The sequence below is a fragment of the Saccharopolyspora indica genome, assembly GCF_027853965.1.
Classification (GTDB): Bacteria; Actinomycetota; Actinomycetes; order Mycobacteriales; family Pseudonocardiaceae; genus Saccharopolyspora; species Saccharopolyspora indica.
The window spans coordinates 401,183-444,329 of record NZ_JAQGLB010000005.1 but is presented as its reverse complement, the minus strand read 5'-3'; the positions used below and the strand labels follow the sequence as shown (position 1 = coordinate 444,329).

40 protein-coding genes (1 of these 40 only partly in view) are annotated in these 43,147 nt (G+C 71.2%); 22 read left to right on the top strand and 18 right to left on the bottom strand.

Going from position 1 to position 43,147, the window contains the following annotated elements; genetic code table 11:
- Positions 1-61 precede the first annotated feature (61 nt).
- Entirely contained in the window at positions 62-928 is an 867-nt protein-coding gene (locus OU416_RS15090) for a LysR family transcriptional regulator (RefSeq protein WP_270927561.1), read from the top strand.
- Here OU416_RS15090 and OU416_RS15085 read toward each other — a convergent pair.
- Together OU416_RS15085 and OU416_RS15080 are read right to left on the bottom strand one after the other, a co-directional pair.
- A complete protein-coding gene (locus OU416_RS15085; protein ID WP_270927560.1) occupies positions 846-1,781 on the bottom strand; it encodes a LysR family transcriptional regulator in 936 nt (311 codons plus the stop codon). The genes OU416_RS15090 and OU416_RS15085 overlap by 83 nt on opposite strands.
- Positions 1,782-1,807: 26 nt before the next feature.
- Positions 1,808-2,230: a VOC family protein gene (locus OU416_RS15080; protein WP_270927559.1), complete on the bottom strand. Its 423-nt coding sequence runs from the start codon at positions 2,228-2,230 to the stop codon at positions 1,808-1,810.
- Positions 2,231-2,388: 158 nt separating this feature from the next.
- Between OU416_RS15080 and OU416_RS15075 the strand changes: the two genes are divergently transcribed.
- Genes OU416_RS15075 through OU416_RS15060 form a run of 4 tightly spaced genes read left to right on the top strand, consistent with a single transcriptional unit; the run spans position 2,389 to position 6,346 of the window.
- Positions 2,389-3,153: a crotonase/enoyl-CoA hydratase family protein gene (locus OU416_RS15075; protein WP_270927558.1), complete on the top strand. Its 765-nt coding sequence runs from the start codon at positions 2,389-2,391 to the stop codon at positions 3,151-3,153.
- A 4-nt stretch (positions 3,154-3,157) separates the two neighbouring features.
- Positions 3,158-3,805, top strand: a complete 648-nt coding sequence (locus OU416_RS15070) for a PaaI family thioesterase (RefSeq protein ID WP_270927557.1) — start codon at positions 3,158-3,160, stop codon at positions 3,803-3,805.
- 33 nt (positions 3,806-3,838) lie between these two features.
- On the top strand, positions 3,839-5,374 hold the full coding sequence (locus tag OU416_RS15065) for an acyl-CoA synthetase (protein ID WP_270927556.1): 1,536 nt from the start codon (positions 3,839-3,841) through the stop codon (positions 5,372-5,374).
- Between the two features lie 15 nt (positions 5,375-5,389).
- Entirely contained in the window at positions 5,390-6,346 is a 957-nt protein-coding gene (locus tag OU416_RS15060; RefSeq protein ID WP_270927555.1) for an LLM class F420-dependent oxidoreductase, read from the top strand.
- A gap of 296 nt (positions 6,347-6,642) precedes the next feature.
- Here OU416_RS15060 and OU416_RS15055 read toward each other — a convergent pair whose 3' ends face one another.
- Positions 6,643-7,335, bottom strand: coding sequence for a histidine phosphatase family protein (locus tag OU416_RS15055; protein WP_270927554.1), 693 nt, complete (start codon positions 7,333-7,335; stop codon positions 6,643-6,645).
- Positions 7,336-7,366: 31 nt separating this feature from the next.
- Here OU416_RS15055 and OU416_RS15050 point away from each other — a divergent pair, with 31 nt between their 5' ends.
- From OU416_RS15050 to OU416_RS15040, 3 genes are all read left to right on the top strand, one after another.
- A complete protein-coding gene (locus tag OU416_RS15050) occupies positions 7,367-8,206 on the top strand; it encodes an enoyl-CoA hydratase/isomerase family protein (protein WP_270927553.1) in 840 nt (279 codons plus the stop codon).
- Positions 8,203-9,090, top strand: coding sequence for an enoyl-CoA hydratase-related protein (locus OU416_RS15045; protein ID WP_270927552.1), 888 nt, complete (start codon positions 8,203-8,205; stop codon positions 9,088-9,090). Before OU416_RS15050 ends, OU416_RS15045 begins: the two co-directional genes overlap by 4 nt.
- 91 nt (positions 9,091-9,181) lie before the next feature.
- Entirely contained in the window at positions 9,182-10,849 is a 1,668-nt protein-coding gene (locus OU416_RS15040) for a class I adenylate-forming enzyme family protein (RefSeq protein WP_270927551.1), read from the top strand.
- Between the two features lie 51 nt (positions 10,850-10,900).
- Here the strand turns inward: OU416_RS15040 and OU416_RS15035 are convergent, their stop codons facing one another.
- The 7 genes from OU416_RS15035 to OU416_RS15005 all read right to left on the bottom strand — a co-directional run bounded on the left by OU416_RS15035 (position 10,901) and on the right by OU416_RS15005 (position 19,288).
- Positions 10,901-12,181: an MFS transporter gene (locus tag OU416_RS15035; protein ID WP_270927550.1), complete on the bottom strand. Its 1,281-nt coding sequence runs from the start codon at positions 12,179-12,181 to the stop codon at positions 10,901-10,903.
- A 111-nt stretch (positions 12,182-12,292) separates the two neighbouring features.
- Positions 12,293-13,243: an acyl-CoA dehydrogenase family protein gene (locus tag OU416_RS15030; protein ID WP_270927549.1), complete on the bottom strand. Its 951-nt coding sequence runs from the start codon at positions 13,241-13,243 to the stop codon at positions 12,293-12,295.
- The gene (locus OU416_RS15025; protein ID WP_270927548.1) at positions 13,240-14,331 is read right to left on the bottom strand and encodes an acyl-CoA dehydrogenase family protein; all 1,092 of its coding nucleotides are present in this window, start codon (positions 14,329-14,331) and stop codon (positions 13,240-13,242) included. Before OU416_RS15025 ends, OU416_RS15030 begins: the two co-directional genes overlap by 4 nt.
- A complete protein-coding gene (locus tag OU416_RS15020) occupies positions 14,328-15,662 on the bottom strand; it encodes an MFS transporter (RefSeq protein ID WP_270927547.1) in 1,335 nt (444 codons plus the stop codon). Before OU416_RS15020 ends, OU416_RS15025 begins: the two co-directional genes overlap by 4 nt.
- 2 nt (positions 15,663-15,664) lie before the next feature.
- Positions 15,665-17,728, bottom strand: coding sequence for an acetate--CoA ligase family protein (locus tag OU416_RS15015; protein ID WP_270927546.1), 2,064 nt, complete (start codon positions 17,726-17,728; stop codon positions 15,665-15,667).
- A gap of 5 nt (positions 17,729-17,733) precedes the next feature.
- A complete protein-coding gene (locus OU416_RS15010) occupies positions 17,734-18,516 on the bottom strand; it encodes an enoyl-CoA hydratase/isomerase family protein (protein ID WP_270927545.1) in 783 nt (260 codons plus the stop codon).
- Between the two features lie 118 nt (positions 18,517-18,634).
- Entirely contained in the window at positions 18,635-19,288 is a 654-nt protein-coding gene (locus OU416_RS15005) for a GntR family transcriptional regulator (protein WP_270927544.1), read from the bottom strand.
- Positions 19,289-19,462: 174 nt separating this feature from the next.
- Between OU416_RS15005 and OU416_RS15000 the strand changes: the two genes are divergently transcribed.
- From OU416_RS15000 to OU416_RS14980, 5 genes are all read left to right on the top strand, one after another.
- Entirely contained in the window at positions 19,463-20,239 is a 777-nt protein-coding gene (locus OU416_RS15000; RefSeq protein ID WP_270927543.1) for an IclR family transcriptional regulator, read from the top strand.
- A 22-nt stretch (positions 20,240-20,261) separates the two neighbouring features.
- Positions 20,262-21,878 carry an OPT/YSL family transporter gene (locus OU416_RS14995; RefSeq protein WP_270927542.1) on the top strand — a complete coding sequence of 539 codons (1,617 nt, stop codon included), beginning with the start codon at positions 20,262-20,264 and terminating at the stop codon, positions 21,876-21,878.
- A gap of 120 nt (positions 21,879-21,998) precedes the next feature.
- Positions 21,999-23,063, top strand: coding sequence for a M29 family metallopeptidase (locus OU416_RS14990; RefSeq protein WP_270927541.1), 1,065 nt, complete (start codon positions 21,999-22,001; stop codon positions 23,061-23,063).
- A gap of 152 nt (positions 23,064-23,215) precedes the next feature.
- Entirely contained in the window at positions 23,216-24,487 is a 1,272-nt protein-coding gene (locus OU416_RS14985) for an alpha/beta fold hydrolase (RefSeq protein WP_270927540.1), read from the top strand.
- 53 nt (positions 24,488-24,540) lie between these two features.
- Positions 24,541-25,770, top strand: a complete 1,230-nt coding sequence (locus tag OU416_RS14980; RefSeq protein WP_270927539.1) for a PAS domain S-box protein — start codon at positions 24,541-24,543, stop codon at positions 25,768-25,770.
- Positions 25,771-25,775: 5 nt separating this feature from the next.
- On the opposite strand, the gene OU416_RS14975 is transcribed toward OU416_RS14980, so the two are convergent.
- Positions 25,776-27,143, bottom strand: a complete 1,368-nt coding sequence (locus tag OU416_RS14975; RefSeq protein WP_372907150.1) for a dihydrolipoyl dehydrogenase family protein — start codon at positions 27,141-27,143, stop codon at positions 25,776-25,778.
- A 233-nt stretch (positions 27,144-27,376) separates the two neighbouring features.
- The gene (locus OU416_RS14970; RefSeq protein ID WP_270927537.1) at positions 27,377-28,060 is read right to left on the bottom strand and encodes a nitroreductase family protein; all 684 of its coding nucleotides are present in this window, start codon (positions 28,058-28,060) and stop codon (positions 27,377-27,379) included.
- Positions 28,061-28,441: 381 nt separating this feature from the next.
- Between OU416_RS14970 and OU416_RS14965 the strand changes: the two genes are divergently transcribed.
- Together OU416_RS14965 and OU416_RS14960 are read left to right on the top strand one after the other, a co-directional pair.
- On the top strand, positions 28,442-30,319 hold the full coding sequence (locus tag OU416_RS14965; RefSeq protein ID WP_270927536.1) for a 2-oxoacid:acceptor oxidoreductase subunit alpha: 1,878 nt from the start codon (positions 28,442-28,444) through the stop codon (positions 30,317-30,319).
- Positions 30,316-31,377, top strand: coding sequence for a 2-oxoacid:ferredoxin oxidoreductase subunit beta (locus OU416_RS14960; protein WP_270927535.1), 1,062 nt, complete (start codon positions 30,316-30,318; stop codon positions 31,375-31,377). Before OU416_RS14965 ends, OU416_RS14960 begins: the two co-directional genes overlap by 4 nt.
- A gap of 166 nt (positions 31,378-31,543) precedes the next feature.
- Here the strand turns inward: OU416_RS14960 and OU416_RS14955 are convergent, their stop codons facing one another.
- Together OU416_RS14955 and OU416_RS14950 are read right to left on the bottom strand one after the other, a co-directional pair.
- Positions 31,544-31,753, bottom strand: coding sequence for a DUF397 domain-containing protein (locus tag OU416_RS14955; protein WP_270927534.1), 210 nt, complete (start codon positions 31,751-31,753; stop codon positions 31,544-31,546).
- A gap of 14 nt (positions 31,754-31,767) precedes the next feature.
- Positions 31,768-32,625: a helix-turn-helix domain-containing protein gene (locus OU416_RS14950; RefSeq protein ID WP_270927533.1), complete on the bottom strand. Its 858-nt coding sequence runs from the start codon at positions 32,623-32,625 to the stop codon at positions 31,768-31,770.
- Between the two features lie 281 nt (positions 32,626-32,906).
- On the opposite strand from OU416_RS14950, the gene OU416_RS14945 reads away from it, so the two are divergent.
- Complete coding sequence (locus OU416_RS14945) at positions 32,907-33,065, top strand: hypothetical protein (protein WP_270927532.1); 159 nt, start codon at positions 32,907-32,909, stop codon at positions 33,063-33,065.
- 56 nt (positions 33,066-33,121) lie between these two features.
- Here OU416_RS14945 and OU416_RS14940 read toward each other — a convergent pair whose 3' ends face one another.
- The 4 genes from OU416_RS14940 to OU416_RS14925 form a co-directional block, all read right to left on the bottom strand.
- On the bottom strand, positions 33,122-33,946 hold the full coding sequence (locus OU416_RS14940) for an LLM class flavin-dependent oxidoreductase (RefSeq protein ID WP_270927531.1): 825 nt from the start codon (positions 33,944-33,946) through the stop codon (positions 33,122-33,124).
- A gap of 137 nt (positions 33,947-34,083) precedes the next feature.
- Positions 34,084-34,962: an NAD(P)-dependent oxidoreductase gene (locus OU416_RS14935; protein ID WP_270927530.1), complete on the bottom strand. Its 879-nt coding sequence runs from the start codon at positions 34,960-34,962 to the stop codon at positions 34,084-34,086.
- Positions 34,963-35,021: 59 nt separating this feature from the next.
- A complete protein-coding gene (wrbA, locus tag OU416_RS14930) occupies positions 35,022-35,639 on the bottom strand; it encodes an NAD(P)H:quinone oxidoreductase (RefSeq protein ID WP_270927529.1) in 618 nt (205 codons plus the stop codon).
- 38 nt (positions 35,640-35,677) lie between these two features.
- Entirely contained in the window at positions 35,678-36,184 is a 507-nt protein-coding gene (locus OU416_RS14925) for a cupin domain-containing protein (RefSeq protein ID WP_270927528.1), read from the bottom strand.
- Between the two features lie 149 nt (positions 36,185-36,333).
- Between OU416_RS14925 and OU416_RS14920 the strand changes: the two genes are divergently transcribed.
- From OU416_RS14920 to OU416_RS14895, 6 genes are all read left to right on the top strand, one after another.
- On the top strand, positions 36,334-36,837 hold the full coding sequence (locus OU416_RS14920; RefSeq protein WP_270927527.1) for a MarR family winged helix-turn-helix transcriptional regulator: 504 nt from the start codon (positions 36,334-36,336) through the stop codon (positions 36,835-36,837).
- 129 nt (positions 36,838-36,966) lie between these two features.
- Positions 36,967-38,691, top strand: a complete 1,725-nt coding sequence (locus OU416_RS14915; RefSeq protein WP_270927526.1) for an amidohydrolase — start codon at positions 36,967-36,969, stop codon at positions 38,689-38,691.
- Positions 38,692-38,798: 107 nt separating this feature from the next.
- Positions 38,799-39,539 (top strand): polysaccharide deacetylase family protein, encoded by a 741-nt coding sequence (locus OU416_RS14910; protein WP_270927525.1) that lies wholly within the window; start codon positions 38,799-38,801, stop codon positions 39,537-39,539.
- 202 nt (positions 39,540-39,741) lie between these two features.
- Positions 39,742-41,088: a nucleotide sugar dehydrogenase gene (locus OU416_RS14905; RefSeq protein WP_270927524.1), complete on the top strand. Its 1,347-nt coding sequence runs from the start codon at positions 39,742-39,744 to the stop codon at positions 41,086-41,088.
- 7 nt (positions 41,089-41,095) lie between these two features.
- Positions 41,096-42,370, top strand: a complete 1,275-nt coding sequence (locus tag OU416_RS14900) for a carboxylate--amine ligase (protein WP_270927523.1) — start codon at positions 41,096-41,098, stop codon at positions 42,368-42,370.
- A gap of 320 nt (positions 42,371-42,690) precedes the next feature.
- On the top strand, positions 42,691-43,147 hold the start of the coding sequence (locus OU416_RS14895; protein WP_270927522.1) for an NAD(P)-binding domain-containing protein. 767 nt of this gene lie beyond the right edge of the window; 457 of the gene's 1,224 nt are visible here — the first part of the coding sequence; it begins with the start codon at positions 42,691-42,693; its stop codon lies off the right edge, out of view.

The following is a 43,147-nucleotide window of genomic DNA, read 5'->3' as shown; positions in this document are numbered from 1 at the left end:
TGAGCGCGGGTGGTGGTGGGGTGCGCGAGGGGTTCGCGCCCACGACCGTTAGGCTGCCGGGGTGGAGCTGCACCAGGTCGAGTACTTCCTGGCCGTCGTCGATCACAACGGCATCAACGCCGCGGCGAGCGCGCTGCGGCTGGCGCAGCCCACGGTGTCGCAGGCCATCCGCGGGCTGGAGCGCGAGCTCGGCGTCGAACTGTTCCACCGGATCGGCCGCGGCATGGTGCTGACCTCGGCAGGGCAGGCCTTCGTCGGCCCGGCCCGGCAGATCCTGCGCGACGTCGTCGCCGCCGAGGGCACCCTGGTCGACGCCGCGGGACTGCCGCGCGGCAGGCTGGACATCCACGTCGCCGCCGCGCTGGCGGTGCACCCGGTGGCGCAGCTGGTCGGCCGGTTCCGGCAGCGCTACCCGAACGTCTCGCTGCGGCTGGCCGAGCTGCGCGACGAGGAGGCCGGTGCCGCGCTGATCCGCGAGGGGCACTGCGAGATCGTCTTCACCAACCTCCCCGTCCCGGCCGCGGACCTGGCGGTGGAGGAGCTGGGGGAGCACGAGTTCTGGCTGGTGTTCCCGCCGGGCACCGACGTGCCGGCCAAGGATCCGCTGCCGCTGGCCGAACTCCCGGACCTGCCGCTGGTCATCGTGCCCAAGAGCACCGGCCGCACCGCGATCGAGCGGGCGCTCAGCGCGGCCCGCAAGCGCACCCGGCCGTCGGCGGTCGTGCAGCACCGCGAGGCGATGCTGCCGTTCGTGCTGGCCGGTCTCGGCGGCACCGTGCTGACTCGGTCGATGGCCGAGCAGGCCGCCGCGCGCGGGGCGATCGTGCGGGCGGTCGAACCGCCGATCAACCTCGCTTACGGGGTGCTCTACGACCCGGCGGCGCTGTCCCCGGCGGGGCGGGCGTTGCTGCGGATGGCGCGGGGCTGACCCCGGCGACGGCCAGGAACGCCTCCGCGGCGGGTGAGAGCGGTCCCGGCCGGTGCACGAAACCGACGCTGCGGCGCAGTTCCGGCGTGATGGAGCGCAGGACCGCGCCGTGCAGTTCGCGTTCGGCCAGGGCGCGGGGCAGGAACGTCGCGCCCGCGCCGTGCGCGACCAGGTCCCAGATCGCCTGCCGGTTGGCCGATTCCACCGCGACGGTCAGCGCCGAGGTGTCGAGCACGTCGTCGACCAGGGTGCGGGTGTCGGTGAGCTCCAGGACCAGCGGGATGCCCGCGACCGCCTCCAGCGGCACCGGATCGGGCAGCTGCCCGGCCAGCTCCGGCGGCAGGACCAGCACGATCTCCTGGGTGCCGAGCTCACGGGTGAGCAGCGAGGAACCGTGCTGGGGCGGCAGTTTGGTCAGTCCGAGCTCGGCGTGCCCGCGCCGCACCTCGTCGACGACGCGGGCCGAGACACCGGGATCGGAGACGTTGAGCAGCACGCCGGGGTGCCGCCGGTGGAACTCGCCGGCCAGCTCCGGCAGCGGGTGCGCGGCGAGCGTGGCCAGCGCGGCGATGTCGAGCTGCCCGCTCTCCAGCGCGCGGACGTCCTGGGCGGCTTTGCGGGCGCGCTCGACGTCGCGGAGGATCCGGCGCGCCGGAGCCGCGAACGCCTCGCCGTCGGGTGTGAGCACCAGCTGGCGGCCGGTGCGGTGGAACAGCTGCACCCCGAGCTGCCGCTCCAGGCTGCGGATCGCCTGCGACAGCGACGGCTGCGCGATGTAGAGGGCCTGGGCGGCCCTGGTGACGCTGCCGTGGTCGATCACCGCCACGAAGTACTCCACCAGCCGCAGATCCACCCCGGCAGCATACGAACGCCCACCGCTCACGAGCCACCGGCTGCGCTGCGGTAGGTGCCGAAGGTCCAGAGGTTGCCCTCGGGATCGCGCACCGTCAGCGTGTAGGAGTCCGCGCCGGATCCGAACTTGGCGTGGTGCGGCGGTTCCAGCACGTCGCCGCCGGCCGCGAGCACGCGCTGGTGGACCGCGTCCACCTCGTCGCTGACCAGGTAGATCGCGTTGCTGCCCGCGCGCATTCCGCCGTGCACGCTGTCGACGTGCTTGGTGCCGCCCAGCACGAGCGCCCCGCCGCCGGGCCAGGCCAGCTCGGCGTGCACGACATCGCCTTCGTCGTCGGTGGCCACCAGCGCCTCCTGGAAGCCGAGGACGTCGACGAGGAAGCGCACGGCGGCGCGGGTGTCGTCGTAGTGCAGGACCGGCAGCAGGGCGGTCGGCGAGTTCTCGATCATGCGTGCGAGCCTAGAGCTCGCGGAACTCCGCTCATTGATCCCGGCTATCAGTGCGTGCGCGGTTCGGTCTGAATCATACCGGCCGGTCGGTCTGGACCTGGGCGGCGCGGCGGGCGATACTGGGGCCCGCCCTGGCCCGAGCCCGGAGGAGATGCAGCGTGGGTGACAGCGTCCTGACCGAGATCGCCGACGGCGTCGTCGTCATCACGATCAACCGGCCCGAGGCCCGCAACGCGGTGGACCGCTCCGTCGCCGAGGGGCTGGCCGCCGCCATCGACGAGCTGGAAGCGCGCTCGGACGCGGTCATCGGCATCCTCACGGGCGCGGGCGGCACCTTCTGCGCGGGCATGGACCTCAAGGCCTTCACCCGCGGCGAACGGCCCAGCCTGCCGGGACGCGGTTTCGGCGGGCTCACCGAGAGCCCGCCGTCGAAGCCGCTGCTCGCCGCGGTCGAGGGCTGGGCGCTGGCCGGCGGTTGCGAGCTGGCGCTCAGCTGCGACCTGATCGTCGCCTCCCGGGAGGCCAAGTTCGGGCTGCCCGAGGTCAAGCGCGGCCTGGTCGCCGCCGCGGGCGGCCTGCTGCGGCTGCCCAGGACGTTGCCGTACCAGCTGGCGATGGAGGTCGCGCTGACCGGTGATCCGCTGACCGCCGAGGTCGCCCACGCGCACGGGCTGGTCAACCGGCTCACCGAACCGGGCGAGGCGCTGGCCGGGGCGCGGGAGCTGGCCGCGCGGGTGGCGGTGAACGGCCCGCTGGCCGTCCGGGCCACCAAGCAGATCGTCGCCGGGGCGGTGCGGTGGACCGACGCCGAGGCCTTCGCCGAGCAGGCCGCGATCTCCGCACCGGTGTTCACCTCCGCCGACGCCCAGGAGGGCGCACTGGCGTTCGCCGAGAAGCGCAAGCCGGTCTGGCGGGGTGAGTGATCCGGTGGCAGTCGACGACGACCTGGCGCAGCGCCGCCGGGCCGCGCGGGAGCTCGGGGCCGCGCTGCGCGAGCTGACCGGTGCCGCGGTGGCCACGGAGGTCGACGCCGCGACCTTGACCGAGCTCGCCGAGCAGGTCCGCGCGCTGGTCCCGCCGCTGACCGCGGCCCGCCGCGAACGCGGTGAACCGGCCGCCGTGGACGGCGGGCAGCGGGCGCGCCGGATGTACAACCCGGCGTCCGGTCCGGGCAATCCGATCGCTCCGCCGATGGAGGTGGAGATCGTCGACGGCACCGCGATCGGGCGGTGCACCCTCGGCCTGACCTACGAGGGCCCGCCCAGCTACGGGCACGGCGGGATCAGCGCCCTGCTGCTGGACCAGATCCTCGGCCACGCGCACGCCACGCGCGGCAAGCACGGCATGACGGTGAAGCTCGACCTGCGCTACCGGCGGCCGGTGCCGCTGGAGACGCCGCTGCGCATCGTCGGCCAGGTGGTGCGGGTCGACGGGCGGTGGACCGAATCGATCGCCACGATCAGCACCGAGGAGGACCCGGAAACCGTCCTGGTGGAGGCCAAGGGCGTCTTCGTGGTGCCCAGCGCCGAGCAGGCCGAGCGGCTGTTCGGGGAGTTGGCGCGCCTGGCGAGGTGATCAGCGGGTGCCGATGGTTCAAGGAGGAGCCGCATGTACCCAGGAATCCACGCTGCTACCCGTCCCGACCGCCCGGCGCTGATCATGGCCGGATCCGGGCGGACCCTGACCTACCGAGAGCTCGACGAGCGGTCGCTGCGGCTGGCCAACCTGCTGCGCTCGGCCGGGCTGGGCAAGGGCGACGTGATCGCGCTGCTCAGCGACAACTCGCCGGAGGCGTTCGAGATCTACTGGGCCGCGCTGCGCTCGGGCATGTACCTGTGCGCGGTCAACAGCCACCTGCAACCCGCTGAAGTCGCCTACGTCGTCAACGATTCCGGGGCCAGCGCGCTGCTGGTGTCGGCCGGGCTGGGCGATCTCGCCGAGGCCGTCGCGGCGGAGGTTCCGGCCGCCGGGCTCCGGCTGGCCTTCGGCGGTGACGTGCCGGGTTTCGGCGACTACGAGCGGGCGCTGGCGTCGGCGTCGGCGGAGGTGCCCACCGCGCAGCCCTGCGGCGCGGACCTGCTGTACTCCTCGGGAACCACCGGGCGTCCCAAGGGGATCAAGCCGAACCTGCCCGACCGCCAGGTGCACGAGCCCGGCAACGTGCTGGTCGACCTGCTGCGCGGTTTCTACGGGTTCGACGAGGACACCGTCTACCTCTCGCCCGCGCCGGTCTACCACGCGGCGCCGCTGCGGTACTGCGCCGCGGTGCAGGCGATCGGCGGAACCGTGGTGATGATGGAGCGGTTCGACCCGGAAGGCGCGCTGCGGGCGATCGAGCGCCACGGCGCCACGCACAGCCAGTGGGTTCCGACGATGTTCGTCCGGATGCTCAAGCTGGACGAGGAGGTCCGGCGGCGCTACGACCTCAGCTGCCACCGGATGGCCGTGCACGCCGCCGCGCCCTGCCCGGTGGAGGTCAAGCGGGCGATGATCGAGTGGTGGGGGCCGATCCTGCAGGAGTACTACGCCTCCACCGAGGGCATCGGCATGACGCTGATCGATTCCGCGCAGTGGCTGGAGAAACCGGGTTCGGTCGGCCGCGCGATCCTGGGCGAGGTGCACGTCTGCGACGAGACCGGCGCGGAGCTGCCCAGCGGCGAGGTCGGAACCGTCTACTTCGGACGCGACGAGATCCCCTTCGAGTACCTCGGTGACGCGGCCAAGACCCGGTCGGCCAAGCACCCGGAGCACCTGAACTGGGCCACCGTCGGCGATCTGGGCTACCTGGACGACGACGGCTTCCTGTTCCTCACCGACCGCAAGGCCTTCATGATCATCTCCGGTGGGGTGAACATCTACCCGCAGGAGGTCGAGGACGTGCTGGTGCTGCACCCGGCGATCCTCGACGTCGCGGTGTTCGGGGTGCCCGACGAGGAGATGGGCGAATCGGTCAAGGCCGTGGTGCAACCGGCGCCCGGCGCGGCACCGGGCCCGGAGCTGGAGCGGGAGATCCTCGACTACGCCAGGCAGCGCGTCGCGCACTACAAGGTGCCGCGCAGCGTGGACTTCGCCGACCAGCTGCCGCGCACTCCCACCGGAAAGCTCGTCAAGGGAAAGCTCAAGGCGCGCTACGCGTCGTCGTGACGGAAGAGGACTGCAGTGCAACGACGTTGGGGCATCACGGTGCCGTTCCAGGAGCTGCCGCTGGCCGGGCAGCGCGACCTGATCGCCGAACTGCCGGATCTGGGCTACACCGACGTGTGGTCGTCGGAGGCCAACGGCACCGACGCGTTCACGCCGCTGGCGCTGGCCGCCGCGTGGGCCCCGCAGCTGCGGCTGGGCACCGCGATCGTGCCGGTCTACACCCGCGGCCCGGCGACCCTGGCGATGAGCGCGGCGTCGCTGGCCGCGGCGGCGCCCGGCCGGTTCGCGCTGGGCATCGGCACCTCCTCCAACGTGATCGTGGAGCGCTGGAACGGCATCCCGTTCGAGGAGCCCTACAAGCGGGTGCGCGACACGCTGCGGTTCCTGCGCAAGGCGCTGCGCGGCGAGAAGGTCACCGAGACCTACGAGACGTTCCGGGTCCAGGGCTTCACCGCGGGCGTGGTCCCGGATCCGGCACCGCCGCTGCTGGTCGCCGCCCTGCGCCCCGGGATGCTGCGGCTGGCCGGGCGGGAAGGCGACGGCGCGATCCTCAACTGGCTCTCACCCGAGGACGTGCGCACCGTGGTCCCGCACGTGCACGGAGGCGGCGCGGGCAAGGAGGTCGTGGCGCGGATCTTCACCATGCCCGACGTCGACGCCGACACGGCGCGCGGGATCGCGCGGCGGCAGATCGCGGCCTACCTGAACGTGCCGGTGTACCGGGCGTTCCACGAGTGGCTGGGCCGCGAGGAGCTCGGCCCGATGTGGCGCGCGTGGGACGCCGGTGACCGCAAGGGCGCGCTGGCGGCGATCCCGGACGGCGTGGTCGACGACCTGGTGGTGCACGGCCCGGCCGAGCACTGCCGGGAGCGCATCCAGCAGTACGCCGACAACGGCGTCACCACCCCGGCCATCGCTCTCGTGACGCCGGGCGACCCGGCGGACGCGGTCCGCGCGCTGGGCTTGAAATGAGGTTTTCCAGGCTCGTTTTGCGTGGCGGTGCGGGTGGCGGAACCTCACCGCCCGCCTGGACTGCGGGAGCCCGTTCTTATGTATGTCCGATACACGGCGAACGGGCTGTCCTCGCCAGGCGAACGCTGAGAACCCGCGGCGGTGCGAGCTGCGAGGGTGGGTTATGCGCCTGCGGCGCATGCGATTCCCCGCCGACGTGCGGCTTCGGGCCTCGCGGCTGCGGAACCGTCAGGATGAAAAACGCTCAGTAGCCCGCGGGAAGGAGAGCTCCGATTCCAGTCGAGCGTGCGGCAGGCTCAGCTCAGCGCGGCGGCCTCAGCGGCGAAGTCGGCCCCCAGGTGCGCGGCGTCGTTGAAACCGCGGACGATCCAGCGGTCGGCGGTGACCACGATCCGCGTGATCGAGCCGTTGTCGGCGCCCAGGAAGGCCAGCGGGCGGGATCCGGTGGCCAGCGCCATGACCTGGCCGATGACACCGCCGTGGGTGAACACCGCGATCCGCTGGTCCGGGTGGGCCGTGGCCAGCCGCTCGATCGCGCCGCGGACCCGGGTGCTCAGCGCCTCGGCGGACTCGGCGCCGGGGATGACGTCCCAGCGCTGCTCGGCGTGCATCCGGTGGATCACCGGATCGTTCGCGGCGACCTTCTGGCGGAACAGGCCGCCTTCCCACTCGCCGAGGTGCACCTCGCGCAGGTCCGGTTCGACCTGCGGGGTCAGGCCGAGCCGGGCGGCCAGGGGCGCCGCGGTCTGCACGGTCCGGCGCAGCGTGGTCACGTAGATCGCGTCCAGGCCGGCGCCGGCCAGCCGCTGCGCGACGCGCTCGGCGTGCTCCCGGCCCTGCGGGGCCAGGTCCGGATCGCCCTGGCCGTCGACCAGCGGGAACGGCCGGTCCGGGTGGGCGGGGGCCGATTCACCGTGCCGGATGAGCAGGACGTCGGCGGCCCCGGCGGGGACCGAGAACCGGGACTGCCGGTACTCGACTTCGGACATGCTGGCTCGCTTTCCTGGGAAACTGGTCCGCATGGACCCTCCCAGCGCGCCGGGTGCTTTTCAAGTCCAGTACGGAGGGGTGTGCACAGTGGACGGTGACGAGGTGCTGGTGGGCCAGGACGGCCCGGTGCTGACGGTCGCGATCAACCGGCCGAGGCGCAAGAACGCCCTGGACACCGCGGCCTGGCGAGGGCTGCGCGACGCGGTCGCCAGAGCGGCGTCGGACGACGGCGTGCGCGCCGTGGTGATCACCGGCGAGGGCGGCGACTTCTGCGCGGGTGCGGACCTCAGCGGTGATCGCGGCGCGCAACACCCGCTGAACCGGATGCACGGCATCAACGACATCGCGCTGGCGCTGCACGAGCTGCCGAAGCCGTCGGTGGCGAAGGTGCGGGGCGTGGCGGTCGGCGCCGGGTGGAACCTGGCGCTGGGGTGCGACCTCGTGGTGTGCACGCCCGACGCGCGGTTCTCCCAGATCTTCGCCAAGCGCGGGTTGTCGCTGGACTTCGGCGGCTCCTGGCTGCTGCCGCGGATCGTCGGGCTCCAGCAGGCCAAGCGGCTGGCGCTGCTCGGCGAGATCATCGGCGCCGAGGACGCGCGCGAGCTGGGCGCGGTGACCTGGGTGAAGGAGGACGGCGAGATCGACGGCTTCGTCGCCGACCTCGCCCGGAGCCTCGCGCAGGGCCCGCCGATCGCGCTGGCGCAGAACAAGCAGATGCTGCACGTGGGCGGCAGGCAGGACTTCCGGGACGCGCTCGAGAACGAAGCCCGCGCGCAGACCATCAACTTCGCCACCGACGCACCGGCTGCGCGGACGGCGTTCGTCAACAAGACCGAACCGGAGTTCACCGGGGAGTGGATGGTGCGATGACCTACGAGCAGATCAGCTGCGAGACCGCCGATGGCATCGCCACCATCACGCTGAACCGCCCTGACAAGCTCAACGCGTTCACGCACGTGATGCGCGACGAGATGATCAGCGCCTTCGACGCCGCCGATGCCGACGACGAGGTCCGCGCGGTGATCGTCACCGGTGCCGGTCGCGGGTTCTGCGCCGGGGCGGACCTGAGCGCGGGCGCGGACACCTTCAACGCCGGTGCCGACGACGAGCGGGCGAAGGCCCGCTGGGCGGCGGGCGAGATCGACGGCGTGCCGCGCGACGGCGGGGGCGCGGTGGCGCTGCGCATCGCCGAGTCGCGCAAGCCGGTGATCGTGGCGTTCAACGGGCCCGCGGTCGGAGTGGGCGTGACGATGATGCTGCCCGCCGACATCCGGCTGGCCGCGGAATCGGCTCGGTTCGGCCTGGTCTTCGCCCGTCGCGGCATCGTCCCGGAAGCGGCCTCGACGTGGTTCCTGCCCCGCGTGGTCGGCATCTCCCAGGCGATGGAGTGGGTGGCCACCGGCAGGGTCTTCGACGCGCGGGAGGCGCTCTCCGGTCGTCTGGTCTCCCACGTGGTCCCGGACGACGACCTGCTGCCCGCCGCGCGCGGGATCGCCCGCGAGATCGCCGACAACACCTCGGGCATCTCGGTGGCGGTGGCCCGCCAGCTCCTCTGGGGCATGCTCAGCGCGGATTCGCCGTGGGAAGCCCACCGCCTCGACTCCAAGGCGATGAACCACCTGGGCGCGTCCCCGGACGCCGCCGAAGGCGTCGAAGCGTTCCTCGCCAAGCGCACCCCGAAGTTCCCGATGCGCCTCACCACCGACTACCCCGACTACATCCCACCCTGGCCCCCGAGGGAGGAGCCCCGGTGAAGGGCACCTTCAGGCAACTTACTTGCTAAGAGGTGCCCTTCACCGGGGGAGTTCGAACGATCCAATGTGGAGTGATAGCTAGGAGGGGTTGATGGCGGAAGATCAGCGGGAGCGGTTGCTCGCCGAGCTCATCGGGCCGGGTGGGGACTTCGAGATCGGCACCCGGGAGGTCGGCGGCATTCCGATGCGGGTGTACACCGGCGGCCCGGCTACGTTGCGGGACGTGGTGCTGTTCAGCGGCGGGTACGGTGCGCGGGACTTCTTGGTGTACCAGGACTTCCGGTGCAGCTTCGCCGAGCACTTCCGGCTGGTCGCCGGGCTCGCGCGCTGCTTGCGGGAGGAGTACGGGCTGGTCAGCGGTGACCGGGTGGCCATCGCGATGCGCAACTTCCCGGAGTGGTCGGTGGTCTTCTGGGCGATCCAGGCCGCGGGGTTGATCGCGGTTCCGCTCAACGCCTGGTGGACCGACGCCGAGCTGCGCTACGGGCTGACCGACTCCGGGGCGTCGCTGGTGTTCGCCGACGCCGAGCGGGCCGCCCTGATCGACCGCGAGATCCCGGTCGTGGCGGTCCGCGGCGGGGCATCGGTGCCCGGGGCGCGCCCCTGGTCCGAGCTGATGGCGTCGCTGCCGGCCGACGCCGAGCTGCCGGAGGTGGCCATCGGGCCCGACGACGACGCGACCATCATGTACACCTCCGGCACCACGGGCCGGCCCAAGGGCGCGGTCGGCACGCACCGCAACCACTGCACGAACCTGCTCAACACGGTGGTCAACCGGCGGGTGCAGGCCGCGGTGGCCAACGGCGGGGTGTTCCCGCCGCTGGGCGACCCGGCGGCGCCGCAGCCCGGCGTGCTGCTGACGTTCCCGCTGTTCCACATCGCCGGGCTCACCACGCTGTGCTTCACCACGCTGGCCGGGGTGAAGCTGGCCACCCTGTACCGCTGGGACCGGGAGGAGGCCGGGCGGCTGATCGTCGAGGAGGGCCTGACCAGCGCGGCCGGGGTGCCGACCGTGATGCGCGACCTGGTCGAGCAGGGCGACGCGGTGCGGCGGCTGGAGGGCGTGAACATGGGTGGCGCGCCCATCCCGCCCGACCTCGTGCACCGCATCGGCGGGCTGGGCACCGGCGTCACCCCGGCCAGCGGTTACGGGCTGACCGAGACGACCTCGGGAGTGGTGAGCAACGCCGGCGGCGACTACCTCGCCCGCGCCGACAGCGTCGGCCGGTGCGCGCCCGGTGCTGACCTGCGCGTCGTGGATCCGTCGACCTGCGAGGACCTGCCCGACGGCGAGATCGGCGAGCTGTGGTTCCGCGGGCCCAACGTGGTCCGCGGCTACTGGAACAACCCGCAGGCCACCGCGGAATCGTTCGTCGACGGGTGGTTCCGCACCGGCGACCTCGGCTACGTCGTGGACGGCTGGGTGCACGTGGTCGACCGGCTCAAGGACGTGGTGATCCGCGGCGGCGAGAACGTCTACTGCGCGGAGGTCGAGGCGGCGCTGTTCGAGCACCCGGCGGTGGTCGACTGCGCGGTCATCGGCCTGCCGCACCCGAAGCTGGGCGAGGAGGTGGCGGCGGTGGTGAACCTGCGGGCCGAGGTCGACGCCGCCGAGCTGCAGCAGCACGTCGCGGCCCGGCTGGCGGCGTTCAAGGTCCCCGCGCACGTGGTGATCCGCCCCGAACCGCTGCCGCGCACGCAGACCGGCAAGGTGCTCAAGCGGCAGCTGCGCGACCACCTCGGTGCGCAGGGGAGCTGACCGCGTCCGGAGAACCCCCAGCACCCGCTGGGGGTTCTCCGGACCAGGCCGCTAGCGGGACAGCGGGTGGGCCTTCTCGTCCGCCGGCAGCCTGCCCAGCGTGATCGCCAGCACCGCGGCCACCAGCGGCACGAGCCCGGCCACGATGAACGTCGCGCGGGTGCCGATCGCCTCGGAGACCGGCCCGGCCATCGCCATCGACAGCGGCATGAACGCCAGCGACACGAAGAAGTCGAGGCTGGTGATCCGGCCGAGCAGCTGCGGCGGCACCCGGCGCTGCAGCAGCGTGCCCCACAGCACCATCGGGCTGGAGAACATCGCCCCCACGGCGAACGCGGCGGCGGCCACCGTCCAGATGTTGGTGGCCACCGCGACCACCAGCAGCGGCAGGCTCGCCACGCCCCACAGCCCGATCATGGTGGTGAGGTAGCGGCGGGGCATCCGCAGCGAGCCCATCAGCAGCGACCCGACGGCACCGCCGATGCCCCACATGGCCAGCACGAGCGCGTGCTGCTCGGCGCCGCCGCCGAGGCGGTCCTTGATGAGGAACGGCAGCACCACCTGCAGCGGCCCCATCGTCACCATCACCATGAGCGAGGCGAACAGCAGCGAGGCGACCAGCCACCGGGTGGCGAGCATGTAGCGGAAGCCCTCCGCGACGTCGGCGAGGACGCTGCGCGCCTGACGCGTCGCGCCGCGCAGCGGAGTGCGGGGGACGGTCCAGAACATGCACCAGGCCGCGAACGCGGTGCCCGCGGCCACCGCCATCGCCGCACCGGGCGCGAAGGCGGAGATGACGAGGCTGCCCAGCGCCGGGCCTGCGGCCTGCTGGATGGTCGGCCGGACCATGCCCTCGAAACCGTTGGCCGCCATGAGCTCCTCCTCGGCCAGCAGCGCGGGCAGCCAGGCGGAGTAGGCGGGGAAGTAGAAGGCGACCGCGGTGCCGCCGAGGAAGGCGATCACCACGAGGTGCCAGATCTGCATCCGGTCGGTCAGCGACAGCACGGCGGCGGTGGTGAGCAGGACGGTGTGCGCGCTCTGCACCACGAGCAGGATCGTCTTCTGCGCCACCCGGTCGGCGATCGCGCCGCCGAGCAGCATCGGCAGCAGCGCGCCCAGCGAGGCCGCCGCGGCGACCAGCGAGAGCTGGCTGGCGCCGCCGCCGAGCCGCACCACCTCCCAGACCTGGCCGACCGTCCACAACCCGGTGGTGAACAGGCTGAAGCACAGGGCGGCGGAGAGCCTGCGGTAGGAGCTGCGGCGGAAGGGCAGGAGAACGCGCGGTATCCGGGGGCGTTCGTCGGTCACCGTCGCCGCATCGGTGGCGCTCATGACGACCTGCGGTGGGACGCGGCGTGCTGTTGTTCGATCATGCCCCGACGCTAGGACTTCCACCATGCTGGAGGTCAACGAACGGATCGGAACTAATTGGCGAACGCTGACTCAAGCGGTGGTGCGGTCCCAGAGGCCCGGTTCGTCGGAGCCGAGGGCGATCCGTCCCAGCTTCACCGACCAGCTCCGCTCGGTGCCGCACTCGTCGCGCCACGCCCACAGCTTGCGGGTGACGTGGTGCAACGGGTGTTCCCGCGTCACGCCCATCGCCCCGTGCAGCTGGTGCGCCGACCTCGCGATGCTGGTGGCGGTCCGCGCGGCGGTGATCTTCGCGGTCGCCGTCGCGACCAGCGCGCGTCCGGGATCCTGCTCGTGCACGCGCACTGCGCGGGCCACTGCGGTTTCGGTGGCTTCCAGGTGAACGCGCATCTCCGCCAGCGCGTTGGCCACTGCCTTGAGCGCGATGAGCGGACGGCCGAACTGCTCGCGTTGTGCGACGTGCGTGCGCGTGTGCTCGTAGGCGCCTCGCGCCGCGCCGAGCAAAGCGGCGGCGTTGAGCAGCGCTGAGCGCGCGAGCACCTCCTCGTGCGCAGGAGCGTGGGGCAGGGGAGTCGTCGTTCCGGTGGATCGCAGCGCGTCACGGGGTTCGCCCGCCAGGTTCTCGCCTGGCTCGACCTCGCCGCGTTCGACGAGATAGGCGGATTCCCGCTCCGGGCGCACCAGGACGTGGCTGGCGTGGCGGGCCCACGGCACGGCATCCGTGCTGGTCGCGGCGATGACCAGCGGAGCGGATCCCAGTTCCGCGCCGAGGATCCAGCGTGCGACCGACGCCTCCGCCAGCGGCACGCTCACACCGCTCGCCGCGGTCGCGGCCACCAGCTCGGTCAGGTCCCGCAGGGTTCCGCCGACGCCGCCGCGCGTCTCGTCCACCCCGACCTGCGGCCAGCCCAGCTCCACCAGCGTCGGCCACACCGGGTGCAGCGCGTCCGCCTGCACCTGCGGATCGGCTCCGGACAGCACGTCCGCCGCGACCTCGGTGATCAGCGATTTCTCCGTGCTCAACGCCGGACCTCCTGCTTGGCGAGGATGGACAGCAGCACCTCCGAGGAGCCGCCCCGGATGCTGAACCCGGGAGCGGCCAGGATCGCCTCGCCCAGCGTGCTCTCCGGTGCGATCACTCCGGAACCGCTTGCCCGGCGCGCGCATTCGAGCACGTCCCGCTCGAACGCGGTGCCGAGGTACTTCAAGGCCGCCGCGGCCCGCACCGGCGCTTCACCGGCGTCCAGCGCCTCTGCGACCTGCACGCACAGCGCGCGCAGCGTGGCCAGCCGCGCGACCAGCTCGCCGACCTCCGCCGCCAGGCCGTCGTCGGCGACCGCCAGCAGCTCGGCCAGCACCGGGTAGGTCGACAGCACCCGCTCGGGGCCGCCGCGCTCGTAGGAGAGCTGCTCGGTGACCTGCTGCCAGCCGTTGCCGACCGCGCCGATCACCCGGTGCTCCGGGACGAAGACGCCCTCGAACACCACCTCGTTGAAGTGGTGCGAACCGGCCATGTCCACGATCGGCGACACCGACACGCCGGAGGCTGTCATGTCCAGCACGAACTCGGTCAGCCCGGCGTGCTTGACCTCGGATTTCTCGCTGCGCGCCAGCAAGTAGGCGTGCGTGGCGCGGTGCGCGTGGCTGGTCCAGATCTTGCGGCCGTCGATCCGCCAGCCGCCGGGAACCCGAGTCGCCGCGGTGCGCACCGCCGCGAGGTCCGAGCCCGCGTCCGGCTCGCTCATGCCCAGGCAGAACACGAACTCCCCGGCGGCGATGCCCGGCAGGATCTCCCGCTGCAGCCGTTCGGTGCCGTGCCGCAGGATCGACGGCCCGATCTGCCGGTCACCGATCCAGTGCGCGGCCACCGGCGCGCCCGCGCGCAGGAGCTCCTCGGTGAGCACCAACCGGGCCCGGTTGGACCTCTCACCGCCGCCGACGGCCTTCGGCCAGGTCATCCCCAGCCAGCCGCGCCCGGCCAGCTCCCGGCTGAAGGCCAGGTCGAACGACCGCAACCAGGCGTCCGGCCGCGGCCGGTACCGCCCGGCCTCCCGCCACTCCCGGCACAGCTCGCGCACCTCGCGGCGCAGTTCACCCAGCGACGGGTTCACGACACGGACTCCTTTCCGGGAGCGCTCGGGGATCGCTGCTCGGCTCGGCTCAGGGCCGTCGCCCGCGTCTCGGGCATCAGCACGTAGACCAGCAAGGACACCAGGGCGCAGGCCGAGACGTAGAAGAAGAAGTAGTGCTCGACGCCGGCATCGCGGAACGCCAGCGCGACGTACTCCGCGGTGCCCCCGAAGATCGCCTGCGCCAGCGCGTAGGGGATCGCGACACCGACCGTGCGGACGCTGGTCGGGAACAGCTCGGCCTTCACGCACGCGTTCACCGAGGAGTACCCGGCCACGATCGTCAGCGCCAGCATGGTCAGCGCCAGCGCGACGCCGAAGTCGGGCCAGCGCTGCAGCGCGGTCATGATCGGGTAGGTGCCCAGCGTGGTGCCGACGCCGAAGAAGATCAGCACCGGCCGTCGGCCGATCTTGTCCGAGATCGCCCCTCCGATCGGCAGCAGCACGGTGAACAGGCACAACGCCACGAACATGACGAGCGCGGCGTCCGGTTTGCTCAACCCCACCGAGTTCGCCAGGTACTTCGTCAGGTACGTGGTGTAGGTGTAGAAGGCGACGCTGCCACCGAGGGTCAGCGCGAACACCAGACCGGCGGCGCGGCGATGGCGCCACACCTCGCGCAAAGTGCCCCGTCGCTGCTGCGCGTCGTGGCGCTCTTCTTCGGCGTAGGCCGTGGTCTCGTGCATCCGGCGGCGCAAGTAGAACACCACCAGCGCGGCGACCGCACCGATGACGAACGGGATCCGCCAACCCCAGGCGGTCAGCTGCTGCTCGGTCAGCGTGGATTGCAGCACCATCAGCACGATCAGGCCGAGCAGCTGGCCGACGGTGACCGACACGTACTGGAAGCTGGACCCCAGCCCGCGCCAACCGCGCTGCGACACCTCGGTGAGGTAAGCCGCGCTCGCCGCGTACTCGCCACCGACGCTGATGCCCTGCATGATCCGCGCGATGAGGAGCAGCACCGCGCCGAGGTACCCGGCCTGCTGGTGGTTCGGGGCGATCGCGATCAGCAGCGCGCTGATCGACATCACGGTCACCGACAGCGTCAGCCCGAACTTGCGGCCCTTCCGGTCGGCGATGCGACCCAGGATCCAGCCGCCCAGCGGCCGGGCCAGGAAGCCCACCGCGAACACCGCGGCGGTGTTCATCAGCTGCGCGGTCGGGTTGCCCTCCGGGAAGAACTGCCCGGCGAAGTACAGCGCGAAGTTCGCGTAGACGAACCAGTCGTACCACTCCACGGTGTTGCCGATGGAGCCGCTGAGCACGGCGCGGACGTGGGTGGAGCGGCGGGGCTTCGTCGACCCGCTCATGGTCACCTCCGGATATCGCTGGTCACGACGAGGTCGGCGGCCACCGCGCCGGTCGGGTGGACCACGAGCGGGTTGATCTCCAGCTCGGCCAGTCCGGGACCGAGTTCGACGGCGGCCTGCGAGATCGACGCGATCGCCGCAGCGGCAGCGGCCACGTCGCAGCGGGGTCGGCCGCGGAACCCGTCCAGCAGCGGCCATCCGCGCAGCCGCCGCAGCAGCGCGATCGCCTGCTCGGCGTCGAGCGGAGCGAGCGCCGATGCGACGTCGGAGTAGAGCTCGGTCGTGGTGCCGCCCATCCCGGCCGTCACCACCGGCGGGTAGCCGTGCTTGCTGCCTTGCACGCCGATCAGCAGTTCCACGCCTGGGGGAAGCAATTCCTGGACGAGCACGCCATCGATGCGCGCGTGCGGCGCGTTCGCCGCGACCGCGTCGAGCATGTCCTGCGCGGCACGGCCAGCCCGCTCCGCCGGGATGCCGACGAGAACGCCACCGACGTCGCTTTTGTGCGCCAGATCGGGGGATTGGGCCTTCAGCACGACGTGATCGCCCAACTCCCGAGCGACCGCATCGACGTCGGCAGGATCGACGATGCGCCCGCGCGGTCTGGCGATCTGCACCGCGTCGAGGAGTCGTGCGCCCTCGGCTTCGGTGAGCGATGGGCGGTCCAGGAACCGCGACAGACCTCGCGGTGCGGCCGGTTCGGCACGACGGCCGTCCTGCGGTACCAGGCGGGCGATGAGCCGCAGCGCGGCCGTGGTGGTGTCCAGCACCGGGATCCCGTTGCGGCGCAGCAGAGAACCGGCTTCGGCGATCTGCTCGTGCGAGTACAGCCACGCCACCGCGAACGGTGCGGTGCTGCGCTCGGCAGCCCGCAGGACCGCCTCGGCGACCTCCACCGCCGCCGCCCCGCCGATCGTGGTCAGCACCACGAGCACGGCATCCACCTGGCCGGATTCGGCGACCGCGCCGCAGACCGCGCCGAACTGGCCGGAGTCGTCGATGACCTGCGCGGTGACGTCCACCGGGTTGGCCGTGCTGCCGAAGGCCGGGATGAGCGGCACCAGCACGTCCTGCGCCGCGCGGTCCAGCTCCGGCAGCAGCAGCCCGGCAGCCTCGGCCTGGTCGGCGGCCAGCCCGCCCGCCCCACCGGAACTGGTGATCACCCCGACGCGGTGGCCGCGCGGCCGGGACTCGCCGGTCAGCGCCACCGCCGTGTCCAGGAGCTCGTCCAGGTCGTCCACCTGGATCGCACCGGATTCGCCGGTCAGCAGGTCGAACGCGGTGCCCGCGCGGACCAGCGCACCGGTGTGCGATGCGACCGCGCGCTCACCGGCGGCGGAACGACCGGAACGCAGGACCACGACGTGCTTGCCCGCCGCCGCGGCCCGCTCGGTCAGCCGCTGCCACCGGGCTCCGCCGGGCAGCTCCTCCAGGTAGCAGGCGAGCACCCGGACGTTCGGGTCGGCGACCAGCAGTTCGGCGGCGTCGGTGGTGGTGAGGTCGGCCTGGTTGCCCACGCTGATCCACGCGGTGAGCCCGATCCCGCGATCGCGGGCCTTGCCCAGGAAGCTGCCGCCCAGCGCACCGCTCTGCCCGACGTAGGCGATGCCGGAATCCGGTTGCCGCACCCCGTCCGCGGCGGCGGTGAACGTGGCCGCCAAGCCGGTGGGGCGGTAGAGCAGCCCCTGGCAGTTCGGGCCGACGACCCGCAGTCCGTACCGGTCGGCGACCTCGACGAGCTGCTCCTGCAACGCGCGCCCGACGGCACCGATCTCGGCGAAACCGGAGGAGAGCACCACCACGAACGACGCGCCCGCGCGCCCGGCGTCCTCGACCGCGGCGAGCACCCGTGCGGCCGGGACCAGCACGAGCACCAGGTCCACCGGCCCGGGCAGCTCCAGCAGCGACGGGTAGCACGGCAGGCCGTGCACCCTGCGGTGGTTCGGGTTCACCGGGTAGACCGGTCCGTCGAAACCGCTCAGGTACCGGGTCAGCCGCCCGGCCATCGCCGAGCGCTCGGAAGCCCCGACCACCGCCACCGCTCGCGGGTGCAGCAACCCGTCCACCGCGGTCACCGGCCGTGGAACTGCGGGCTGCGCTTCTCCTTGAACGCGCGCATCGCCTCCGCGGAGTCCTCAGTGGACTGCACGACCGCCATGTGCGAGGAGATCAGGTCCAGCGAGGTGCGCAGATCGGTGCGCGCCGACTGGTGCACGGTCCGCTTGATCGCGCGGATGGCCACCGGCGGGCCGTCGGCGAGGCGCCGCGCGAAGGCGTAGGTCTGCTCCAGCAGCTCGTCGTCCGGGTAGCTGCGGCTGGCGATGCCGAGCTCCACCGCGGTGGCGGCGTCCACGAAGTCGCCGGTCCACAGCAGTTCCAGCGCCTTGGCGGTGCCGACCAGCCGCGGCAGGAAGTAACAACCGCCGTCACCGGGCACCAGGCCGATGCGGACGTAGCCCTCGGACAGCCGCGCGGATTCCCCGACGAACCGGATGTCGCACATCAGCGCCATGTCCATGCCCGCGCCGACCGCGACGCCGTTGACCGCGGCGAGAACCGGCTTGTCGAAGTCCTCCAGCGCCAGCGCGACCTGGTGGATGCGCTCGGTCAGCACGTTCTTGTGGTCCAGCACGGATTTTTCGCCAGCGGTGAAGTCGTCGAGGTCGACGCCCGAGCAGAACGCGTCGCCGGCCCCGGTGAGCACCAGCACCCGCACCTCGGGATCGAACCGCGCGGACCGGATGGCCGCCGCCCACTGGTCGATCATCTCCATGGTGAAGGCGTTCTTGCGCTGCGGGCGGTTGAGCAGGATCGTCCCGATCCCATCCCTGACCTGGTACTCGAGATCTGCCACGTCCATCCCTCCGGGTCGGCGGTCCGGCCCGAGTCTGGCACGCCCCACCACCCGAGTCCATACAAAATTGAATGCAATAACCGGAGGCAGGAGCAGAACTCGTTGGGGTCGCGGAAGTTCAGCCCGGCAGGGGGAGCGTGGTGGCGAGGGTGGGGGCCAGGTGCGCCGGGGTGGCGTCGCGGTGCGAGTCCATGATGCGGACCGCTCGTTCGGTCTGGCCGCGGCGCAGGGCGTTGATCAGCTGGCGGTGCTCGCGAACGATCCGGCGCCGCGCCGACTCGTCGTAGAGGTAGACCGTGCGGTAGGCCTCGGTGATCTTCCAGATCCGCTCGATCTCGTCGACGATCAGCCGCAGGCCCGAGGCGCGGAAGATGACGAAGTGGAAGTCGTGGTTGAGCTCGGTGATGCGCAGGACGTCGACCTCGTCGGCCGCCTTGGCGATCTGCTCGTTGAGCTCGCTGAGCTCGATGATCTGCGCGGTGCTCAGCCGCGGCAGCTCGCGGAGCACGATCGCCTCCAGCGCCCCGCGCATCAGGTACGCCTGCCGCAGCTCCTCCGCCGACAGCCTGGCCACGGTGTAGCCGACGTTCGGCTGGTGGCGGACCACGCCCTCCGCTTCGAGCGCCTTTAACGCCTCCCGGACCGGGACCCGGCTGACGCCGAGGCGTTCGGCGAGCGCTTCCTGCCGGAGTGGTTGCCCCGGCAGCAATTCCTGGCTGCGCATCATCTGCCGGATCTGCTCGACGGCGCGACCCACCGAAGTCCCCGCCATGCCTCACACCCCACGCTCTGTTCGATCGGTGATCGGAATGGTAACGCACCGTGTTTGCGCGAATGCTGAGGACGACGTATTGACAAACCCGCACGTCCGGGCGCACCGTAACCCGCAACGGTGCGCAAATAGCGACAGCGTTGTGAATATAGCAACAGCTCCTCGGAGGTGGACGTGGCGGGTTCCGGTTTTCTGCAGACCGCGGATCGCGCGCTGCAGGTCCTGCTCGCGTTCACCGACGACCGGCCGGAGTGGGGCGTCACCGAGCTCGGGCGCGAGCTCGGGCTGGACAAGTCGGTCGTCCAGCGGCTGCTGGCGACGCTGGCCAACCGCGGTTTCGTGCTGGCCGACCCGGAATCGCGCCGCTACCGGCTCGGCCCGGCGGTCTCCCAGCTCGCCCGCGTCGCCGAGCGCAGCGGTGCGCTGAGCCTGATCGCCCGCCCGGTGCTGGCGATGCTGGCGCGGGAGACGGGGGAGAGCGCCGTGCTCAACGTCGCGCACGGCGGCTCCTACCGGACCGTCGCGGCCGTGGACGGCCGCGGGCCGATCAGCTACACCGCGGTGGTCGGGCACGTGATGCCCGGTCACGCCGGCTCCTCCGGGCACGCGCTGTTCGCCGGGCTGCCCGCCGACGAAGTCCGCGAGCTGTTCGGCCCCGAGCCGCTCGCGCGCTGCACTCCGAGCACTCCGACCACCTACGCCGAGCTGGCGCAGCGGTGGCAGCAGGTCCGGGACACCGGGGTGTCGGTCTCGGCCGGGGAATTCGACGCGAACGTCGGCGCCGTCGCGGTGCCGGTGCGGCTCTCCGGTGCGACAGTGGCGTCGATGACGCTGATCGGCCCCGCCGAGCGCGTCACCGGCCGGATCGACGACCTGACCGCTGCGCTGCGCGGCGCGGCCACCGACCTGTCCCGCCGATTGGCGCCCGGCGCCGGGCCGCAAGGCGGCTGATCTCCTCCTCGAAAGGCTGCTCATGACAGTCAGCGAATCCCGGGCGGGCTCCGAACGCGCGCACCCGCGGGCTTTCGAGCCGACCGTTCTGGTGATCACGGTCGTGCTCTCCGTGGTCGGCGCGGTCATCGGACTGCACCTGATCACCACGCTGGGCATCTCGGCCAACACCTCGGTGATCGGCGCGCTGATCGCGATGATCATCGGCCGGATCAACGTGGCCGCACTGCGCAAGATGCGGTCGGTGCACCGGCAGAACCTGGTGCAGAGCGCGGTGTCCGGCTCGACCTTCGCCGCCGCCAACTCGCTGCTGGCGCCGATCGCGGTGCCCTTCGCCTTCGGCAGGCCCGACCTGGTGTGGCCGGTGTTCGCCGGCGTCGCGATCGGTCTGTTCGCCGATTCCTTCGTGCTGTACCGGCTGTTCAACTCGCGGCTGCTGCCCGCGCAGGCCGCGTGGCCGCCCGGCGTCGCCGCGGCGGACACCATCATCGCGGGTGACAAGGGCGGCAGGCGGGCCATCGTGCTGGCGGGCGGCGCGGTGCTCGGGTTCATCGGCTCGCTGTTCAAGCTGCCGGTCTCCGCGGCGGGCGTGGCCTTCATCGGCAACATCTGGGCGCTGGCCATGTTCGGCATCGGGCTGATGGTCAGCCAGTACAGCCCGGCCTGGTTCAGCATCGACATCGGCGACCTCTACATCCCGCACGGCGTGATGATCGGCGCCGGGCTGGTCGCGCTCGGGCAGGCCGCCTACCTGATGTTCCGCAAGGACAGGAAGAAGGACGCCGCGCCGCAGCAGTCGATCGACCCGAGCCAGCTGCCGCAGGTCGACGAGCGCGCGCTGCGCCGCGGCGTGCTGGAGGGCTACGTGCTCTTCGTGCTCGGCGCCGTCGTGGTCGCGCTGGCCGGTGGGCTGATGTCCGAGCTGTCGGTGACCGGGCTGATCCTGTGGGTGCTGGCCGCCGCGCTGGCCGCGATCATCCACGAGATCATCGTGGGCCTGGCGGCGATGCACTCCGGCTGGTTCCCGGCCTTCGCGGTGACGCTGATCTTCCTGGTGCTGGGCCTGATCCTCGGCGTGCCGCCGGTGGCGCTGGCGCTGTTCGTCGGCTACACCTCGGCCACCGGCCCGGCGTTCGCCGACATGGGCTACGACTTCAAGGCGGGCTGGCTGCTGCGCAAGGAGCACCGCCCCTACGACGCCTACGAGCGCTCCGGCCGGTTCCAGCAGTACCTCGCCTCGCTGGTGGGCTTCGCGGTGGCGACCGTGGCGGTGGCGGTGTCCTGGCAGTCGTTCTTCGGCGACGGCCTGATCCCGCCGGTGGCCGAGGTCTACGCGGCCACCATCAAGGCCGGGCTGACCGACCCGGACGTCCTGGTGACGCTGCTGCTGTGGGCGATCCCCGGTGCGCTGATCCAGCTGCTCGGCGGCTCCAGCAGGCAGATGGGCGTGCTGCTGGCGACCGGCCTGCTGGTGGGCACCCCGCAAGCGTGCTGGCTGGTCTTCGGCGCACTGATCGTCCGCATCGCCTACCGCTGGTGGCGCGGCGAACGAGCGGACGAGGACCTCAACCTCGTGGGCGCGGGCCTCATCGCGGGCGACGCCCTCTACTCGACCAGCCGCATCTTCGAGTCCAAGTGATCCGTCGTGCAGGCGAGTGTGGACATACATAAGAACGGGCTCCCGCAGTCCAGGCGGCGTCTGAGGTTCCGCTACCCGCACCGCCACGCAAAACGAGTCAACTAGTTAAAAGGAGTAGTTGTGGAAGTTGTCAGCCGTGTGGAATCCCGGCCCGAGTACCTGTCCTGGGAAGCCGCCATCGGCGCTCGCAAGCTCGTCGAGCAGGTCATGCTCGTCAAGCCGGGCGAGCAGGTGGTGCTCACCGGCGACACGTCCTCCGACCGGCGCGTCGTGGAGCTGACCGCGCAGGCCGTGGCCGCGGCCGGTGCCACGCCGACCGTGATCTGGTACGAGACCCGGCCCAGCTCGGCGATGGAGCCGCCCGCGCCGGTCGCCGGTGCGGTCGCCGAGGCCGATGTGTGGATCGAGTTCAGCGTCGCCTACATCATGCACAGCGACGCCTTCCGCGCCGCGATCGCCAACGGCGCCCGGTACACCAACCTGACCGGCATGGACATCCCGATGCTGGTCGACACCGTCGGCAAGCCCGACTTCGAGGGCGTCATGCGGCTCGGCCGCGCGCTGGTCGCGCTGCTGGAGCAGGCCGACGAGGTGCGCATCACCGCCGCCAACGGCACCGATCTGGTCGGCCGCAACCAGGGCCGACCGATCAACCTGCGCGGCAAGCCGGCCGAGAAGCCCGGCGAGACGGTGATGCTCTCCGGCCAGATCTCCTGGAACCCGATCGAGGAGACCCAGAACGGCACGCTGGTCTTCGACGGCGCGCTGTGGCCGCCGGCCGAGATCGGCCTGCTGCGCTCCCCGGTGCGCTGCACGGTGGAGAACGGCGTGGTCACCGAGATCACCGGCGACCGCGACGCCGAGGTGTTCCGGAACTGGATGGAGTCCTTCGACGACCCGAACATGTTCCGGCTGGCGCACTGGTCGCTGGGCTTCAACCCGGGCGTGCTGGTGCCCACCGGCCGCATCGTGGAGGACGAGCGGGTGTTCGGCTGCGTGGAGATCGGCATCGGCACCAAGGGCGCCTGGATCGGCGGCGAGCCGTGGGTGGCCGCGGCGCACACCGACGGCAGCGTCCTCGGCCCGTCGATCTACCTCGACGGCGAGGCCATCGAGCTCGAAGGCCGCTACGTGCACCCGGAACTCGTGCGGATCTGCAAGGAGATCGGCGCCCCGGGCTACTGATCCGTCGTTCCTGCCGCAATTTCCATTGAAGTCGGACGTCCGATTTCAATGGAAATTGCGGCTCGGCCCGACCCGGGGTGGTGCGGTGGTGGCCCCGGCCGGTGTTGAATCGTGGCCGTCGCACCCCGCTGGTCCACTTTGGAGGAATCGAGATGTCGTCCGTCACCTACCGCCGTCCGGGTCTGGTGGCCCGGGACCACGTGTTCCGGGTTCCGCTGAGCCACGGCGACCCGGGCTCCGGGGAGATCGAGGTCTTCGGTCGGGAGGTGGTCGCGCCGGCCAAGCAGGACCAGCAGCTGCCGTGGCTGGTCTACCTCCAGGGCGGGCCGGGCGGCAAGGCGGAACGGCCGCTGAGCACCAGCGCGTGGCTGGGGCGCGCGCTGCAGGACTACCGGGTGCTGCTGCTCGACCAGCGCGGCACGGGGCGCAGCACGCCCGCGAACCGCCAGAGCCTGGCCGGGCTGACCCCCGCGCAGCAGGCCGAGCACCTCAGCCTGCTGCGCGCCGACTCGATCGTGCGCGACGCCGAAGCCGTCCGGGCGCAGCTGATCGGCGACGAGCCGTGGTCGGTGCTGGGGCAGAGCTTCGGCGGGTTCTGCGCGCTGACCTACCTCTCGCTGGCCCCGCAGGGGCTGCGGCAGGTGCTGATCACCGGCGGCATCCCGACCCTGACCGGCCACGCCGACGACGTCTACCGCGCGGCCTACGCGCGCACGCTGCGCAAGAACGACGCCTACTTCGCGCGCTACCCGCAGGACGCCGCGATCGTGCGGCGGGTCGTCGAGCACCTCGCCGAGCACGAGGTGATCATGCCGGCGGGGGAGCGGCTGACGCCGGAGCGCTTCCAGACCCTCGGCATCCAGTTCGGCCAGGGATCGCAGTTCGACGCGCTGCACTACCTGCTGGAGGAGGCGTTCATCGGCGACACCCTCTCCGACACCTTCCGCCGCGGCGTGGACGCGGTGGTCTCCTTCGCCGCGCGGCCGCTCTACGCGGTGCTGCACGAGTCCATCTACTGCCAGGGCACCGCGTCGGAGTGGTCGGCGCACCGGGTGCGCGCGGAGTTCCCGGAGTTCGACCCGGCCACCGCAGGCCGCATCAACCTCACCGGCGAGATGATCTACCCCTGGATGTTCGAGCAGGACCCGTCGCTGGTCCCGCTGCGCGAGGCCGCCGACCTGCTCGCCGCCAAGAGCGACTGGCCGGTGCTCTACGACCTCGACCAGCTGGCCCGCAACGAGGTCCCGGTGGCCGCGGCGGTCTACCACGACGACATGTTCGTCGACCGCGACCACTCGCTGGAATCGGCCGGGCAGGTGCGCGGCGCCCGGGTGTGGGTGACCAACGAGTACGAGCACGACGGCGTCAAGGCCTCACCGGCGGTGCTGGACCGGCTGCTGGCCATGAACCGGGGCGACGCCTGACTTTCGGAGGCGCTGCTGCACGGGGCTCGCCGTCCGGCTATCGTTCGGTTCTCATGTCCGCATCCGAGCCGAACAGCGCTGGCGGTGTGCCCTGGCAGCGCGTCTTCGACCAGGCGGCCGCCGCGATGGCCATCCTCGACTTGCAGGGCCGGTACCTGCACGTCAACGGTGCGATGTGCCGGTTGCTCGGATACCGCAGCGAGGAACTGGAGGGGCGCGACTACCGGGACTTCACCCATCCGGATGACATCGACGATGAAGGTCCGGTCGAGTCGGAGAAGACCCTGGAGAAGCGCTACATCCGCGCCGACGGGAGCCTGATCTGGGCGCTGGTGGCGCGCACCTTCATCCGGGACCCCCGCGGGCGCCCGATCTGCTTCCTGTCCCAGATCCAGGACATCACCCAGCGCCGGGAGGCCGAGCTGCTGTGGCAGCGCAGCTTCGCCAACGCGCCGATCGGCATGGCGCTGCTGGACCTGAAGGGCTCCTGGACGGCGGTCAACGACACGCTCTGCGCGATGCTCGGCTACACGCGCGAGGAGATGTTGACGATGTCCTTCGCCGACGTCACCTACGAGCACGACGAGGCGCAGGGCACCGCCGCGCTGGAGGACATGGCTTCCGGCCTGGTCGACTCGGTGAACCTGGAGAAGCGCTACCGGCACAAGGACGGCCGCCCGATCTGGATGCTGATCCGGGCGACCGCGGTGCCGGGGGCCGACGGGACGCCCGCCTACGTGGTCAGCCAGTACGAGGACATCGGCGAGCAGCGCATGGTGGACGCCCACCTCGCCCACCTCGCGCTGCACGACCCGCTGACCGGGCTGGCCAACCGCGCCCTGCTCGCCGACCGCCTGGACCACGGGCTCCAGCAGCTCGCGCGCGGCAACGGGGTGCTGGTGGTGGTGCTGGCCGACCTCGACCAGCTCAAGCCGACCAACGACCGCTACGGCCACGCGGTCGGCGACCAGCTGCTGATCGCCGCCGCGCGCGAGATCCAGCTGGCGGTGCGGGCCGGGGACACCGTCGCGCGCCTCGGCGGTGACGAGTTCGTGGTGGTCAGCCTGCTGCCCGACGAGGACGCCGCGGCGGCGCTCCGGGACCGGGTGGAGGCGCACCTGAACACCGAGGTCGTGGTGCACGGTGCGACCGTGAGCCTGCAGGCCAGCGTCGGCTACGCGGTGACCTCGGACCCGGCGATCGCCCCGGACAAGCTGCTGCACGTGGCCGACCGCGACATGTACGCCAGCAAGCGCCGCCGCCGCGAGGCCAACGGCCGCTGAGCGGATCAGGTGCCGAGGTCGGCGAGGGCGGATTCGATCGCCCGGTGGAAGGTCGGGTAGGCGAAGATCATCCGGCGGAGGCGGGAGACCGGGACCTCGGCGTGCACGGCGACCGCGAGCGCGCCGATGATCTCGCCACCGGCAGGCGCGACGACCGTGGCCCCGACCAGCACGTCGCGCTCGGCGTCGGCGACCAGCTTGATGATCCCGGCGTTGCCCACCTTGTGGATCCAGCCGCGCGTGGAGTCCTGGATCCGGGTGCTCCCGGTGCGCACCGAGATCCCGGCGTCCTCGGCCTGGGCCTCGGTCAGCCCGACGCTGGCGACCTCGGGATCGGTGAAGGTCACCGCGGGCATCGCCCGGTAGTCGGCGGTCTCGCCGTCCTGGCCGAGGATGTCGGCGGCGGCGATGCGCGCCTGGTACATCGAGGTGTGCGTGAACGCGCCGCGACCGGTGACGTCGCCGATCGCCCAGACCCCTTCCGCGGCGCGCATCCGCTCGTCCACCGGGATGGTGCGCGACTGCTCGTCGAGCCCGACCGCGCCGACGCCGAGCGCGCGCAGGTCGGTGCGGCGGCCGGTGGCCACCAGCAGCCGCTGCCCGGTGAGCCGGTCACCGCCTGCGAGCTGCACCTCGAACTGCCCGTCGTGCTTGACGTGCTCGACGCCGTTGCCGGTGCGCACCTGGATCCCCTCGGCGAGCAGTGCCGCGGTGATCACCTCGGAGGCTTCCGGTTCGGAGTTCGGCAGCAGCCGGGGCTGCGCCTCCAGCACCGCGACGGAGCTGCCGAACCGGGCGAAGACCTGCGCGAACTCCAGGCCGACCGGCCCGCCGCCGAGCACCAGCAGCGACTCCGGCACCTCGCGGGACGGCACCGCCTCCCGGTTCGTCCAAAATGGACTCCCGGCGAGGCCGTCGATCGGCGGCACCGCCGGGTCGGTGCCGGGGTTGAGCACGATGCCGCGCCGCGCGCGGAACACCTGGTCGCCGACGGTCACCTCGCCCGGCGCGCTGATCCGCCCGACCCCGCGCACCAGCCGGCCGCCGGTGCGCTCGAAGCGCCGCGCGGCGATCTCGTCGTCCCAGTCGGTGGTGGCCTCGTCGCGGATGCGGTCGGCGACCGGCGTCCAGTCCGGGTGCACCTCGGCCCGCCCGGCCAGCTCGGGCACCCGGCGCGCTTCGCCCAGCGCGTCGGTGGCCCGCACCATCATCTTGGTCGGAACGCAGGCGAAGTACGGGCATTCGCCGCCGACCAGCCTGGATTCGACCGCGACCACGGACAGGCCGGCGCCGGCCAGCCGGGCGGCGACGTCCTCACCTCCCGGCCCCATCCCGATGACCACGACGTCGACCTCGTCGACCACGGCACCCACCTCAGTTCTCGTCCGTCGCACCGTCGTTCCCAGGGCACCACCTCGGTGCCCGCCGCGCACCTCGGCTCAGCACCGGTGTCACCTGCACCGACCGGATGCGCGGACGAAGGCTCCAGCATTCCGGGCCCCGCGCCGCGGTGCGGCCGATTTCGCGCGAAATCAGCGCACCGCACGCGGGCGGGATGGCGATCTCGCGCGAAATCGCCACCGCACCACCTCGGAGCCGGTGCTCCCTAGCGCCAGAGCAGCGCTTCCTCCAGGGGTTTGCGGGTCAGCTCGGGGACCTCGCAGTCGTCGGCCGGATAGCCGACCGGGAACAGGATGTAGGGCCGCTCGCTGGACGGGCGCTCCAGGAGCGCCGTGAGGAAGCCCATCGGGTTCGGCGTGTGGGTCAGCGTCGCCAGGCCCATCGTGTGCAGCGCGGTGATGAACATGCCGCAGGCGATGCCGACGCTCTCGTTGACGTAGTAGTGCTTCTGCTTGCCGGTGCCGGTCACCCGGTACTTCTGCGCGAACGCGACCACGATCCACGGCACCACGTCGAGGAACTCCTTGTTCGCGTCGGTCTCGAGCCGCGACAGGGCCCCGTGCCACTGCGGGATGTCCTCGCGCCCGTAGAACGCGCGCTCCTCGGCCTCGGCGGCCAGCCGGATGCGGTGCTTGAGGTCGGGATCGCGCACCGCGACGAAGGTCCACGGCTGCTGGTGCGCGCCGCTGGGCGCGGTGTTCGCCGTCCGCACGGCCAGTTCGATCGCCTCGCGCGGCACCGGTTCGGAGCTGAAGAACCGGACGCTGCGGCGACCGTCCAGGTGCTCGAAAAGCTCCTGCCCGCGCCGCAAACCTTCGGCGGGCGGCAGTCGCGGCGGCGTGTAGGGCACGAACGGGTGGGCGTGCTGGCGGGGCGCTGGTGCGGTCACTGGTCCTCCCGGGTGGGCGTCGGCTGTGATGTAAGCGGAGGAGGGACGGGCGCAGGTATCGGCCGTTCCGGCGAAGGTTCTCCCACATGGTGGGAAATCTGGGAACCGGTGGAGGGTCGCCGGTAGAGGTTATGGGGCAAGTCACACTTGTCGCCGGTTGCTCATCTCGGGCGGGGCCGGGGCGAAGCGATACAGGTGGCGCTACCTGCGTTCCGATGCGGAACTCCGCTGTACCGGTGGTCGCCGGGCCTTCCCGGACGGGTGTGCGGATGCGTGCGGAAGGTGATCGGGCGAACCCCGGACGTGATCGGAATAAATGCCGGGGATGTATCGTTCGCCACAGGATGGACGTTGCCTGCAGGTGAAGGGGAACGGATCAAGTTGAGCACCGCGAACGGGCACCGGACCAACGGGGCCCAGAAGCTGAACCGGGTGGTCATCCGGTTCGCCGGGGACTCCGGTGACGGCATGCAGCTGACGGGTGACAGGTTCACCTCGGAAGCCGCGGCCTTCGGCAACGACCTGGCCACGCTGCCGAACTTCCCCGCCGAGATCCGCGCGCCCGCCGGCACCCTGCCCGGAGTGTCCAGCTTCCAGCTGCACTTCGCCGACTACGACATCCTCACCCCGGGCGACCGGCCCGACGTGCTGGTGGCGATGAACCCGGCGGCGCTCAAGGCGAACCTGGGCGACCTGCCGCACGGCGGCATCCTGATCGTCAACACCGACGAGTTCAGCAAGCGCAACCTGACCAAGGTCGGCTACGACGCCAACCCGCTGGACGGCGAGGAGCTGGAGCGCTACCAGGTCCACCGGGTGGCGATGGGGACGCTGACCCAGGGCGCGCTGGAAGGCAGCGGACTCGGCAAGAAGGACGCCGAGCGCTGCAAGAACATGTTCGCCCTCGGCCTGCTGTCGTGGATGTACCACCGGCCCACCGAGGGCACCGAGCGGTTCCTGCGCGAGAAGTTCGCCAAGAAGCCGCAGATCGCCGAGGCCAACGTGCTGGCCTTCCGCGCGGGCTGGAACTACGGCGAGACCACCGAGTCCTTCGCGGTGACCTACGAGGTCGCGCCCGCCAAGCTGCCCGCGGGCACCTACCGGCAGATCACCGGCAACACCGCGCTGGCCTACGGCATCGTCGCCGCCGGGCAGTGCAGCGAGCTGCCGGTGTTCCTGGGCACCTACCCGATCACGCCGGCCTCCGACGTGCTGCACGAGCTGGCCAAGCACAAGAACTTCGGCATCACCACCTTCCAGGCCGAGGACGAGATCGCCGGTGTCGGCGCGGCGCTGGGCGCCTCCTTCGGCGGGGCGCTGGGCGTGACGACCACCTCCGGGCCCGGGCTGGCGCTGAAGTCGGAGACCATCGGCCTGGCGGTGGCGCTGGAGCTCCCGCTGCTGGTGTGCGACATCCAGCGCGGCGGCCCCTCCACCGGCCTGCCGACCAAGACCGAGCAGGCCGACCTGCTGCAGGCCCTCTACGGCCGCAACGGCGAATCGCCGGTCCCGGTGATCGCCCCGTGCTCGCCCGCGGACTGCTTCGACGCGGCGCTGGACGCGGTGCGCATCGCGCTGGCCTACCGGACGCCGGTGCTGCTGCTGTCCGACGGCGCGATCGCCAACGGTTCGGAGCCGTGGCTGATCCCGGAGACCGACCAGCTGCCCGACCTGCGCGTCGAGTTCGCCACCGAGCCCAACGCGCCGGACGGCTCCGGCGAGTTCTGGCCCTACGTGCGCGACCCGGAGACGCTGGCCCGCGAGTGGGCGGTGCCCGGCACGCCGGGCCTGGAGCACCGGGTCGGCGGGCTGGAGAAGGCCGAGGGCAAGGGCAACATCTCCTACGACCCGGACAACCACGACAAGATGGTGCGGCTGCGCCAGGCCAAGATCGACGGCGTGCAGGTCCCGGACCTCACCGTCGACGACCCCTCCGGCCGGGCCCGCGTGCTGGTGCTGGGCTGGGGCTCGTCCTACGGGCCGATCGGCGCGGCCTGCCGCCGGGTCCGCAGCCGGGGCATGGACATCGCGCAGGCCCACCTGCGCCACCTCAACCCGATGCCGGGCAACCTTGGCGACGTGCTGCGCAGCTACGACAAGGTGATCGTCCCGGAGATGAACCTGGGGCAGCTGGCGATGCTGCTGCGCGCCCGCTACCTGGTCGACGTGCAGTCCTACACCAAGGTCGCGGGGCTGCCGTTCCAAGCCGAGGAGCTGCAGAACGTGCTCACCGACGTGGTGCAGGGGGTGTCCGCGTGACGACCACCGATCTGGGGATCCCGGGCCTGGGCGGGCTCGCCGGGGTGCCGACGACCGACGAACCGCAGAAGGCCAAGGACTTCAAGTCCGACCAGGAGGTGCGCTGGTGCCCGGGGTGCGGCGACTACGTCGTGCTCAACGCGGTGCAGAGCTTCCTGCCGTCGCTGGGGCTCAAGCGGGAGAACATCGTGTTCATCTCGGGCATCGGGTGCTCGTCCCGGTTCCCGTACTACATGAACACCTACGGGATGCACTCCATCCACGGCCGCGCCCCGGCGATCGCGACCGGCCTGGCGACCAGCAGGCCGGACCTGTCGGTGTGGGTGGTGACCGGTGACGGCGACGCGCTGTCCATCGGCGGCAACCACCTGATCCACGCGCTGCGCCGCAACGTGAACCTGAAGATCCTGCTGTTCAACAACCGGATCTACGGCCTGACCAAGGGCCAGTACTCGCCGACCAGCGAGGTCGGCAAGGTCACCAAGTCGACCCCGGTGGGTTCCCTGGACCACCCGTTCAACCCGGTCTCGCTGGCGCTGGGCGCGGAGGCCTCGTTCGTGGCCCGCGTGATCGACTCGGACCGCGCGAGCGTGACGGAGACCCTGAAGGCGGCGGCCGAGCACCGCGGCAGCGCCCTGGTGGAGATCTACCAGAACTGCCCGATCTTCAACGACGGCGCCTTCGACGTGCTGAAGGACAACGACGAGAAGCAGCGCCGCATCGTCGCCCTCAAGCACGGCGAACCGATCACCTTCGGCCCGGAGGACGAGCAGTACGGCGTGGTCTCCGGCCCGGACGGCTTCCGCGTCGCGAAGCTGTCCGAAGTGGACGAAACCGAAGTGCTGGTGCACGACGCGAACCGCGAGGACCCCTCCTACGCCTTCGCCCTCTCCCGCCTGGGCGGCCAGGACCTCAACCCCGCGGTGACGGGCATCTTCCGCTCGGTCGAACGCCCCACCTACGACGACCTCGCCCGAACCCAGGTGACGGAGGCCCAGCAGTCCAAGCCGCCGAACCTCCGCAACCTCCTCCACGGCAACGACACCTGGACGATCTGATTCCGGGCCGGTGAAGGGCACCTTTCGCCAAGTAAGTTGGCGAAAGGTGCCCTTCACCTCTCACCCATCCGCGTGACGCCGCACGTTCGAGGGTTTGGTGAAGGGCACCTTTAGGCAAGTAAGTTGCTTAAAGGTGCCCTTCACCGTGCGGTGTCGGTAGCAGCGGTCAGCTGAGGTCGAAGGCGCCGCGCTTGAGCTTGCCGATGAAGTCGCCCCATGACTCGCGGTCGAACGCCAGGATCGGCCCCTGTGCTTCTTGTTTTGAGTCGCGCACGCCGGTGAGACCCTGCGCTGAAGCGATCTCGACACAGGCACCCGTCTCGTTGCTGCGGCTGCTCTTCCTCCAGCGTGCGGTGGATAAGTCTGGTGCGGGCATGGTGCTCCTTGTCGCTACGGCTGCCCTTGGTGGATCTCCGCGATCCGCAGGGACGACGCTTCGGGATCCAAAGCCAGTTCGCGCAGGCGGTCGAAAGTTCGGTGATAGACCTGAACCTCGGTCTCTTCCTCCAGGTAGAGCCCGTAATGCAGGTTGTCTAGGTACACGCCCTGGGCTCCATCAGGGCCGAACGTGACGAGGTGGAAGCCAGTCCCAATGCCCGGATAAGCGCCGATGTGGGTTGGAAGGACCTGCACCGTGACGTTCGTGAGCTCACACCGAGCGAGCACGAAGTCTAGTTGCTCCCGCATGACCTCGGTGCCGCCGATCGGAAGCTGCAGTGCGGACTCGTGGATAATCGCGTGGTACCTCAACGGGTCGTCGGACGCATCCAGCGCAGCTTGGCGTTCCCGGCGGACCTCGAGGCGTGCGGCGACGAGTTCCTCTCCAGAATTGCGCACTCCTGCGCGGAGGATCGCCTCGCAGTAGGCGTCCGACTGGAGTAGCCCCGGCACGAGGTGGGTCTCGAAGCTGCACAACAGGGTGGCGGCGGTTTCGACTTCCAGGTAGTCCTCGAAGTCTCCGCGTACCGCGTCGGGGCGGTAGGTGTTCCACCAGCCTGTTTCGAGCGAGGCCGCCGCCAGTTCGACGAGGCGGTTCCGGTCGGCTTCCGGGATGCCGAGCACCGTGCCGATGGCGATGATCTCGGCGGGCCCTGCGATGGTGTCGGCTCGTTCGAAGCGGCTGAGCTTGGGCACCGACCAGTGGAGCGGTTTGGCGACTTCTTCCTGCGTCGCGCCTTTCGACCTGCGCCAGTCGCGCAGAGTGCGAGCGATCCGCCGCTGGCGGACGTTGGCCTCGTTCCTGGGCACTCCGACACCTCCGCTGGCACTCGTCACCGATGATCAGCTGTTACGCCGGACGCAGCCTATCGCGCGTCCGTTCGGTGGATCGTGTGAACGCCGAGCCTGATCGAGTGTGTCGCCTTGTTCTCATGAAAATTTTCACTGACGCTAGTTCTCGTGGCCGCCGCAGGTCTATCGCGGTGGCGCTTCGAGTTCGTTTGTTCGCACCGTTCACGGCAATTCGAGGAGGAAGGTCGGACATGGGTCGGTGTGAGGTTGCTGCGTGGGTCAGGATCGAAGATTGCTCGATGGAGTACGCCATCTTCGGTGACGAGGTCGAGTTCCGTCTCGGCGGGCAGGTCGACGGCATGGACGTCGTCTTCACTGAAGAGGGCTTGGAACGGCTTGTCTCGCAGGGGGAGCGGGCTCTCCGCGAGCTTCGGGCTGATCGGACGCCGGTGGGGTGAGGGGGTGCCGTGAGCGCTTTCTGGGGTTATGGCACCAGAAAGCGCTCACGGGCCGGTCACGGGAGGAGGTCTGCCAGGTGGGTCACCTGGGTTGGGTCGGGGGACCAGCAGTAGAGGACCGCTTCGTCCGCGCCTAGGGATTCGAGGTGGGCGAGTTGGGTTTTCAGGGCTGCTGGGGTGGTGAGCACGGCGTTGGCGAAGTTCGCGTCGCCGTAGTAGCGGGTCATCTCGGTTCGGGCTTCGTCGGCCACCGCTTCCGGGCCGATCGCCGTGTTGAGCTGGCCGATCAGGCGGGGTTCGCCCGGGCGGCCGTGGTTTCGCCAGGAGTTTCGGGCGAGGGTGAACGTCGTTTCCACGTACTCCAGCGGGCCTGCGGCCAGGAAGCCGTCGCCCCAGCGGCCGACGCGGTCGATCGCTGCCGGGCGGAAGCCGCCGAAGAGGATCTCCGGGCGCACTGCGGGGCCGATCGGACCGGCGTTGTCGCTGTGCGGTTCGCCGGACCACAGGCGGTGCATCAGGTCCAGCTGCTCGTCGAGGATCCGGCCGCGACGGTTGAGATCCGTGCCTGCGGCCGCGTGGTCGTCCTCGCGGCCGCCGACTCCGATGCCGAGGGTGAAGCGGTTCCCGCTCAGCTGGGCCAGCGTCGCCGCCTGCTTGGCCAGCAGCGGGGTTTGGCGCAGCGGGGCGAGCAGGACTTCGGTCTGGAGCCTGATGCGGCGGGTCGCACCGGCGAGCGTCGCCAGCGTGACCAGGGGCTCCGGGTTGTCGTACACCAGGCGGTCCAGCAGGCCGAGGGTGCTGAACGGGCCGTCATCGGCGAGTCGCGCCCAGGTCGGCAGGGCGGTGGGTTCGGCGATGGGCAGGCCGAGGCCGATCTTCATGTCTTGCGCCTCCAGAAGGGCAGGGTGAACACCTGTGCCGCCCCCTCGTTTCGCGCAAGCGGGTTCTCGTTCTGCGGCGCACTCCTGGAGAACCTGATCAGAGTGCGCCTACTCTATCCCGGCGCCGCCCACCGCGGTCAACCGCGTTTGAAGTAGTCGACCAAGCGGGAGTAGCTGTCGTCTCCGTGGCCGTCGGCCAGGGCGCGGTTCACCAGGGCCTGGGAGTGCGCCGGGAGCTCTACGTCCAGGCCTCGGGCACGGCTTTCCGCCACCAGGTCGTCGATCGACGGCAGGTGGTGCTTGAGCCCGCCGAACTCGGTCGCGTGCTCGGCGCGGTCCACCTCGCCGCCGAGCATCGGCAGGAACGCCGCCAGCGCGGCCAACGACGGGTCCGCGTGCTCCAGGAACTGCTCGGTCGTGATGCCCTCGCTCGACAGCAGCGCCGCTGCGTGCAAGAAACCGTTGAGCAGCCCCCACATCGTGCCGTGCACGGCCATGCCGTAGATGCCCGGCACGCCGGGGTTGGACGAGACGAAGACGCTCCGGCCGCCCAGCAGTTCCAGCACCGGGCGGTAGTGGTCGTAAGCGGCTTGAGCGCCGCCGTAGAACACCACCGCATCAGGCGAGCCGATGCCGGGCGCGATGGTCATGATCTGCCCGTGCAGGTACTTCGCGTCCCTTGCTGCGGCGAATTCGGCGACCTCGCGCGCCGCCGCCGACGGGCCGTCCGTCAGGTTGACGACGACGCGCCCGGACAACGCCTCGCCGGCGGCGTCCAGGACTTCCCGCGCCACGTCGTTGCCCTGCACCGAAACGACCACGAGTCGGCTGGCCAGCACGGCATCCCGAACCGTCCCAGCACGTTCCGCGCCCCGGGACACCAGGGCGTCGGCCCGTTCCGCGGTGCGGTTCCACACCGTCGTCGGGTGTCCACCGTCCAGGAACGCCCCGGCGAGGGCCGATCCCATCTCGCCCAACCCGATCACCGTCACCGCGGGCCTGACCTCGCTGGTCATGTGCTCACTCTCCTCGAAATGCGGCCCCGGACGTCCCGGAGCGATCAACGAACTCGGCGTCAGGCGGCGGCGAACCCGCGGTGCAGGGCCGATGCGATCTCGACCGCGCGGCGGGCCTGGAACTCCACCGCGGCGAGGTTGGCTTCGGCCACGTTGGCGGGGTTGTTGGCGGAGACGCTGCTCGCGCCGTACGGGTTGCCGTTGAGCGCGTCGAACTGGACCGGGTCGGCGAAGCCGGGCGGGACGATGATCGCGCCCCAGTGGTAGAAGGTGTTGTTCAGCGCCAGCAGGGTGCTCTCCTGGCCGCCGTGGCCGGTGGAGGTGGAGGTGAACGAGGAGACGACCTTGTTCACCAGCTTGCCCTGGAACCACAGGCCGCCGGTGGTGTCGATGAACTGCTTGAGCTGCGCGGCGGGCAGGCCGAACCGGGTCGGGGTGCCGAAGAGCAGGACGTCGGCCCACTCCACGTCGGCGAGGCTCGCCTCGGCGACGTCGGCGGTCGCGGCGACGTGCTCGGCCCAGGCCGGGTTGCTCTCGACGGCTTCGGCGGGCGCCAGCTCGGCGACCTTCAGCAGACGCACCTCGGCACCGGCCTTCCCGGCGGATTCGGCGGCGGCCTCGGCCAGGGTGTGGACGTTGCCGGTGGAGGAGTAGTAGACGACGGCGACGTTGGTCATGGGAATTGCCTCTCGGGTGGTGTGCTCGTGGCTCGTGATCAGACGAAGAAGCTGTCGTGGCGGAGGACGAACTCCCTGCGCTCTTCCTCGCTGAGCGAGGCCAGTTCCGGGAGGCCCTCGAAGTAGCCCTCGCGGGGCGCGCCCGGGGCGAAGAGCATGAGCATGGAAGCGGGTTCGCCGGATTCGTTGCGGAAGGCGTGCAGTCCGCCCACCGGCACGTACAGGTAGTCGCCGGAGGTGGCGGTGATCCAGCGCTCGCCGTCGAACAGCCGCATGGCGCCGGACAGGATGAAGAACGACTCCGAGATGGCCTTGTGGAAGTGCGTGCTCGGCCCGACGGACTCCGGGCCCATGTCCACCCGGTACAGGCCGTACTCGCCGCCGGTGGAGGCGGTGGTGGACAGGTAGTGGTACGAGGTGGCCTTGGGGTCGTCGTCGGCGGCGCCGACGGGCTTGGCGACGAAGTCTGGCCCGGTGGTCTCGGGGCGGAAGCTGGCGTTGATCTCGCCGTGCTCACCGAAGTAGCGGGGTTCGGGGTAGGACACGAGTGCTCCTAGGTCGGGGTGAAGAGGTCGCGGGCGGACGTCGGTCACCCGTCTGCTCGACGACACCAAGTAGATGAGCGCTAAGATAGTCAGCGCTCGCGGGAGTGTCAATTAAATGAGCGCTCAGATATTTGACTGGAGGAGAACCCATGGCCGACGCGGTGTCCGCGGTGCTGGCGCAATGGCGCGAACAGCGCCCTGACCTGGACTTCACGCCGATCAGCGTGGTCGGCCGGATCATGCGGCTGTCCCGGCTGTGGGACAAGGAGATCAAGGACTTCCTCGCCGGGCACGGCCTCGAATCCGGCGAGTTCGACATCCTGTCCACGCTCCGGCGCTCCGGCGAGCCGTACACGCTGACCGCGGGGGCGTTCCTCAAGGAATCCCTCGTCACCACCGGCGCGATCACGCTGCGCGTCGACCGCATGGAGCGGAAGGACCTGGTCGCCCGGGTGCGCGACGATGCCGACCGGCGCTCGGTCAAGATCCAGCTGACCCCGCACGGGCTGGCGGTCATCGACCGGGTCCTCCCGCTGCACCTGGCCAACGAGGCCCGGCTGCTGGGCGGGCTCGACCGCGACGGGCGCGAGGACCTCGCCGCCGTGCTCGCCGCGGTGCTGGAATCCAGCGGAGACACCCCGCCCGGGTCCTGAACCGGGGTTCGCTGGCGGTGGGCGCAAGCAGCGGGCGGGCTCGGCGGGTGATCCGGCCACCTTCTGCTGATTGACCGGACAACGACGCGGGCTTACCTTCGCTTGGCGATGATCAGCTAGGAGGTCGGCGTGTGCCAGGAGTGTTGTCGGCGTTCCCCGCAGCCCCGGATTTCGCGGGCGCAGTTCCTCAAGCTCGTCGGGCTGGCCACCGCCGGGGTGGCCGTCGCGGCGGGGTGTTCCAGCGGTGAACCGGGTTCCGCGCAGCGGGGCGGACCGGTGCTGATCGACAACGTCCGGGGCTTCACGCTGACCCCCGACGGGCCGTTCGAGTTCTCCAGCCTGCTGGTCGGGGCCGACGGGCGCGTCGGCGGGCTCGACGTGGCCAACGCAGGCGGAGCCGAGCGCATCGACGGGCGCGGCCGGGTGCTCATCCCGGGCCTGCACGACGCGCACGGGCACTTCGGGCAGCTCGGCGCCAACGTCTCGCAGCTCAACCTCGCCGGGACCAAGTCGCTGGGCGAGGCGATGCAGGCGCTCAAGGCCTTCGCCGCCGAGCACCCGGAGCGGCAGTGGATCCTCGGGCGCGGCTGGAACGACGTGATCTGGGGTTCCGGCAGGCTGCCGTCGGCGGCGGACCTGGACGCCGTGGTGCCGGACCGGCCGGTGTGGCTGGTGCGCGTGGACGGGCACGCCGGAGTGGCCAACACCGCCGCGCTGCGGCAGGCCGGTATCACCCGCGACACCCCGACGCCGCCGGGCGGGGAGATCGTGCGCGGTGCCGACGGCGCACCGACCGGGGCCTTCGTCGACGCCGCTCAGGACCTCGTCGAAGCGCACCTGCCGAAGCCGACCACCGACGACCTCAAGCAGAACTTCATCGCCGCGCAGCGCAAGCTCAACGAGGTCGGTCTCACCTCGGTCAGCGATGCGGGCACCAGCGCCGCCGAGCTCGCGGTCCTGCACCAGCTGGCCTCCTCCGGCGAGCTGACGATCCGCACGAACTCGTTCCTCACCTACGACGCCTACCGCGAGCTCGGTGCGCAGGCGCGCGGTGATTCCTTCGCCGACGACATGCTGCGGGTGCGCACCGTCAAGCTCTACATCGACGGCGCGCTGGGCTCGCACGGCGCCGCGATGCTCGCGCCCTACAGCGACGACCCGGAGAACTCCGGGCTGCCGCAGATGGACGCCGCCGAGCTGCGCAACCGCGTCACGCAGGTGATGCGGGACGGCTTCCAGGTCGCCACGCACGCCATCGGCGACGCGGGCAACCGGATGGTGCTCGACGCCTACGAAGCCGCGATGGCCGAGGTCGGCGGCGACATGCGGCACCGCATCGAGCACGCGCAGGTCCTCGCGGTGGAGGACATCCCGCGGCTGCGCAGGAACGGGATCATCGCCTCGATGCAGCCGGTGCACGCCACCGACGACATGAACATGGCCGAGGAGCGCGTCGGCGCTCAGCGCATCGCGGGTGCCTACGCGTGGCGGACCATGCTGGAGCAGGGCATCACCATCGCGTCGGGTTCGGACTTCCCGGTGTCCTCGGAGAACCCGTTCGACGGGCTGCACGCCGCGATCACCCGGACCGACCGGGAGGGCCGGCCGGTCGGCGGCTGGTACCCGCAGCAGGCGATGAAACCGGACGAGGCGCTGCGCTCGTTCACCCTCGACGCCGCGTTCGCCGCGCACCAGGAGCGGGTGCTGGGCAGCCTGGAACCGGGCAAGCGGGCCGACTTCGTCATCCTCGACCAGGACCCGCTGGACCCGCCGTCCGGCCGGGCGCGCTGGCAGACCAAGACGCTGCAGACCTGGGTCGCCGGGCGCCGCGTCGGCGAGTACGGGGAGCTGTAGTCCGGTGCTGATGCGGTAGGGCGGGTACCCCGGTGACCGGATCCGGGGTACCTGATCGCTGCTTAGGCTCGGCGGGCGACCCGTTGCCGAGGGGAAAGCGGCGAGCCATGACGCAGACCGTGAGCAAGCGGACCTGGAGCGATACCGGGCGCCCGTTCCCGTACGTGCTGATGTACCACTCGGTCGCCGTCCACGAGCACGACCCGTACCTGGTGACCGTCGATCCGCGCCGCTTCGACCAGCAGCTGCGCTGGCTGCGGGACAACGGGCTGCGCGGGGTGTCGATGGGCGAGCTGCTGCGGGCGCGCCGCGCAGGTGCGGCGCGCGGCCTGGTCGGGCTGACCTTCGACGACGGCTACGCCGACTTCGCGCGCAACGTGGTGCCCGCGCTGCAGCGGCACGGGTGCACCGCGACGGTGTTCGTGATCGCCGGGCGGATCGGCGGCGACAACGAGTGGGACCCGGCGGGGCCGCGCAAGCGGCTGATGACCGCGGAGGAGGTCGGGGAGGTCGCCGCGGCCGGTGTGGAGGTCGGCTCGCACGGCCTGCTGCACCAGCACATGTCCTATTTGGACGATGACGAGCTGGTCGCCGAATCGGTGACCAGCCGGGACCTGCTGCGCGAGATCACCGGCCAGGACGTCGCGGGCTTCTGCTACCCGTACGGCGACGTCGACCAGCGCGTGGTGGACGCGGTGACGGCGGCGGGCTACGAGTACGCCTGCGCCATCTGGCGTTCGGAGCTCTCAGGCCCGCACGCGCTACCGCGCACCTACATCGGCGACCGCGACGGCGCGCTGCGCCTCCGCGCCAAGCACCTGCGCCACCACCTCACCTGCCGCCGCTGACGGCGGGCCGCGGTGCGGACACGCCGCGACGTCAATGGAAATCAGACGTGCGATTCCCATTGAAATCGCGGTGCCGCGGGTCGGGCGCAACGGGGAGCGTCCTCAAGTTTCGGTAAGCGCACTCACCTGCGTGTGGGAGACCTCCGCGGCGCTCGGGTGCGACGGTTTTGCTCAGCGTGCACGGCGAACTGGGGGAGGGACCGTGAGCGGACATTCGCTGTCGCTGGCGATCAACGGCCGGGAGCGGCTGCTGGCCGACCGGCTGATCGCCTTCGAACCGGCCGCGCCGGAACGCACCGAGACGGTGGCGGTCGTCGGGCTGGGCTACGTCGGGCTGCCCACCGCCTGCGCGCTGCACGACGCCACCACGCAGGTCATCGGGTTCGACATCAGCCAGCAGCGGCTCCGCGAGATCGAGACCGGCGAGGTGGACCTGCCCGCCGAGGAGCGGCGCGAGCTGGCCGCCGCGCTGGGCGGTGGCGGGCTGGCGCTGACCAGCGATCCTGCCGCGCTGGCCGCGGCGGACGCGGTCATCGTGTGCGTGCCGACGCCGGTCGACGCCGCGCGGACGCCGGATCTGGCCGCGCTGCGCGCGGCGTGCCGCACCGTCGTGGCGCACGCCCGGCCCGAGCAGGTGATCATCCTGACCTCGACGACCTACGTCGGCACCACCCGCCAGCTGCTCGTGGAGCCGCTGCGGGAGCGCGGTCTGCGGGTCGGCGAGGAGGTGCACGTGGCGTTCAGCCCGGAGCGCATCGATCCCGGCAACTTCGACCACGTGCAGCGGCGGACGCCGCGGGTCGTCGGCGGTGTCACGCAGCGGTGCGCGCGGCGCGCGGCCGAGGTGGTGCGGCGGATGACCGACCAGGTCTACCTGGTCAGCTCCCCGGAGGCCGCCGAGCTGACCAAGCTCTACGAGAACATCTTCCGCGCGGTGAACCTGGCGCTGGCCAACGAGATCGCCGACGCCTGCTCGGCGCTCGACCTGGACCCGATCGAGGTCACCGTCGCGGCGGGCACCAAGCCCTACGGGTTCCTGGGCAGCTTCCCCGGACCCGGCGTCGGCGGGCACTGCATCCCCTGCGACCCGCACTACCTGCTGTGGCAGCTGGGCAGGCGCGGCCTGTCGGCGCCGCTGATCGAGGAGGCCATGCGCTCGATCGACCGGCGACCGGGCCGGGTGGTGCAGCGGGTGGTGGAGATGCTCGGCGAGGCGGGCATCGACCACTCCGGGGCGCGGGTGCTGCTGGCCGGGGTCAGCTACAAGGCGGGCGTGCGGGACCTGCGGGAGTCCCCGGCGCTGCCGATCCTGGCCGGGCTGCGGCGGCTGGGCATCGACGTGCACTACCACGACCCGCTGCTGCCCGAGATCGAGCTGCCCAGCGGTGCCCGGATGACCAGCGAGCCCGAGCCGCGCGGCCGAGACTGGGACGTCACGGTGATCCACACCGTGCACCCCGGCGCCGACTACGGCTGGGCGCGGGACTGCCCGCGCGTGCTCGACGCGACCTACCAGTTCGACGCCGTGCCGCACCGGCGCGTGTTGTGAGGTGCCGATGTACGACACGACCACTCCTGCCGTGGTGTTCAAGCTCGATCCCAACGTGCTGCACCACGGCGGGCTCGGGGTGATCCGCAGCCTGGGCCGCGCCGGTGTCCCGGTGTACGCGGTGCACGAGGATTCCCTGGCTCCTGCGGCGCATTCGCGGTACGTGCGCGGCCGGTGGCTGTGGAGCCCCGACCCCGGGGACGCCGAGGCGATCCGGTTCGGGCTGATGCGGCTGGCCCAGCGCATCGGGCGCACCGCGGTGCTGATCCCCACCGACGACGCGGCCGCGATCTTCCTGGCCGAGCACGGTGATCCGCTGCGGATGTGGTTCCAGTTCGCCCAGCCGCCGCACGACCTGCCGCGGCGGCTGGCCGGCAAGTACACGATGTACGAGCTGTGCCGTCGGCTGGGCGTGCCGTGCGCGCAGGCGCGCCTGATCCGGGACTGGGAGGAGGCGCTGGAGTTCGCCGACCGGGTGGGCTATCCGCTGGTGGCCAAGCTCGCCACGCCGTGGCGGCCGACCGGCGGCAAGGTGCGCAGCACCACGATCGTCGAGGACGCCGACGAGCTCGCCGCGCTCTACCGGCGGTGCGACGCCGTCGGTGGGCTGATGCTCCAGGAGTTCATCCCCGGCGGGCCCGAGCACGACTGGTTCTTCCACGGCTACTGCGACGCCGATTCGGTGTGCCGCCCGGCGTTCACCGGGGTCAAGGAGCGCTCCTACCCGGCGCACGCCGGGCTGACCAGCCTCGGGCGCTGCGCGGACAACGAACCGCTGCGGCGCTCGGCCACCGCGCTGCTGGCGAAGTTGTCCTACACCGGCATCGTCGACCTGGACTTCCGGTGGGACGACCGCGACCGGCAGTACAAGCTGCTCGACTTCAACCCGCGGCTGGGCGCGCAGTTCCGGCTGTTCCGGGACAGCGCGGGGCTGGACGTGGCGCTGGCGTCCTACCTGGACCTCACCGGGCAACCGGTGCCGGTCGGCAGGCCGGAGGTCGGCCGCCGGTTCCTGGTGGAGAACTACGACCCGATCGCCGCGCTCCGGTACTGGTCGCGCGGCGAGCTCGGATTGCGGGCCTGGGTCGGGTCGCTGCGCCGGGTGCACGAGCGGGCCTGGTTCGCCCGCGACGACCTGCTGCCGTTCGCGCTGATGTGCACCTGGATGGCCTGCCGCGCGGTGTCGCGCCCGTGGCGACGCGGCAAGCCGCACCCGGAACTGGCCGAACCGCAGTACGTCCCGGGCCGCAACTACGACGGCGAACACCTGCAGAAGCGGTGATTCACGCTGTTGGAGACCAGCACAGCGAACCTGCTCAATCGCACCCTCAGGAGAACGCAATGCAACTCAGCTACAAGAAACACCGAACACACAAGATCAACCGCCCAGACGCGACACAACTGAAAGTCGCGGAGAGGTGGACGGGAGTGCGGATGAGGGCTCCGATGCCAACCTGAGTGCTGCTCAACCGCACCTCAGGGGAACGTGATGCAAATCAGCCACAAGAAACTCTGAAAACGTGAGATTAACCGCTCAAACGCGACCACCACTGTGAATCGCGGAGAGGCGGGACTGTGAATTGCGGAGAGGCGGAACAGCTTATGAACGATCTCGTGGACGTGGCCGTTGTGGGCGCCGGGCCCTACGGCCTTTCGCTGGCCGCGCACCTGCGCCGGTCCGGGGTTTCGCACCGGCAGTTCGGGCTGCCGATGAAGCTGTGGCGCGAGCACATGCCGCGCGGCATGTTCCTCAAGTCGCAGGGCTTCGCCTCGAACCTCTCCGACCCCGACGGTGCGCACACGCTGCGCAACTTCTGCCTGGAGAGCGGCAAGCGCTACGCCGACTACGGGATCCCGGTGTCGCTGCAGGACTTCGTGGACTACGGCGAGTGGTTCCAGCAGGGCCGCGGCCTGGAGGTCGAGGAGCAGCTGGTGACCGACGTCGCGCAGCGGCCGGGGTGGTTCGAGCTGACCCTCGACGACGGGGAGCGCGTCGACGCCCGCCAGGTGGTCGTCGCGGTCGGCGTCGAGCACTTCCCGCGGATCCCGGAGGTGCTGG

Coding starts and splice junctions, on each gene's coding strand:
- OU416_RS15080 (WP_270927559.1), bottom strand. CDS start 2,230: ATGATCGAGAACTCGCCGACCGCCCTGCTGCCGGTCCTGCACTACGAC.
- OU416_RS15065 (WP_270927556.1), top strand. CDS start 3,839: ATGTACCCAGGAATCCACGCTGCTACCCGTCCCGACCGCCCGGCGCTG.
- OU416_RS15055 (WP_270927554.1), bottom strand. CDS start 7,335: ATGTCCGAAGTCGAGTACCGGCAGTCCCGGTTCTCGGTCCCCGCCGGG.
- OU416_RS15050 (WP_270927553.1), top strand. CDS start 7,367: ATGGACCCTCCCAGCGCGCCGGGTGCTTTTCAAGTCCAGTACGGAGGG.
- OU416_RS15045 (WP_270927552.1), top strand. CDS start 8,203: ATGACCTACGAGCAGATCAGCTGCGAGACCGCCGATGGCATCGCCACC.
- OU416_RS15040 (WP_270927551.1), top strand. CDS start 9,182: ATGGCGGAAGATCAGCGGGAGCGGTTGCTCGCCGAGCTCATCGGGCCG.
- OU416_RS15035 (WP_270927550.1), bottom strand. CDS start 12,181: ATGAGCGCCACCGATGCGGCGACGGTGACCGACGAACGCCCCCGGATA.
- OU416_RS15020 (WP_270927547.1), bottom strand. CDS start 15,662: ATGAGCGGGTCGACGAAGCCCCGCCGCTCCACCCACGTCCGCGCCGTG.
- OU416_RS15005 (WP_270927544.1), bottom strand. CDS start 19,288: ATGGCGGGGACTTCGGTGGGTCGCGCCGTCGAGCAGATCCGGCAGATG.
- OU416_RS14995 (WP_270927542.1), top strand. CDS start 20,262: ATGACAGTCAGCGAATCCCGGGCGGGCTCCGAACGCGCGCACCCGCGG.
- OU416_RS14985 (WP_270927540.1), top strand. CDS start 23,216: ATGTCGTCCGTCACCTACCGCCGTCCGGGTCTGGTGGCCCGGGACCAC.
- OU416_RS14980 (WP_270927539.1), top strand. CDS start 24,541: ATGTCCGCATCCGAGCCGAACAGCGCTGGCGGTGTGCCCTGGCAGCGC.
- OU416_RS14955 (WP_270927534.1), bottom strand. CDS start 31,753: ATGCCCGCACCAGACTTATCCACCGCACGCTGGAGGAAGAGCAGCCGC.
- OU416_RS14945 (WP_270927532.1), top strand. CDS start 32,907: ATGGAGTACGCCATCTTCGGTGACGAGGTCGAGTTCCGTCTCGGCGGG.
- OU416_RS14940 (WP_270927531.1), bottom strand. CDS start 33,946: ATGAAGATCGGCCTCGGCCTGCCCATCGCCGAACCCACCGCCCTGCCG.
- OU416_RS14935 (WP_270927530.1), bottom strand. CDS start 34,962: ATGACCAGCGAGGTCAGGCCCGCGGTGACGGTGATCGGGTTGGGCGAG.
- wrbA (WP_270927529.1), bottom strand. CDS start 35,639: ATGACCAACGTCGCCGTCGTCTACTACTCCTCCACCGGCAACGTCCAC.
- OU416_RS14920 (WP_270927527.1), top strand. CDS start 36,334: ATGGCCGACGCGGTGTCCGCGGTGCTGGCGCAATGGCGCGAACAGCGC.
- OU416_RS14910 (WP_270927525.1), top strand. CDS start 38,799: ATGACGCAGACCGTGAGCAAGCGGACCTGGAGCGATACCGGGCGCCCG.
- OU416_RS14900 (WP_270927523.1), top strand. CDS start 41,096: ATGTACGACACGACCACTCCTGCCGTGGTGTTCAAGCTCGATCCCAAC.